The 57,671-nt window shown below is 35.7% G+C and carries 55 protein-coding genes and 1 pseudogene (2 of these 56 cut by a window edge); 21 read left to right on the plus strand and 35 right to left on the minus strand.

Going from position 1 to position 57,671, the window contains the following annotated elements; genetic code table 11:
* Nucleotides 1–552: the 5' portion of a sigma-54 interaction domain-containing protein gene (locus OU989_RS12880; RefSeq protein ID WP_274793442.1), read on the minus strand. Its footprint begins 840 nt before the window's first position; 552 of the gene's 1,392 nt are visible here — the first part of the coding sequence; its start codon is at nucleotides 550–552; its stop codon lies beyond the left edge, outside the window.
* A 555-nt stretch (nucleotides 553–1,107) separates the two neighbouring features.
* Here OU989_RS12880 and rpoN point away from each other — a divergent pair.
* Nucleotides 1,108–2,427, plus strand: a complete 1,320-nt coding sequence (gene rpoN, locus OU989_RS12885; RefSeq protein ID WP_274797342.1) for an RNA polymerase factor sigma-54 — start codon at nucleotides 1,108–1,110, stop codon at nucleotides 2,425–2,427.
* A gap of 75 nt (nucleotides 2,428–2,502) precedes the next feature.
* Here the strand turns inward: rpoN and OU989_RS12890 are convergent, their stop codons facing one another.
* From OU989_RS12890 to OU989_RS12905, 4 genes are all read right to left on the minus strand, one after another.
* Nucleotides 2,503–2,796 carry a hypothetical protein gene (locus OU989_RS12890; protein WP_274793443.1) on the minus strand — a complete coding sequence of 98 codons (294 nt, stop codon included), beginning with the start codon at nucleotides 2,794–2,796 and terminating at the stop codon, nucleotides 2,503–2,505.
* A 135-nt stretch (nucleotides 2,797–2,931) separates the two neighbouring features.
* A complete protein-coding gene (locus OU989_RS12895; protein ID WP_274793444.1) occupies nucleotides 2,932–4,038 on the minus strand; it encodes a PA2928 family protein in 1,107 nt (368 codons plus the stop codon).
* 28 nt (nucleotides 4,039–4,066) lie between these two features.
* Entirely contained in the window at nucleotides 4,067–4,897 is an 831-nt protein-coding gene (locus OU989_RS12900) for a CbrC family protein (RefSeq protein WP_274793445.1), read from the minus strand.
* 32 nt (nucleotides 4,898–4,929) lie between these two features.
* The gene (locus OU989_RS12905) at nucleotides 4,930–5,238 is read right to left on the minus strand and encodes an antibiotic biosynthesis monooxygenase family protein (protein ID WP_274793446.1); all 309 of its coding nucleotides are present in this window, start codon (nucleotides 5,236–5,238) and stop codon (nucleotides 4,930–4,932) included.
* Between the two features lie 87 nt (nucleotides 5,239–5,325).
* On the opposite strand from OU989_RS12905, the gene OU989_RS12910 reads away from it, so the two are divergent.
* A complete protein-coding gene (locus tag OU989_RS12910) occupies nucleotides 5,326–6,012 on the plus strand; it encodes an ArsR/SmtB family transcription factor (RefSeq protein ID WP_274793447.1) in 687 nt (228 codons plus the stop codon).
* Between the two features lie 27 nt (nucleotides 6,013–6,039).
* Here OU989_RS12910 and OU989_RS12915 read toward each other — a convergent pair whose 3' ends face one another.
* The 10 genes from OU989_RS12915 to OU989_RS12960 form a co-directional block, all read right to left on the minus strand.
* Nucleotides 6,040–6,906, minus strand: a complete 867-nt coding sequence (locus OU989_RS12915) for a DMT family transporter (protein WP_274793448.1) — start codon at nucleotides 6,904–6,906, stop codon at nucleotides 6,040–6,042.
* 500 nt (nucleotides 6,907–7,406) lie between these two features.
* Nucleotides 7,407–8,195, minus strand: coding sequence for a lipid II flippase Amj family protein (locus OU989_RS12920; RefSeq protein ID WP_274797343.1), 789 nt, complete (start codon nucleotides 8,193–8,195; stop codon nucleotides 7,407–7,409).
* A 158-nt stretch (nucleotides 8,196–8,353) separates the two neighbouring features.
* The gene (locus tag OU989_RS12925) at nucleotides 8,354–8,851 is read right to left on the minus strand and encodes a kinase (RefSeq protein WP_274793449.1); all 498 of its coding nucleotides are present in this window, start codon (nucleotides 8,849–8,851) and stop codon (nucleotides 8,354–8,356) included.
* Between the two features lie 15 nt (nucleotides 8,852–8,866).
* Entirely contained in the window at nucleotides 8,867–10,132 is a 1,266-nt protein-coding gene (locus OU989_RS12930; protein ID WP_274793450.1) for an MFS transporter, read from the minus strand.
* A gap of 278 nt (nucleotides 10,133–10,410) precedes the next feature.
* The gene (locus tag OU989_RS12935; RefSeq protein WP_274793451.1) at nucleotides 10,411–11,598 is read right to left on the minus strand and encodes an MFS transporter; all 1,188 of its coding nucleotides are present in this window, start codon (nucleotides 11,596–11,598) and stop codon (nucleotides 10,411–10,413) included.
* A gap of 372 nt (nucleotides 11,599–11,970) precedes the next feature.
* Nucleotides 11,971–12,840, minus strand: a complete 870-nt coding sequence (locus tag OU989_RS12940) for a metal ABC transporter permease (RefSeq protein ID WP_274793452.1) — start codon at nucleotides 12,838–12,840, stop codon at nucleotides 11,971–11,973.
* Entirely contained in the window at nucleotides 12,837–13,709 is an 873-nt protein-coding gene (locus OU989_RS12945; RefSeq protein ID WP_274793453.1) for a metal ABC transporter permease, read from the minus strand. Before OU989_RS12945 ends, OU989_RS12940 begins: the two co-directional genes overlap by 4 nt.
* A 12-nt stretch (nucleotides 13,710–13,721) precedes the next feature.
* Nucleotides 13,722–14,450 carry a metal ABC transporter ATP-binding protein gene (locus OU989_RS12950; RefSeq protein WP_274793454.1) on the minus strand — a complete coding sequence of 243 codons (729 nt, stop codon included), beginning with the start codon at nucleotides 14,448–14,450 and terminating at the stop codon, nucleotides 13,722–13,724.
* A 10-nt stretch (nucleotides 14,451–14,460) separates the two neighbouring features.
* Nucleotides 14,461–15,375, minus strand: coding sequence for a metal ABC transporter solute-binding protein, Zn/Mn family (locus OU989_RS12955; RefSeq protein WP_274793455.1), 915 nt, complete (start codon nucleotides 15,373–15,375; stop codon nucleotides 14,461–14,463).
* Nucleotides 15,376–15,868: 493 nt separating this feature from the next.
* Nucleotides 15,869–16,501, minus strand: a complete 633-nt coding sequence (locus OU989_RS12960) for a TetR family transcriptional regulator (protein WP_404809689.1) — start codon at nucleotides 16,499–16,501, stop codon at nucleotides 15,869–15,871.
* A 137-nt stretch (nucleotides 16,502–16,638) separates the two neighbouring features.
* Between OU989_RS12960 and OU989_RS12965 the strand changes: the two genes are divergently transcribed.
* On the plus strand, nucleotides 16,639–17,376 hold the full coding sequence (locus OU989_RS12965; protein ID WP_274793457.1) for an SDR family NAD(P)-dependent oxidoreductase: 738 nt from the start codon (nucleotides 16,639–16,641) through the stop codon (nucleotides 17,374–17,376).
* A 142-nt stretch (nucleotides 17,377–17,518) separates the two neighbouring features.
* Nucleotides 17,519–18,547, plus strand: a complete 1,029-nt coding sequence (locus tag OU989_RS12970; protein ID WP_274793458.1) for an S-layer homology domain-containing protein — start codon at nucleotides 17,519–17,521, stop codon at nucleotides 18,545–18,547.
* A gap of 34 nt (nucleotides 18,548–18,581) precedes the next feature.
* Here the strand turns inward: OU989_RS12970 and OU989_RS12975 are convergent, their stop codons facing one another.
* Both OU989_RS12975 and OU989_RS12980 read right to left on the minus strand, forming a co-directional pair.
* Complete coding sequence (locus tag OU989_RS12975) at nucleotides 18,582–19,469, minus strand: LysR family transcriptional regulator (protein ID WP_274793459.1); 888 nt, start codon at nucleotides 19,467–19,469, stop codon at nucleotides 18,582–18,584.
* 250 nt (nucleotides 19,470–19,719) lie between these two features.
* The gene (locus tag OU989_RS12980; RefSeq protein WP_274793460.1) at nucleotides 19,720–20,259 is read right to left on the minus strand and encodes a flavodoxin family protein; all 540 of its coding nucleotides are present in this window, start codon (nucleotides 20,257–20,259) and stop codon (nucleotides 19,720–19,722) included.
* Between the two features lie 403 nt (nucleotides 20,260–20,662).
* Between OU989_RS12980 and OU989_RS12985 the strand changes: the two genes are divergently transcribed.
* The 3 genes from OU989_RS12985 (at nucleotide 20,663) to OU989_RS12995 (ending at nucleotide 23,286) form a co-directional block, all read left to right on the plus strand.
* Nucleotides 20,663–21,676, plus strand: coding sequence for an AraC family transcriptional regulator (locus OU989_RS12985; RefSeq protein WP_274793461.1), 1,014 nt, complete (start codon nucleotides 20,663–20,665; stop codon nucleotides 21,674–21,676).
* 81 nt (nucleotides 21,677–21,757) lie between these two features.
* Nucleotides 21,758–22,552 carry an SDR family NAD(P)-dependent oxidoreductase gene (locus OU989_RS12990; protein ID WP_274793462.1) on the plus strand — a complete coding sequence of 265 codons (795 nt, stop codon included), beginning with the start codon at nucleotides 21,758–21,760 and terminating at the stop codon, nucleotides 22,550–22,552.
* Between the two features lie 632 nt (nucleotides 22,553–23,184).
* Entirely contained in the window at nucleotides 23,185–23,286 is a 102-nt protein-coding gene (locus OU989_RS12995; RefSeq protein ID WP_274793463.1) for a DUF3221 domain-containing protein, read from the plus strand.
* A gap of 106 nt (nucleotides 23,287–23,392) precedes the next feature.
* Here OU989_RS12995 and OU989_RS13000 read toward each other — a convergent pair whose 3' ends face one another.
* The 3 genes from OU989_RS13000 to OU989_RS13010 form a co-directional block, all read right to left on the minus strand.
* Nucleotides 23,393–26,626 (minus strand): collagenase, encoded by a 3,234-nt coding sequence (locus OU989_RS13000; protein WP_274793464.1) that lies wholly within the window; start codon nucleotides 26,624–26,626, stop codon nucleotides 23,393–23,395.
* A gap of 205 nt (nucleotides 26,627–26,831) precedes the next feature.
* Nucleotides 26,832–27,458 (minus strand): nitroreductase family protein, encoded by a 627-nt coding sequence (locus OU989_RS13005; protein WP_274793465.1) that lies wholly within the window; start codon nucleotides 27,456–27,458, stop codon nucleotides 26,832–26,834.
* Nucleotides 27,459–27,482: 24 nt separating this feature from the next.
* Nucleotides 27,483–27,887 carry an Ohr family peroxiredoxin gene (locus OU989_RS13010; protein ID WP_274793466.1) on the minus strand — a complete coding sequence of 135 codons (405 nt, stop codon included), beginning with the start codon at nucleotides 27,885–27,887 and terminating at the stop codon, nucleotides 27,483–27,485.
* 151 nt (nucleotides 27,888–28,038) lie between these two features.
* Between OU989_RS13010 and OU989_RS13015 the strand changes: the two genes are divergently transcribed.
* The gene (locus OU989_RS13015) at nucleotides 28,039–28,476 is read left to right on the plus strand and encodes a MarR family winged helix-turn-helix transcriptional regulator (protein WP_274793467.1); all 438 of its coding nucleotides are present in this window, start codon (nucleotides 28,039–28,041) and stop codon (nucleotides 28,474–28,476) included.
* Between the two features lie 356 nt (nucleotides 28,477–28,832).
* Here the strand turns inward: OU989_RS13015 and ade are convergent, their stop codons facing one another.
* Nucleotides 28,833–30,578: an adenine deaminase gene (ade, locus tag OU989_RS13020; protein ID WP_274793468.1), complete on the minus strand. Its 1,746-nt coding sequence runs from the start codon at nucleotides 30,576–30,578 to the stop codon at nucleotides 28,833–28,835.
* 95 nt (nucleotides 30,579–30,673) lie between these two features.
* A complete protein-coding gene (locus OU989_RS13025; RefSeq protein WP_274793469.1) occupies nucleotides 30,674–31,096 on the minus strand; it encodes a pyridoxamine 5'-phosphate oxidase family protein in 423 nt (140 codons plus the stop codon).
* A 163-nt stretch (nucleotides 31,097–31,259) separates the two neighbouring features.
* Between OU989_RS13025 and OU989_RS13030 the strand changes: the two genes are divergently transcribed.
* The 3 genes from OU989_RS13030 (at nucleotide 31,260) to OU989_RS13040 (ending at nucleotide 32,916) form a co-directional block, all read left to right on the plus strand.
* On the plus strand, nucleotides 31,260–31,886 hold the full coding sequence (locus OU989_RS13030; protein ID WP_274793470.1) for a YczE/YyaS/YitT family protein: 627 nt from the start codon (nucleotides 31,260–31,262) through the stop codon (nucleotides 31,884–31,886).
* Between the two features lie 147 nt (nucleotides 31,887–32,033).
* Entirely contained in the window at nucleotides 32,034–32,321 is a 288-nt protein-coding gene (locus tag OU989_RS13035; RefSeq protein WP_274797344.1) for a PadR family transcriptional regulator, read from the plus strand.
* Nucleotides 32,308–32,916: a DUF2812 domain-containing protein gene (locus OU989_RS13040; protein WP_274793471.1), complete on the plus strand. Its 609-nt coding sequence runs from the start codon at nucleotides 32,308–32,310 to the stop codon at nucleotides 32,914–32,916. The genes OU989_RS13035 and OU989_RS13040 overlap by 14 nt, the downstream gene beginning before the upstream one ends.
* 45 nt (nucleotides 32,917–32,961) lie before the next feature.
* Here OU989_RS13040 and OU989_RS13045 read toward each other — a convergent pair whose 3' ends face one another.
* A complete protein-coding gene (locus tag OU989_RS13045; protein ID WP_274793472.1) occupies nucleotides 32,962–33,597 on the minus strand; it encodes a 50S ribosomal protein L25/general stress protein Ctc in 636 nt (211 codons plus the stop codon).
* Between the two features lie 278 nt (nucleotides 33,598–33,875).
* Here OU989_RS13045 and OU989_RS13050 point away from each other — a divergent pair, with 278 nt between their 5' ends.
* Complete coding sequence (locus OU989_RS13050; RefSeq protein WP_274793473.1) at nucleotides 33,876–35,588, plus strand: methyl-accepting chemotaxis protein; 1,713 nt, start codon at nucleotides 33,876–33,878, stop codon at nucleotides 35,586–35,588.
* A 263-nt stretch (nucleotides 35,589–35,851) separates the two neighbouring features.
* On the opposite strand, the gene OU989_RS13055 is transcribed toward OU989_RS13050, so the two are convergent.
* The 3 genes from OU989_RS13055 to yfkAB form a co-directional block, all read right to left on the minus strand.
* A complete protein-coding gene (locus tag OU989_RS13055; RefSeq protein WP_274793474.1) occupies nucleotides 35,852–36,550 on the minus strand; it encodes a YjjG family noncanonical pyrimidine nucleotidase in 699 nt (232 codons plus the stop codon).
* Between the two features lie 856 nt (nucleotides 36,551–37,406).
* Nucleotides 37,407–38,210, minus strand: a complete 804-nt coding sequence (locus OU989_RS13060) for a geobacillin-26 family protein (RefSeq protein ID WP_274793475.1) — start codon at nucleotides 38,208–38,210, stop codon at nucleotides 37,407–37,409.
* Between the two features lie 2,168 nt (nucleotides 38,211–40,378).
* Nucleotides 40,379–41,482 carry a radical SAM/CxCxxxxC motif protein YfkAB gene (gene yfkAB / locus OU989_RS13065; RefSeq protein WP_274793476.1) on the minus strand — a complete coding sequence of 368 codons (1,104 nt, stop codon included), beginning with the start codon at nucleotides 41,480–41,482 and terminating at the stop codon, nucleotides 40,379–40,381.
* Between the two features lie 571 nt (nucleotides 41,483–42,053).
* Here yfkAB and OU989_RS13070 point away from each other — a divergent pair.
* Together OU989_RS13070 and OU989_RS23740 are read left to right on the plus strand one after the other, a co-directional pair.
* A pseudogene (locus tag OU989_RS13070) lies at nucleotides 42,054–42,488 on the plus strand (radical SAM/CxCxxxxC motif protein YfkAB); the annotation flags it as partial.
* The gene (locus OU989_RS23740) at nucleotides 42,454–42,591 is read left to right on the plus strand and encodes a hypothetical protein (RefSeq protein ID WP_396631752.1); all 138 of its coding nucleotides are present in this window, start codon (nucleotides 42,454–42,456) and stop codon (nucleotides 42,589–42,591) included. The pseudogene OU989_RS13070 and the gene OU989_RS23740, both read left to right, overlap by 35 nt.
* Before the next feature lie 74 nt (nucleotides 42,592–42,665).
* Here the strand turns inward: OU989_RS23740 and OU989_RS13075 are convergent, their stop codons facing one another.
* The 7 genes from OU989_RS13075 to OU989_RS13105 all read right to left on the minus strand — a co-directional run bounded on the left by OU989_RS13075 (nucleotide 42,666) and on the right by OU989_RS13105 (nucleotide 48,744).
* The gene (locus OU989_RS13075) at nucleotides 42,666–43,223 is read right to left on the minus strand and encodes a hypothetical protein (protein WP_274793477.1); all 558 of its coding nucleotides are present in this window, start codon (nucleotides 43,221–43,223) and stop codon (nucleotides 42,666–42,668) included.
* Nucleotides 43,224–43,462: 239 nt separating this feature from the next.
* The gene (locus OU989_RS13080) at nucleotides 43,463–44,656 is read right to left on the minus strand and encodes a hypothetical protein (protein WP_274793478.1); all 1,194 of its coding nucleotides are present in this window, start codon (nucleotides 44,654–44,656) and stop codon (nucleotides 43,463–43,465) included.
* A gap of 13 nt (nucleotides 44,657–44,669) precedes the next feature.
* Nucleotides 44,670–45,497, minus strand: coding sequence for a hypothetical protein (locus tag OU989_RS13085; RefSeq protein ID WP_274793479.1), 828 nt, complete (start codon nucleotides 45,495–45,497; stop codon nucleotides 44,670–44,672).
* Nucleotides 45,494–46,183, minus strand: coding sequence for an ABC transporter ATP-binding protein (locus OU989_RS13090; protein ID WP_274793480.1), 690 nt, complete (start codon nucleotides 46,181–46,183; stop codon nucleotides 45,494–45,496). The genes OU989_RS13085 and OU989_RS13090 overlap by 4 nt, the downstream gene beginning before the upstream one ends.
* Nucleotides 46,183–46,566, minus strand: coding sequence for a GntR family transcriptional regulator (locus OU989_RS13095; protein WP_274793481.1), 384 nt, complete (start codon nucleotides 46,564–46,566; stop codon nucleotides 46,183–46,185). The genes OU989_RS13090 and OU989_RS13095 overlap by 1 nt, the downstream gene beginning before the upstream one ends.
* Nucleotides 46,567–47,250: 684 nt before the next feature.
* Nucleotides 47,251–48,243, minus strand: a complete 993-nt coding sequence (locus tag OU989_RS13100; protein ID WP_274793482.1) for an LLM class flavin-dependent oxidoreductase — start codon at nucleotides 48,241–48,243, stop codon at nucleotides 47,251–47,253.
* A gap of 75 nt (nucleotides 48,244–48,318) precedes the next feature.
* Nucleotides 48,319–48,744 (minus strand): hypothetical protein, encoded by a 426-nt coding sequence (locus tag OU989_RS13105; RefSeq protein ID WP_274793483.1) that lies wholly within the window; start codon nucleotides 48,742–48,744, stop codon nucleotides 48,319–48,321.
* Between the two features lie 215 nt (nucleotides 48,745–48,959).
* On the opposite strand from OU989_RS13105, the gene OU989_RS13110 reads away from it, so the two are divergent.
* The 6 genes from OU989_RS13110 to OU989_RS13135 all read left to right on the plus strand — a co-directional run bounded on the left by OU989_RS13110 (nucleotide 48,960) and on the right by OU989_RS13135 (nucleotide 55,464).
* Complete coding sequence (locus OU989_RS13110) at nucleotides 48,960–49,727, plus strand: TSUP family transporter (protein WP_274793484.1); 768 nt, start codon at nucleotides 48,960–48,962, stop codon at nucleotides 49,725–49,727.
* A 157-nt stretch (nucleotides 49,728–49,884) separates the two neighbouring features.
* Entirely contained in the window at nucleotides 49,885–50,403 is a 519-nt protein-coding gene (locus tag OU989_RS13115; RefSeq protein ID WP_155594023.1) for an RNA polymerase sigma factor SigV, read from the plus strand.
* Nucleotides 50,396–51,286, plus strand: a complete 891-nt coding sequence (locus tag OU989_RS13120; protein WP_274793485.1) for an anti-sigma-V factor RsiV — start codon at nucleotides 50,396–50,398, stop codon at nucleotides 51,284–51,286. The genes OU989_RS13115 and OU989_RS13120 overlap by 8 nt, the downstream gene beginning before the upstream one ends.
* 148 nt (nucleotides 51,287–51,434) lie before the next feature.
* Nucleotides 51,435–52,559 carry an endospore germination permease gene (locus OU989_RS13125; protein ID WP_274793486.1) on the plus strand — a complete coding sequence of 375 codons (1,125 nt, stop codon included), beginning with the start codon at nucleotides 51,435–51,437 and terminating at the stop codon, nucleotides 52,557–52,559.
* Nucleotides 52,559–54,031, plus strand: coding sequence for a spore germination protein (locus OU989_RS13130; protein ID WP_274793487.1), 1,473 nt, complete (start codon nucleotides 52,559–52,561; stop codon nucleotides 54,029–54,031). The genes OU989_RS13125 and OU989_RS13130 overlap by 1 nt, the downstream gene beginning before the upstream one ends.
* A gap of 75 nt (nucleotides 54,032–54,106) precedes the next feature.
* Nucleotides 54,107–55,464, plus strand: a protein-coding gene (locus tag OU989_RS13135) for an IS3 family transposase (RefSeq protein WP_274793488.1) whose coding sequence is annotated in 2 segments (ribosomal slippage) — nucleotides 54,107–54,560 and nucleotides 54,560–55,464 — 1,359 coding nt in all. Because the reading frame shifts where the segments join, the coding sequence is not laid out codon by codon here.
* 53 nt (nucleotides 55,465–55,517) lie between these two features.
* On the opposite strand, the gene OU989_RS13140 is transcribed toward OU989_RS13135, so the two are convergent.
* Nucleotides 55,518–55,937, minus strand: coding sequence for an SRPBCC family protein (locus OU989_RS13140; RefSeq protein WP_274793489.1), 420 nt, complete (start codon nucleotides 55,935–55,937; stop codon nucleotides 55,518–55,520).
* A gap of 139 nt (nucleotides 55,938–56,076) precedes the next feature.
* Here OU989_RS13140 and OU989_RS13145 point away from each other — a divergent pair, with 139 nt between their 5' ends.
* Nucleotides 56,077–56,475 (plus strand): hypothetical protein, encoded by a 399-nt coding sequence (locus OU989_RS13145; RefSeq protein ID WP_274793490.1) that lies wholly within the window; start codon nucleotides 56,077–56,079, stop codon nucleotides 56,473–56,475.
* Between the two features lie 45 nt (nucleotides 56,476–56,520).
* Here the strand turns inward: OU989_RS13145 and OU989_RS13150 are convergent, their stop codons facing one another.
* Nucleotides 56,521–57,671: the 3' portion of an ABC transporter ATP-binding protein gene (locus tag OU989_RS13150; RefSeq protein WP_274793491.1), read on the minus strand. The gene runs 610 nt beyond the window's last position; the window shows 1,151 of its 1,761 coding nt (coding positions 611–1,761); its start codon lies beyond the right edge, outside the window — the gene reads right to left on this strand; it ends in the stop codon at nucleotides 56,521–56,523.

The raw sequence follows: 57,671 nt of genomic DNA on the forward strand, positions 1-57,671 counted from the left end.
TCCCGTTATGACAATTGACGATGGGCTATTTGCAATACTACTTAACTTACTCTTGATAAGTTGTAAGTGAGGTGCGTTGCCTAATACATATTTCGTGTCAGTTCCTTTTTTATTTTCAAGTAATAAATAGGATCCTTCACTGTTCAAGGCATTGATAATCATATCTCCCAACCTAGTTAACCAATTCTGATATATCTTCTGCTCAGAAGAAAGTTTTTTCTCCCCCTCCTCTGTAAAACTGACAAATGTCAAATATCCGAAGTGACGATCTCCTTTTACTAAATTCATCATCATTTCCACTTTAGATGGACAATTATTTTGGAATCTACAACCAGAACACACTTTCATTTGGCCAGGCTTTTGTAAATATTGAACAGACTTAGAATAATATTTTTGGAAGAACGGCAGGTGTACTGTTATCCCTTTTTGCTTTCTATATTCTTCTGTTGCTAGAAATACTTCACCATTTGAAGTGAAATAGGCCATTTCTAATTGTAATAGTTCACCAAAAGCATCCAGCATAGATTGCACTAATTTTTCGGCATTCAACATCATATCCCTCCACATACATCAAAAAAGTAATAATACTAATTTAGTTATAGTAAAAAATAGCTCCTAATTAAACTATGTTATATGGAACGGAAGCCCAATTATCTTCTCTTTTTTAATTCGCCAAAAGTTACATCTTACCTTTAAAATTTTCTGTCAGTAAGGATAATATAGAATCCCTTTCCAATTAGAAAACTTGTAGGTAGGATTCACAACAAAAAAGCCACCCAAAATTGAGGCCCTATAAAAGTAAAACTTAATACTTAATGGGGCAGTACATGGGTAGCTAATTTAATTATTTATATTGTAATCTATGAAACATTAGTGCATTAGAGGGGAACATGTCAAGTCGGTTCCATGGTTGAATCCTCTATCATTAGGAGCATAAAATTACCAGATAACCTAAGATCCATTAACTATGTGATATACCGTTCTGTTTGTAGTCTTCATTCGCTTCCTACAAATAATCTTTATTAACTATTTGATCTATTATAGACAAAAAATCTAGATTAGATAATAATAACATTACATAGAGAAAATGAGGTGATTCCCTTGAAAATGAATTTAAACGTCTCACAACAAATTACCCAAACGTTGACAACCGAACTCATTCATCAATTGGAACTACTACAATACTCCAGCTCAGAATTAGAACAACATATTTATGAGAAATCAAATGAAAACCCTTTATTAACTGTAATTGAGAAAAATATGAATCATACAAAGGACATTGTAGACCTTGCCACAATGTCTATAAAAGGTATTCAACCTAAGCAAAAACAACATTATGATTTTATTCAAACTCGGCTAACACAGCAACATTCATACATTACCCAACTACTTGATCAAATACCCTTCCACCCAGATATTACACCGCATGATAGAGATATTTTAAAATATTTCATATGTAACCTCGATGAACACTTATTTTTAAATGTAGACCTATCCAAAGTTGCTGAATCTTTTAACATCTCTTTAGACCATATAAAAATACTGCTAGAACTATTACAAACCTTCGAACCTCTTGGCGTTGGAGCAAGAGATTTTAAGGAATATTTATTAATTCAAATATACAATGATCTAGAAGCCCCACCTTTTGCAGCTCAATTCATACAACATCATTTAGAGCAAGTAGCTAATTTATCAATTAAATTGTTAAGTACGACTTATGACATTTCTATAGAAGAAACGCAAAGAACCATACAATATATACGAAACCTACAACCAATCCCAATTTCACTGGATAGTCATACGAATAACGAATATATTATACCTGATGTAATCATCAGTAAACTGAATGGGGAATGGATTATAGAAGTTAATAATCGGTTTTTACCTAAAATAGAAATTAATCAAAATTACGTAGATCTACTAAAAGAATCCGTTGAAGATTATGCCTATTACCAACAATGCATGAACGATATCATTGTTTTAACGCAAGGGATTGCTCAGCGTGATAAAACATTATACAGCCTGACACGATTACTTCTTGATATGCAAGCTTCATTCTTTGAGCATGGAATAAATGCCTTATCTCCAATGCGTTTAAAAGATGTTGCACAAGCATTAAATATGCATGAATCCACGATAAGTCGTGCGGTTAAAAATAAATATATCCGTACAGAACATGGCGTCTTTGCACTACAGTCTCTATTTACAAAAGGCATAATCAATGACGCTGGAAAACTTGATTCTGTATCATTTGTCAAACGCCGCATTAAAGAATTAGTAGAAAATGAAAATAGGAAATTCCCTCTATCAGATCAACAACTAACGGAAGAATTAGAAGCGGAGGGTGTTCGAATTTCACGTCGAACAGTTTCAAAATATCGTAAAGAAATGAACATAGCCAATTCATCTAAACGTATTTATTTATAAAGAGAAAAATAAATACCCCTCATTTGGGCTGACTGTCTTAAAAAAGCGAGCAGTTCCTAAATGAAGGGTTTTTTATCACTTCTTATAACCAGCCTTTTTTAATACCTGCATGAAATAAAAGCGATACGTATTTTGGACAAATGTCTCTAATGGGAGTCCCACATTGACCTGATATTTAGTAAAAATAAAATAAAATCGTTTGTCCCATTTTAAACGTAATAGCTCTCCTGCCTCTTCACCATACTCCGCTGTAAATTCCATAATCAAGGGCTCAATCATCTCATAACAATAGTCTTTTAAGTTGGCGAGAGCTTCTATATCTTTATCTCTTTGAAAGCGAATAATCCATTCTACTAATTGCTCGTTCATTCGTCGTCATCCTTTTAAGTAGTGTTTCTTCCTATTTAAATTATACGCTATTTTACAAGAATCGAAAAAAGAACTATGATTCTCCTTGATTATTTACTTCCCTTAATACAAGGGCCTTGTTCAATATGTTCACGTTTAATCGATCGGTCGATTCCATCGTAGATGATAGTGAACGGTCTTCTTCCTTGTTTCCTTATCTAAAACAACTAGCCTATCACCCGCTTGAATGACATAGGTATTCTCTAATATGCGAACACCAGGCTGTTGTTGCTCTTGGTTGATGATCCCTATATTTTCTTCCCATATTATTTGATGTTTGTTCATATCGTACAGTAGTAAAATATGATCCGCACTTTCTCGCTGTGTTTTTCGATAAGAAACGATCGCCGTTTTTTGGGCTATATCCACATCAATCACTTTAGGTTCTAAATTTTGATAAGCTTGTATGGCAGGCTCTGTTAGGACAGCTTGACTAAGATTATTGATTACTTGATCGTCTTCTACTGGCTGTTGATGCGTGGCAAAATAACCAGGTAAAGATGCTTCAATAAAGAAGCGTGCTGAAAGATAGTCTTTAGCTTTTGGCTCCTCGCTTAACGTCTTCCCATCATAGTGATAGAATTTGCCATCGACACCCTCCAAATATAAATTATTTTCTAAGGCTACCATCTGATGGGCACCATTGCTCAACACATCTATTAATGGCTGATGCTGCTGACGAAATTCTTTTTCAGAGAGTATTTCTTTGCCTGTTGTCATATCTAGCAATGACAATTGGCCAAATTCATCGTCACGATGATGAATAAGGAGACCACCCATAAATTTCCCAATAAGTGTTTCTTTAGAAGAGGAAGATTGTGTCCACTGCTTTTCTCCTGTCTCGATATTCACTGCAACGAGGAGATAATGAGAAATTATATGTGTAATACCATTCGATGTTCCGTTATTTTCAGAGCCTCGCACCATTTGAACAGCAATACTTTGTGAATCATCTGTATAAATGGCGGAATCTGATTTGATTGGAAAAGCTCTCCCTGCTAAGCCAAAAATAATCATTAAGAAATTGCTGATCAATAAAAAAATAATGAGCAAAATGCTAGACGTGATGAGCCGTTTCCGTTTTATAACGATAAACAATACTAGTAATAATCCTAAGCCCAATATGACATATAAAAAAATATCGTGGATTAACCAACCATTTAAGCGCCAAGAATACAAATATCGTTGAAGAAATTGTTCCATTTTTCTACCTCCTTAAAACCAAAAACTATTAGCTAAAATCAGAATATAGTACATATCGGTCACATTCTAAGCACTGAAATAAATAGCCTTGATGATGACCATTGTTCATTAAGGATGCAGAAAGTTCATCTTTCGAAAAGCCTGTGTAATTGTCAAATTCATTGTCTATCCCTAGCTCCACTAAATCACTCCAGCCGACATAGCCGATAAACGCACAATAGTCCGAACAATGAGCCACCCAATTATTGCCCTGCCAGCTTACATAGCCAGGCGTTCGATAGAGCACTTCCTCGGCAAACTTAGGATTCGTAACCTGTTCATCATCTAGTAAGTCTTGCTGGAAAGAACCATCATATTTTTGAGCTGCTTCCCCACTATGTATGCAGGAAGGACAAAGATAATCTACATCCTCAATTGCATAAATACCACCAGTATAATAGACATCAACCTCCTGCTGGCAACAATCACATACAACGAATTCATCTGTTTCAAAAATTTTAGCTTCGAGAGGGTTTGGTAAATATTTAAACGTTGGGATTTTCGTTTTTAATTGCCGATGGTCTCTAATTTTTCTTGGTAACAGAGGATTAACGGAATTTGGTTTATTTATGTAGGTTTGGAGAACGCCATATTTTTTCAGATCTTTCTTATCTGCTTTATTCATAATAGTTGTAAATAATTGATAAGCTTCTGGATACATTCTTAGTAAGCAATAAACCTCTACTAGTATCCTTAACGTTTCTTCAGTTTGTGGCTCCTGCTTTACTTGATCTTTGAAAGCATGCATTTCATTAATCGTTATTGGATTGGAAGGATTAAAATTTTTTCTAAGTTCATGCCATTTGTCCGCGATTATCATTATAAAGTAGGCCCCCTTCTCATTCACTATTTCTATTTTACAAAAGAATACTCTTTTATTATTTGGCAGATTTCTACTTGATAGTTTGTGTACCATTTACCTTTACCCAATTGTTGTGCAGTCAAATGCTTGGCATTGTCTTTCCAGGCTTGAATAGCTTCTAGTGATTCCCAATAGGACACCGTAATACCTCTACCTTCATCGTTTCTTACACTTTCAACACGCAGGAAGCCAGGCTGTTGCTGTGCCAATGTGTTTATTATTTCCGCCATCTCGCCATAGCCCTCCCCATCTCGATCGGTTCTTTGCGATGTAAAAATTACTGCATAGTACGTTTCCATTTATTTCTCCTCCTCTATAACTTTTATTGTAAACGATAATAACTTTAACTAAAATCATAATATAGAAAATTGAAAGGATTGTGACATATGGGAATTAATCCAAACATGGCTGAAGTTGCATCACTACTCGGCGATACATCAAGAGCCACCATCCTTGCTAGTATGATGGACGGCCGTTTCCATACTGCTAGTGAACTGGCATATATGGCTGCCATCAAACCTCAAACTGCTAGCTTTCATCTTGCTAAATTAATTGAAGGTAAGCTGATAAAAGTTGAAAAACAGGGCCGACACCGTTATTTTCAATTAGCTGGTGAAGATATTGCTCAATTTTTGGAGTCTTTCTTAGCCATCTCACCTCCACCAGAGGTCCGTTCTTTAAAACAATCGAGCCAAATGAAATTATTACAGGATGCTCGCACTTGCTATGATCATTTAGCAGGTAAATTAGGAGTCCAATTAACGGAAGCCTTGACGGATGCAGGTTATATAAAATTAGAGGATAAGCAATTTGTCTTAACAGATGAAGGCACTTTATTTTTCACTACATTTGGGCTTGATTTAGCTGCTGTAAAAAGAAAAAGACGCTCCTTTTCTCATGCCTGCTTAGATTGGAGTGAACGACGATACCATTTGGCTGGTGCACTTGGTAGCGAACTATTAAACCAATTATTGAGCCTCGGCTGGCTTACACGAGTACCTTCTATTCGCGCCATCAAAGTGACAGAGAAAGGTAGGACAGGTTTTAAAGAGATATTCCAAATAGATTGCTAACAAAATAGAGGGCTAAGAGGTTATCTCCTAGCCCTTTTCTTTACTAAACGTCCGATTGACTAAATAAATGCCACTAATGATAAACAACCCGCCCATAACGAGTGATTGTTTTAGCGGTTCGTTTAATAACACCCAGCCTGTTAACACGCCAAAAAAAGGAGCTAAAAATAAATAGGCACTTGTTTTCCCTGGATCACTATTTTGAAGAAGATAGTACCACCCTGCAAATTGAATGATGGAAGAAAGAAGGCTAAGCCATAACAAAAGTAAGATGGACTGCTGATGAACAATAAAGAATGGTTGCTCTAGCAAGGTGCTACCTAGCAAAAGGAGTACTCCTCCAAATAGCATTTGATAGGCTGATAGAACCCAAGTATCAAATAATACGCCCCATTTTTTCACTAATAGGGTCGCAATGGCCCAAAAAATTGCTGAAAGAAGCCCAAAAAGAATACCCATCTTTAATTCAAAATGAGCCCCCATGGTAATAATCACCCCTATTAAGCCAAGCAAAACGCCTATCCATTGATAGAAGCGGTAACGTGCTTTCATAAAAATGGTGGCAAATATCACAACGAATAAGGGATTTGTAAAGGTTAAAATAGAAGATTCACTGGCTGTAATCGTGCGAAGACTTAAAAAAATGCACCCCATGACACCAGCTGTTTGAAACGACCCAATGATACAAAGCTTGAACCATTCTTCCTTTGAAGCAGGATGTGGCCTTTTAAAGATCCTAACAACAACAGCCATAATTATACCTGCCAGTATAAATCGAAAGGCAGCCAATAATAAAGGCGAAGAATACACTAATCCTATTTTTACGATGGCAAATGATGAACCCATTAAAAAGGTTGTTATCACTAATAAAGCAATAAATTGATAGTTTTTCATAACTAGCTCCTCACATAATTTAATCTTGCTATATGCTAATTATAAACAGATAGTATTTCAACACTCATCGAAGTATGGATTACATTTTAAAGTTTTTGTGAATGGCATTACTTTTATATTTAGAGGAGGATTGCGATATATTATAGAGCCAAACAGCCGCGTAGTAGCTTGTTACTGCCCTTGCTTTTTAATGTCGCGTTCAAGATTATCACTTTAGGTGACCATTACTAATGACAATATTATTCTGCCTCTCACTAGTATTGTGTCTTGCAGGATCGTTTTGCCAAGTTGAATTATGTACCTACCCTGGAAATGAAAGATTTTGTAAGAATCAAAAAATCTTACCTCTAAAAATGAAGAGATAAGATTTTTTACTTTAATTTTCCATAAACGTCCTTACAATTTCTTGTGGATTTGTATGGTGTAAATATTGTCCCCATCCTATGTGATGACTTTCGAGTGTTTACCTGCTCTTCATGTAGTATGAGGGTGTTTTTTTGTTAAGCAATCAGCTTGGCAAACCACGCAACATAATGAGCACCAGGAATCAATAATAACTGTGCCACAATCGTTCCTAAAAATCGGGAAAACATCATCATAACGGAAGCTTTCTTTAAATCAATATAACTTCCTCTTTTATTGATGACATCATCGGCAAGAATAGAAATTTTAGGGTCAATGAATAAAATCAAAAGGATTGTCGCTATGCCATTAATTAATCCAGACGCCATAACCGCAGTGGTCTTTAATTCAGGTACTAATAAAGTGGCGTACAAAGCAGATAAAACCCCAATAGTATAGATGGCCGTAATGATAATATTAATGACAAATAATTTAATTGGTATATCTCGTAAGCTGATGCCTTTTAGATAGGTAAAACGAGGTTTATGAATATGCTTTACACCTCGTCGCACATATTCAAGCGTAAAGCCTTTTTTCAACAATGCTGGGATTGAACCCCTCTCGTCAGCCAAATGGACAATGGCCCTTGAAAAAATGGCTACAAAGGTAGGGATTAATAAGATTCCTACTAGTGTGCCAAATGATGCCGCTCCTATAATCATTCGAAACTGATATTCGACATGTGTCAAAGCAGTATCAACAGGTGCAGTATCAACTAGGCTTCCTGTAAATGGCTGTTGCATCATATTTGCTAGTCTCGACACCATCACCATCACATTAAAAAGAGATAAAGCTGACGCTAGTAATCTGACCCGTGCTCCTGATAAACGTACTGCATAAGCAAGCGTTTCAATAGCATGAATGATTAAAATGAATAAAGCAATCATGATTAATTTTTCTGTTATTAAATCCACATCAATACCTACTCTGAGCTTTCTAACGATTTAACATTGTGACGCTTTTCCCTTCAAAGTAGTTCCAATTGAAAAAATCTTACCCTAAGAATGATCAGGGTAAGACCTAAATACCGTTCTATCCATATTAATTACTTCTGTAGCTGCTTTAAAATTAGTTTTAATATATCTTCCTGTGACATATCATTCGTCAACAGCGTTTCACCAGCGACGCCAAGATAATCTTTCGGATGCCACCACGTACGTAATGAATCTTCTCCGAACTCATTCTTTTTGGCTCTAGAATGATGACGACTAACAGTTTCCTCAAAAGTTAAATCGAAATAATACGCAAAGGCTTTTTGATCATAAAATTGGATTAAGTTTTTCAGCATATCTCCGTAACGACTTTCATTCAATATTCCCTCTACAATGACAAATTTGCATCGACCTTTCCCATATTCCGCGATTTGGCGAATTAACTCAATGGAAAGGTTCCCTTCTCTGTCATGAACTTTTAACATATCACGACGGACCACATCCTGTGGGACCACAAGCGTGCCATGTCCAAGATGATGTTGAAGACTTTTAGCGATTGTCGTTTTGCCACTGCCAGAATTTCCTCGAATGATAATTAGATTAGATGCCAATTTCTTCTCTCCTTTTTAAGCCGCTCTTCTCGACCAAATAACTACAGGAATAAGTACTAGAGACAATAGCCCTCCCGCTAAGGATAATGCTGCATAGCTTGCATTCGCCACTACCATACCGGATAGCGCCCCACCTGATGCACCTGCCAATGCAACCAAGACATCCATTTTTCCTTGTGTTTTTGCACGTATGGAAGGCTCTGTCGCATCGACGATTTGAGCTGTCCCACTAATTAAACCGAAATTCCAACCCAATCCGAGTAAAGAAAGTGCCACAATGAGTAACACCATCGAATCGCTCGGTGCAAACGCGGCCACTAAACCAGCAAATAGCAGTGTAATACCTGAGGCAATACTCATAGCTGTCCGTCCAATTTTATCGACAAGGATACCTGTAATGAGTGAAGGAAGATACATGGAACCTACATGAAACCCGATAACAATGCCTACCTCTGCTAAACCATGGCCATGATGTTTCATATGTACTGGTGTCATCGTCATAATCGCAACCATGACAATTTGCGTTAAAACCATAACCGTTGCCCCTACTGCTAGGCCTTTTTTATTGCCTGATGTTTGCATGGCTGGTGTTTTATTTGCTTTAATTTTGTGCTTGTGTGCTTCAATAGCTTTGGCAATTTCTAAAGGATCAGGACGTAACATGATAAATAGCACAAGTCCAGCGGCAATAAAAGCAACTGCAGATAAAATAAAAGGACCCGCAAGAGCTGGAATACCAATAGATAATGCCACTTTTCCCATTACTTCGACTAAGTTCGGACCTAGTACAGCACCGAATGTTGTCATGAGCATAGTCGTGCTAATCGCTGTAGCTCGTTGTTTATCATTGGCTAAATCTGTCCCAGCATAGCGGGCCTGTAAATTGGTCGCCGTGCCTGCACCATAGATTAATAGAGCAGCAAACAATACAATTACATTATTTAGCAAAGCAGCTAGAACAACACCTATTGCACCTAGTCCACCTACTATAAAACCAGTTGATAAGCCTGTACGACGGCCATATCGCTGTGATATTTTTCCTACAATGAAAGCCGCTCCTGCTGATCCTAACGTAAATAAGGCAGATGGTACACCCGCATAGGCATCCGTTCCCAGCATTTGTTGAGCTAATAAGGCACCTACTGTAATACCTGCCGCAAGACCAGCACCACCAAAAATTTGGGATAGACTGACAACCATTAATACACGCTTATACAAGCTTTTCAGTTTTTCAGGTGAATCAATATAGGACGCTATTGCCTCTTGATTTTTTCCATCCATTCTTTAACCTACTTTCTTTAAATCTACATATCGTACCTTGCTAGCTTTAGAAGGTAGCTATCTCATCGCTGCTTTTCTATCCATATTGGAAGCCTACTCAAGGTACTTTATGTTTATAAGATGATAAGATGACTTTAATCTACTTTAATATGGTTTTACCATTGTCCCACATTAAATGAAGAAGGAACTGTCTGGTAGACAGCTCCTTTTTATCTGCCCTCATCAGTATACCACTATGGGTATTTCGCTTGAAGAAGCAGAGCAAGAATGACACGAAATTAATAGGCATGCATAACGACTTTCTTTTTCTTTGAGTAAAACAAAAAAGTAGTTGTTAAGCTTAGGCTAATAATCCCAAAAACAAGCCCCATGCCATTTAAGCCGATTAAATCGAGCATCATACCCGTCGACAACAGGACGATTTGAAAGACAACCGAATCAATCATATTTCGGAAGGAGAAAAAGCGCCCATGGAACTGTTTCGGTACTTGTTTCTGGAAAATAACCATTGTTGTTGGGAAAAAACAACCAACGGAAAAACCAAAGACTCCAAAGGCTACTAAGGCAAAAAATTGAATATCTGCTAGTAACAGCATGAGCTCCATTGATCCGATAATAAAGGCTAATGAAAAGAGCAGTGTACCCAATTGTACACGTTCAGCAATGATTTTTAAGCCCGCCGCTCCTAGCATAAAGCCGATACCTTCCACTGTGTATAACAATCCTGAAATGGTCGTCGATTGATGTATTTCTGAAATTTTCATAATGACTAAATTAAATGAACCTAAAAATAAAGTTGGAATTAACATTAAGACAAGCGTCATGAGAACTATTGGGTGCTCTTTCACCATCAGCAACACTTCTTTAAAATTCCCTTTTTCTTTATTTGACATTGTTTCATTGGACGTTTCATTCAATTGCAGTAAGCTTGTAATGGCAAACATGACCACGTAGACAATAAATGAAATAATATATAACCATTTTAATTCAAAAAAACTCAACATAAATCCTGCTGCTGCCGTACCTACGATCCTCGAAATGGTTCTTGCATTCATTTGCCAAGCATTCAGCGTAATTAAATCTTGTTCTTTCGCAATCATTGGGATAATAGATTGCAAGGCTGGCATATAAAACGCTGCTGCTATTTGCAAGGTAATTAAAAATAGAATCATCCAAATAACTGAATTGGTATAAAGAGCTGTAAACATAAATAAAACACTGACGATTCGTCCAATACTGGCCATTTGGACAACCGTTTTTTTCTTTGATTGGTCAATAATTCGACCTGCCATTGGACCGACAACTAAGCCCGCTAAAATACCACAAGAAATAATTAGTGATTTGTGAAAGTCTGACGGTACTACCTCTTGCATAAAGGCTAGATTGCCGATAATACCAGCCCATAGGCCGAGACCGACGACAAATTCACCTAATAAAATAATCCAAACGTTTCTATTTCTCCACATGCTGTTCTCCTTGTTGTTTCAATAAAATTTATCGTAACAAAATTTTAAATATTCGTACATATAAATATAGAAAAAATTGTTAGTTAAAATGCCATTCCTTCCCTTTCTAGCATTTCTTAACGAGTATACTATTTTTCCTATGAGGAATACTCATCCTAAAGTTTGAACTTGTAAGCTAAATAGAAAAAACATCGTTTGATGGACGCTCAAACGATGTTTCATGTTGTTAAAAAAGAATTTTGTCACGAGTGAGAATCGAGGCAAAGGATTGATTGTTGGTCCATCCGTACAAGGGCTCCCAATGAAGTTGTTTGCAGTTAGTGAACACCCTTTTTCACCTTTCATAAAAATGCTATTGATTGTTTATTGTCTTTACGGCATGTCTAATTTATGAACTAGTGCTTTTTTTCTTCGGTCGATTATTTTTTGGCTGACGAAGGTAACGATAAAGACAAACCCGACTGTTGTCGCCATCATTCCAGCTATCGAAGTATCCCAAAACTTTGCTAAATAATAGCCTATCACAGAGGCTGTAGCGCCGAAGAGCATGCTATAGATAAACATTTGCTTAATTGTCTTACTGATTAAATAAGAGGTGGCTGCAGGACCTATTAACATAGCAACTACTAAAATCGCTCCTACACTATCAAAGGCCGCTACAGTAGTGAACGAAATGGATGTCATAAAGCCGTAATGAAGAAGGACAACAGGAACCCCAATCGTTGCAGCATACACAGGATCAAAAGTAGCAAGCTTCATTTCTTTAAAGAATAATAGCAGGAATATACTGTTAATCATGAGGACCAGTAATAACATCCATACAGCTTTAGGCATCGCTAGACCAAGCACTGTCCATTGATCCCAAGGAACAAAGGCAATTTCCCCCATTAAGACATGTTCGACATCTAAATGGACATTGCCTGCAAACAAGGTGATAAGGAGGACACCAGCCGCAAACAAGGATGTAAATACCACCCCTATCGCCGCGTCTTCCTGAATCCCAGAGGAATGCAATAGTTGTACGAGATAAGCTGTTAACACCCCTGCAACTGCTGCACCTACAAGCATCCAAAAGCCATTTAATGTTTGGGTAATCAGGTAGGCCATCACAATGCCAAAGAGCACCGTATGACTAATGGCATCTGCTATCATGGACATGCGACGTAAGATTAGGAAAACACCAGCAATGCCACATGTAACACCAACTAATAGTCCCGTGAAGATAACCCAAAATTCAATCATCCTATATCACCCTGCTTTCGAAATTGCATTTTTCTACGATATTTACTAATTTGACCAGTTGGGCTGATAAAATAGGAAATAAAGAATATTCCTGCTGCAACTAAAACGATAATCGGGCCTGTCGATAATCCCGTCCGAATCGCACTAATAAAGGAACCAGTTATACCAGCGATCCCTCCAATCGCGGCACTCAAGATGAGCATCGTACTTAATTTCTTCGTCCAAAGCTTGGCACTTGCAGCAGGAATAATTAATAAAGCCGACATTAAGATGACACCCACCGCTTGGATTCCTGTTACAATCGTCATAACAATTAACACTGTTAACGTTGCCTTTAAAGCCTCAATCGGTAAGCCAATTCCCTTTGCATAGACAGGATCAAAAATAAGTAGCTTCCATTCCTTATAGAACAAGAGACTGACTAAAATAATGATGCTTGCACTAATAAAGAGCCACATTAAATCGGCCTTGGTCATCGTCGCCGCTTTCCCAAAAATAAAATTATTCAGACCGCTCTGATTACCGATTGGACTACGGTTAACAACTGTTAAAAATACAACCCCAATACCAAAGAATACTGTAAGGACTAAGCCAATAGCCGCATCTGCTTTCATTTTTAAAAACGATACAATCCATTGTATACAATAAACTGATAATGCAGATGTAATGCCCGCTCCCAGCATTAAAATCGGTAATTCCTTTTGTCCTGTTAACAGGAATGCGAGCGCAATACCTGGTAATGCTGCATGGGCCGCAGCATCACCAACTAGGCTTTGTTTTTGCAGGAAGGAGAATGTGCCTGTGATGCCAGCAGCAATGCCAAGTAACATCGTTCCACTCAGTACCCACAATAAGTTACCACTTAACATAGTGCCCCCTCCTTATACATGCTGCATCATGAACAGTTTACCACCGTATGTTTTTTGTAATTGCTCTGGTGTAAATACATCTTCTGTTGCACCCGATGCTAAAATGGTTTTGTTTAATAAAATCGTATAATCAAAATATTCTTTGACGGTTTGAAGATCATGGTGCACAACAAAAATACTTTTCCCTTGTGCCTTTAACTCTTTCAAAATATCAATAATCGTTTTTTCTGTCGCAGCATCTACCCCTGCAAATGGCTCATCTAGGAAGTAAATATCGGCGTTTTGTGCAAGGGCTCTTGCAAGAAATACACGCTGTTGCTGACCTCCTGAAAGTTGCCCAATGGAACGCTCTGCAAAGTCTAGCATCCCAACACTAGCTAATGCTTGACGGGCAACCATTTTATCTTGCTTGGATGGTCTTTTAAATAAACCTGTATGACCATACCGTCCCATCAGCACCACATCCAATGCATTTGTTGGGAAATCCCAATCCACAGCATTGCGCTGTGGGACATAGCCAACAACTAAACTTTTTGGCTCAAACACTTTTCCTAAAATTTCAACCTTTCCTACTTTATTAGGCAGCTGATTTAAGATAGCCTTTAAAAATGTTGATTTGCCTGCACCGTTTGGGCCAATAATGGCAGCTAAATGTCCTTTAGGCACCGTCACACAGGCATTTTCTAATACTGTTTTTTTATCATATGCGACTGATAGATTTTCCACTGTTAATGCATACATCGTCATTCACCTACTTTAATGCATCGACGATTGTGTCGATGTTATGTTGATACATCCCGATATACGTACCTTCTGTTGTACCTTCAGCACCCATCGCATCCGAGAATAGTTCTCCACCGATTACAATGTCGTGCCCCTTTTCTTGAGCCCCTTCAATCACGGCTTTCATCGCTTTATCTGACACACTGGATTCTATAAAAATAGCCTTAATTTTATTTTCTACTAAAAAATCGACCATCTCCTGCACATCTTTGACACCATACTCTGAATCCGTACTAAGTCCTTGCAAGCCACGTACTTCAAACCCTTGACTTCTACCGAAATAGTTGAACGCATCATGTGCTGTTACTAATATCCTTTGCTCTTGTGGTAGTTCATTGACACGATTTTTTGCATAGCTTTGTAAATCCTCCAGTTTCTTTAAATAAACATCTTCATTTGTTTGAAAATCCTCTTTAAATTCAGGATATTCCTCCTGAAGTTGTACACTAATTGCTTTCACAACGCCCTTCCAAAGTTCAATATCAAACCAAATATGCGGATCATGCAACATGGCGTCATTATCACTTGCAAGGAGCAGCTTTTCATCTAATGTCTCTCCCACAGCCAAGACTGTTTTTTCTTTCGCCATTTGTTCAAAAATAGCAAGCATTTGTCCTTCTAGATGTAAGCCGTTGTAAAAAATGACTTCGGCTTTATCTAATTTTGATAAATCACTTTGAGTCGCCTTGTATAAATGAGGATCTACTCCTGGTCCCATTAATGCTGATACTTGTAAATGGTCACCACTAATCTCTTTAATAGCATCTGCAATTTGTCCAGTGGTTGCAACAACAATCCCCTCTTTTTCACCCTCCGCTTCACTTGAACAACCGAATAATAGCAGGGAGAGTGATAGGATGAATACACCTAACCATTGTTTCATTTTTGTACCTCTACTTTCTCTTTTTTAGCGATTGCTTGAAAAAAGCGGGAATGAATATAATAGGCGGACAAGCATCGTTGCCGTTGCTATGTCCGCAATTTTCATAGCCTCCAATATTCATAGCGTCACTCTTTCTCAGCAACCACATTGTTTATATGATTTTCCGAATAAGCTGGCGCCAACTCATCCAGAAAATGATTAATATCATGCCAGCTCCTACTGATTCCGTAAGTTTCCATAGAATTGTAAGAATCAATAAGACAACCATTGGAAGAATCGTCAGCTTGAAATCACCAATTTCTTTCATCCGAGCACTCTTCTTTCTTTAGAGATATTTTGTTTCCCTTAGGAAAAATATATGCTTAAATAAAAGAAAATTCAACTACTTTATTAAAATTTCTTGTAAAAAATTTTTTTCTTAAGGAAAAATTAATTTCGCCCATATAAAAAAAATCCCTAATAAGATCATTAGAGATTTTTTTCAATACTTATTTTACGGTTCCATTTCTTGCGGTTTCCCAATAAATTCAAATGCATAAATATGTGTTTTGGTCAATTCAATAATATCTTTGATTAATGCTTCCTCGGATTTCTCATAGCCACTGGCAATCCACTGCATCATCAATCCATAAAAGCCGTAAGAAGTATAATGCTTGAACATGTCCATATTAACCGGCTGATGATTAATCGTTTCAAATTTAAATTGCTCTTGATAAATTTTTGTAATGGTGAGCGGCATACGTGTATGCAATCCAGGAATTGTATCTTCGACGTTCAATAGCTCGAAAAATAACCGATGCTTGTAAATATAATGAATAATATTGAAAGATGGCGCTTTTAATTTTGTTGTATAAACCTTTTCTCCATACAGATACGGTTCACCTACAGCTACTTCAAGACCTTTCAGCATCAGTTCCAGTAAATTTGCTGCCAGCTCGAATTTATCTTGAAAATGCACATAAAAGGTACTACGGTTATAGCCTGCTCGTTCTACAATATCCTTCACTGTAATCGTTTGGAACCCTTGTATTTTTATTAGCTCGCTAAACGCCTCATAAAAATGGCGGCGCGTTCTTTCCTGTCTTTGTGTCCATTTTGGCACTATTTTTTCCTCCCTTTTAGACATATTGAGCAAATCTGTCTACTAGTTAGACACTTGCGACGACATTAGTGATTGTTTCCGTTTTCAAGCGTTTTACAATAAAAGTACACCGTGATTTACGTAGTGTGCAAGAAAAATTATTCCTAAAGGGAGTGTCATATATGGGGAAATTACAAGATAAAGTCGCAATTATTACAGGTGGTGCTTCTGGTATTGGTGCCGCAACTGCTCAACTCTTTGTTGCAGAAGGTGCAAAGGTAGTACTTGTTGATTTAAATGAAGAAAAAGGCCAAGCATTTGCTGCTCAACTACAAGCAACGGGAGCAGAGGCTATCTTTATTAAAGCAAATGTAACTGATGAACTTGAAGTTGCTTCTATCTATCAAACAACAATCGAGACATTTGGCAAAGTCGATGTCCTTTTTAATAATGCGGGGATTGGTCGTGTTACACCAACAGAAGAGTTACCTTATGCGGAATGGCGCCAAACAGTGAATGTAGATTTAGATGGCGTATTTTTAATGGCGCAAGCTGCCATTAAAGAAATGCTAAAAGCAAACGGCGGTACAATCGTTAATACCGCTTCGATGTATGGATGGGTTGGATCAGCAGGATCAGCAGCCTATAATGCAGCAAAAGGTGGCGTCATTAATTTAACACGTTCATTAGCATTGGAATTTGCTACTCGTGGTATCCGTGTCAATGCGCTATGCCCTGGTTTTATTGATACACCTATTATCCCAGAAGAGAGCAAAGAGTCATTACGTCAAGTAACACCGATGCAACGTTTAGGTCAACCAGAGGAAATGGCAAAAGCTGTTTTATTTATGCTTTGTGACGATTCAACATTTATGACAGGTAACACATTAACAGTAGATGGTGGCTATACAGCCCAATAGATAACTTTAAATAATCGCTTCTTCAGCAGAAGATAGCGATTATTTTTTCTTATAAGGACTATTAATCTTAGAAAAATTTGCAGTTTTTATCCATTTCCTGCAAACTATTAACATAACGAGCAAGAAAGGATGAAGATGACAAATGAAAAAATTAATATGTACATTATTATTTTCCATTCTTATCGTAGGCAGTGCAGGCAATGTACAAGCTGCTAGTTTTAGAGATGTATCAGAGGATCATTATGCCTATGAAGCTATCTTATGGGCAGAGGAATATGATATTGTGAATGGTTTTACTGATGGGACGTTTAAACCAAATGCTACTATTACTGAACAGCAATTAGCCAAACTATTAGCTAATTTTTATGAGCTTGAATCCCCTATCGATGAATTAAAGAAACAAACTCCTTCGGCAAACTGGTCAGATGAATTTTATAACCAGCTCGCTAGCTATGGAGTGCCTTTAAATGGCTATTTCGACAACCGAATTCGAGCAGCTACAGTGAAGCGTGGTGTAGTGGCACAAGCCATTGCTCATTTAGCTAGTGGTAAGAAAGACTTAGATCAATCCATTCAGTTTTTACTCGATTATTATATTTCATCAGGGCAAAATCCACAGTATGAAGACCGTAATTTACAGAAGTTTTATGGGGTGACGAACAATATGACACGTGCCCAAGTAGTCACAATGCTTTACCGCATGGATGAACGAAATTTTTATGAAATCTCCGCAGATGCACAAGCCATACATGATAATGCCAACAATGTATCATTAATGGCAAGAGCGAAAAATGCTCAAAGTCAGCTTGATAAATCTTTGCAACAGGCTACACCTGGGAAAAGTGCCTGGGAAGGTGTCTACACGTATTATTACAAATGGGGTAAGGGTGCCAATGATTTTAACCGCCGCGACGCTGTCATTTCCAACGCTACAAGTAATAGCTTCTCTATTGCTTTAACAGCGAATGATGGAACAGCTTCAGGTAATGTCAATGGAACTGCCACGATAACAAGTAGTACAAAAGCTTTGATGAATAAATCCTCAAATGGCAATCGCTGTGTTGTCGAATTAGAGCGTTTATCCAACAATGCCCTCAAAGTGTCTGAGGTTGATTGCCGGGCAGAGCGTAATGAAGGCACTAATTTCTCTGGAACATTAAAGAAACAATAGCTAGCAAAGGAGTCTGATACATTCAGGCTCTTTTTTAATCCCCAAGCGTTTGATACTTCTGCTTGGCAATAGCAATAAAATCAAGGAGACACGGTGGCAAATCCTTATCTTTATGCCAAGCAATATCTGTATAAATAGGAGCTAGCTTTAATGTGGACGGTATCTCTGTTACAAGTCCCATTGTCAGCTCTTTTTCTACGACCATTTTAGGTAAAAACGTCATCCCTAAGCCTGCGATTACACATTGTTTGATCGCTTCAATACTGGCAAATTCAATCATTTGTAATGGCCTAACCCCTTCTAGTTGAAGCAATGCTTCTAAATGATTTCGATAAGAGCACCCTGTTTCAGTTAACAGCATCGTTTCAAGTGCTAGCTGTTGAGCGGAAAGCGGCTCCATTCTTTCAATAGGTGCACTGACGAAAATAAGCTGCTCTTCAATCAACCGCTGTCGCTGTAGCATTGATGTCTCCTGGTACGTATCTGTTATAAAGGCAACATCTAAATCCCCTACCTGTAATAGCTTTTTAGCAATGTCCGTTGTATGCACTGGCTTAAAAATGATTTTCACATGGGGGTGGACCTGTTGAAATTGCTGTAAAATGCTCGGCAAACGATAGACACATTGGCTTTCCTGTGCTCCCACCTTTAATAGGACTTGCTCCTGCTCGTTGGATATCGCTTTTTTCATTTCACGATCTAGCTCTAGCATTTTTTTGGCATATTGTTGAAGTCGCTTGCCCTCTTCCGTTAGGATAATACGCTTACCAAGACGCTCAAAAAGATTAACACCTAACTCTTGTTCTAATGTTTTTACTTGAGCTGTAATACTTGATTGAGCGTAGTCAAGAAGCTGGGCCGTCTTTGTAAAGCTTAATGTTTCAGCTGCTGTTAAAAACGTTTGAAGCTGCTTTAAATCCATTACTCGAACTCCTTTATCTTTTTTTTCGATAGTTTTTGCCAAAACATTCATCTTTTCCGATAATAAAACTAAGTGTACACTAGTTGGTAGATGGAAGAAAGAAGCTAGCCAATTGAAATTTCGGACGTTCATGCCTTTTCAAATAAAAGAAACGTATTTGGAACCACTATCGTCCAAATACGTTCTTTGTCATCTGCTCAAAAAAATAAATCAAACTATTAGTTATCTGCGTCTCTTTTAAACAAAGAAGCTATTGTAATTCTTTTCGAAGATGTTCTGCTGCAGATATTGCTTTTAGATCTTGAACGATATCGCCTGGTTTATTTCCTTCACCTAGAATATAGCCTGCAAAAGTTGTACCAACAAAGTCAAAGATATGTTGAAATTGCTGAATCATTGGTAAACCTTTGATAGACGGCTCATCCCCTCCAACTGCAATGACATATGCTTTTTTAGAAGACATCAATGCCTTAAAATCAGGATAATTCGGGTCTCTTAAAGATTGGGACCATCGATCAATAAAGTTCTTCATTATTCCTGTCATACTATACCAATAAATAGGGGTAGAAAAAATAAGAATATCATGCGGAAGTATTCGGTCAATGACGGCATTATAATCATCGTTGACATCAGAAAACCCCTCCTCTGCATGACGCTTATCGATTATTGGCTCAATGCTATAATCCTTTAAATAAATTTCTTCAACCATCAAGCCTTGTGTGACTAATTTTGTTAAAGTCTCTACATTCCCATCCGGACGATTTCCACCGTAAATAACTGCTATAGACATGTTTGTTATCCCCGCTTCCTTGAAGTTTTTACTATTGTTCCCCTATGTCTATATCTTATTATGATCATACAAATCGATAAAGATGATTATTTCGATAAAACCAATCGAAAAAAGTGATTTTGTAAATTCCTTTCTTGGCTATTTGAAAAAAGAAAAATACTTCTAGCCTAGTAATCTAGATATGATAAAGTTAACGGAATTGCCAGGAGCTTACCTGCTCTATCAAGCTATCAATAAAAATAAAATTTGTTTTCTAAAAATTTGGCGTACATAGCAAGTTTTTAGTCGCTATTTGCTAGTTACAAGTCGTGATGGAAACGATACTATATAAACTGTCCCGTACAAACACTAAAGACAATAATCACGTATAAACACTACATGCAAATGAATTAAGGAGGTTCAAATGTTGACGTTACAAAGCTCTAATCGTATAAAAATGCCGGTAGGATTTTGGGAAGGCATACGTCAATTAGGGATAGTCCCCCACGACGTAGTTCGAAAAGCACGACTACCACTCACGATCATGAATGAATCAGTAGTCTCCACAATCCAATATTTAGCGATTTGGCAGGCTTATTCTGATCTTATTGACGATACTGCCAAAGGAATGATCAAACTAGCCACTAGCTTTGATTCAAATCATTATCCGCCTACTGTCTTAGTAGCCTACCATGCTCGTGATTATCGTGATGCTCTAAAAAGAATGGCACGGTACAAGCAACTGTGTCCTCCAGAAAGCTTACGTATCACTGAGGAAGGTGAGGATTGTACAATCGATCTAGAATGGTCGTATCCTGGGCAATCCGGTCCCCCTATGCTGGTTGGTATCACACTTGCATTTCTACTTGAGCTTGGACGCCGTGGGACAGGTCAACCTATAACAGCTAAGTTAGTTGAATTTACACATGCAATGGGCGATGTACAGACCCTTGAAGATTATTTCGGTTGTTGTATTCAGATTGGTGCAAAGCGTAACCGGTTGACGTTACATCGAGGAGATCTGGACCGTCACTTTACTTCATATAACTTGGAGTTGTTGGAAATTTTGACCCCTCTTTTGGATCAATCGTTAAATGAACACCAACATAACCGCTCCTTCACCGAGATGGTCAAATGGATGATGAAACGAAGCTTAGCAGGAGGACGCCCTGATATTCAGACAATCGCAAGCGAGTTAGGGATGAGTGATCGTACCTTACAGCGTAGGCTTACTAATGAATGCACGAGCTTTAAACATTTGTTAGCACAAGTTCGACAGGATCAGGCCCGAGCGTATCTAGCTGATCCCTCGCTTGATATGAAAGATATCGCCTTCTTGATTGGTTATGAAGATCAGAACTCGTTCTACCGTGCCTTCCACCTTTGGGAAGGTGATACACCATCAAATTGGCGTGCTAAACATATAGAAACAAACTAGATCATTGGATTTTATAAAAATTTCGAACAAAAATAGGATTTTATTACTTTATAATCATACTAAATAAAGGGGCACTGAATTATGGATATGGGATTAAACAATAAAACTGCATTAGTTACTGGATCAACGAGAGGTATAGGTAAAGCAATTGCTATCGAACTAGCCAAAGAAGGTGTAAATGTACTCATTAATGGGCGAAATTATGAAGAGGTAGAACGCATTGTCAATGAAATTAAATCAGCTTATCCATCGACTTTCCCCAAAAATGCTACAGCTGATATTGCTAATCCTCAGCAAAGAGAAGCTTTATTCGAAAAATATCCAAGTATTGATATTTTAGTTAACAATATGGGTATGTATGAAATAATGCAATACGAAGACGTTGACGATGATACATGGGAAAATTACTTCCGTACTAATGTTCTTGCAGCAAATGGATTATCTAAATTTTACTTACCTAACATGTTGGAAAATAATTTTGGACGCATTATTTTTATTGCAAGTGAAGAAGCCATTATGCCCTCAGGACAAATGCCTCAATATTGCATGACAAAAACAATGCTCTTATCTTTGGCAAAAAGCCTATCAAAATTAACAAAAGGAAGAGAAGTTACAATCAATACAATCATGCCAGGTCCTACACTCTCTGAAAATGTGTATCAAATAATTGATAGTATGTTTCCTAATCAAGGTATGAGTTTTTCAGAGAAAGAGAAAGCATTTATGACGACAAACCTCCCCCAATCTGAAATACAAAGATTTATTAAACCATTTGAAATAGGGAGACTAACTACATTTGTATGTAGTCCTTATGCATCCGCATTTAAAGGATCTCCGATTCGTATGGATGGAGGCATGGTACCGACAATTTTTTAGCATCTTTCACATTTCCCTCAACACTTTAAGGAGAAATAAAGAATACTGATAAATGTTTCTATAAATTTTGTTTACTCTTTTACTATAAAAAATAGTAGTACAAACCTCGGACTAGGTTTGTACTACTGATGTTAGTATGTTTTCTTTACATAATTATGTCATTTGATTTCATCACATTTTGCTTTCTTTAGTATAGTGAGTGTAGATATGGCTACAAATTTGAAAATTGAAAGCAATCGCTATGTCTATCCCTGCTTATTAAGGAAGTAGTACAAATAAAGTCTTTTTATTTTAGTAATATAGAAGCGAGCAACAATAAATTATATTTAATATAAAATAATTAAATAAGGTAGTGATTAGAATTAAGAACATAGTTTCGAAACCTATTATTAACATGGTCTTATTTTTACTTCTTCTTGTTATTTTATATTTCTTAGGTAATGTTAGCCAACTATTATCTAAAGAATATAGCGAAAATGAAATTGGCTATATAGTTATTCAGAAAGGAACAGTCTATTTTATTCAAGGAAAGGACGTTCAACAATCAGATTTAGAGAGTTTCTCTAGTAAAAACTTCATGTACTCAAATCAATTTGAATCAGTTTCAATTTTAAATCGAATTGAAACTTTCTATGAAGGATATTAAAAGTGGCGATAAAGTAAGAATTTGGTACTCTGAAAAGTTGGAGTCAAATCCTGCAAAAATCAAAGTTATTCGAATAGAAAAACTTTGACATAAAGTTTATAGCCAAAATATATTCCATTTTTCGTTTATTTCTTTTATTTATTAGTATGTTAGTTAGCAACAGTCTAGAAGGAATGAATGCTTTCCATATATAATTATTGGATATGAACCGTATATGTCCCGTTTTCATTATTATATTTATAAATATATAAATAATACTTTCCTGGTACTGCATTAAATTTACCTTTTATATTATTTTCATCTTCCTGTCCAAATGATGCGAAATTTTGCATATCTGACTCATGGTGAAGCACCCATGTCATGCCAATTTGATTTTCATTTAGGACAGAAATATCTATCTCTTTTGGTGATGTCACATCAAATTGGTATACATCTGTATTATCATCATCCATTAAGCTCCCTTTTAGGGGCTTATTAAATGGAATGATTGTCGCTTCCTCGGGACGATTGTTTGGTTCTATCTCTGTTTCTGTTTGTGCTTCATTTTGGACATTAACTGTATATGTCCCATTTTCATTAGCAAATTTATAAATATATAAAAAATACTTTCCAGGTTCAGCTTTAAGTTTACCATTTATACTATTTCCATCTTCCTGTCCAAAAGATACATAATTTTGCATATCAGACTCATGATAAAGCACCCACGTCATGCCAATTTGATTTTCATTTAAGACTGCAATATCTATTTCTTCTGAAGACGTTACGTCAAACTGATACACATCAGTATCATGATCAATCAAGCTACCTTTTAGGGGCTTATTAAATGGAATGATTGTCGCTTCTTCGGGATGATTATTCTCTGTTTCTGTTCCCTTCCTTACAGTGACAATTGTATAAGCTTTACTTTCTATTTCTTTATCATTTTTCACGGTTAATGTCACATTGTATGTTCCTTCTTTTTCGTATAGATGAGTAGGGTTTGCTTCATCACTTGTATCTCCATCGCCAAAATCCCAAAGATAGGAAACTATTTCTCCATCATTATCTTTTGAACCATCGCTTTTAAACTCAATTTTTTCATTTTTGATGCCAGTATAAGGGCCATTTATTTTAACAAACGGGCCTTGATTATCTCCTTCATCCGTCGCAACGCCGTGGAAAACAATATCATATTCAAACTGGTTTGCTGCATTCACACGGTAGTTCACAAAATATGCTGTCATTGTTTTAAAGCCGCTCCACTCTTTTTCCGACAATTGATCAAGTACTTGGTTCACTTGTTTACTCATCGTTTTCCAATCATGAGATTCTCCCTTTGTATTGCCCCCTACAAACGTACCTTCAAGTGTAAATGTATTGAAAAAGTGCGACTGATGTTTTGTCATTTTAACATCTTTGATGTTAGCAATATCCACGATTTCTTGCTCTACTTCTTTTAAAGCTTTCGGTTGATGTTGTACTAAATAATCTTCTGATACTTGTGGTACCTCATATTTTTCTTGATTATCAATCAAATTCTGCATATAGGCTTGGTATTCTAAATTTAGCAGTGGATCTTTACTTAAAGTCTCACGATACGCATCATAATTTTTCACATCATTTGCACGAATTAAATCTTGAATCTTATCCAATGTATCAAATTGATGATGGTACATATAAGACTGGAGTGCGTATGAATAATTATAAAAATCCCATGATCCATATTTTGCAAACATTGTTTGTTCTGCTGTGTAGCGTTGTGATGGATCATCTGATAATCCACTAATAATACTCTTACGTGGAACAATATCATTTGTACGCGTTGATCCCGCAAAGAATTCTGCATTTCCTTCTTGGAACCATGTTAGTCGTTCATTTTGATACATATCTCCAATCCCGAATAAACCTGGAACCTCGTACCTAGCCTGTAAATAATGTGTAAATTCATGGCGGAACAACTCTTCTAAACTATAAATGCTTTGCTGTGCCGTACGTTCATAAGTAAAAAATGTTCCATTCTCTTCAATATAAATTCCACCATTATTGGTTTCATATCCATACAATTGACGGTTTAAAAGATATTCATCTGGGGAGTTATAAATTACAACTGTTATTATCTCATCAGCATTTCCTGGTTCTAATGCTTTATCATTGCCAATTACACGATGATATTGTGCTTTTACTTCTTTTGCAGCCCAGTATAATCGTTGAACTTTGTCATCTGTTACTTGATCTCCTGTTTTAAATACAATTGATCCATCATCAAACGTATATGTTTTCGGTAGATACTGCTTCTTTCCTTCTTCACGTACTTTCTGCAAATCTACTGGATTTCCACTATAATCCTTTCCATGGTAATTTGTAGCTATTTGCTCTACAGCTACAAAATAAGCATCACTTAAATATGGATACATATGCATTGCTTCTGTAACAATTTCTAAACCTTTATTAGGGTTACTGTGAAATACACCTAAACGCCCTGCATAATAAATACCATTAGTGATTAACCAACTATTGCTTTTTGTTACATTATGTAATAGTGCTATTTTATTAACCTCATTTATGAAGCTATCTATTTGTCCATACCACATTGTTGTATTAGCTTCTTTACGAGCATCATGCAAATACGACTGCAAATCAAAATCAATCCCATGCATTAAATCGTATATAGCTTGTCCTTTTGAATACTCGCCTTCATATGTAGAAAGATTGTCGTTATACTGTTTTAAAATGTTCGCAGCATATTGAATTGTATCCGCGTCACTAGAAGCATTCCCTATAAGTTTCCCATAGGCAGATATTACTTTGTCTTGCTCAGCTGTACCAAGTTTAAAGTTTGGATTGTTAGCTATTTCTTTTAATGCTGGTAAACACTTATCATGGAAACTGCGATCATTTAAATAAGATAGTTCGTTATTATAAAATCCAACATAAAAAGCCGAACGCAATAGTTCTACAAATGTTTCAATACCTTTTGAATCCTCTTTCGTAAAAGAACCCCCTCTTTTTCCCAATTCATTAATAATAACTTGCATGCGTTCTTCATTTTGATAAAAAACTTTTGTTTCCTCACTGTATTCGAATAAATCTGTAATTTGATACCACTGAATAGTGCCCAAGGTATTCATGAGCTCACTATCACTCATTCTATTAAGCTCTGCCATCGAATACTTTTCTTGCAAATACTGCGAGTTAGCACGTTCTAAAGTTTGACCCTGCTGTTGCGATAAACTTTCTATTTCAAGCCGTTTTTCAAATGATAATGTTGCATCAGTTTGTGTGGTATGTGCAATGTCATCTTTCGGCGTTTCTATACCAGCAGGTTTCATTTGTAATACATGATAAGGCGTTTTTTCTGCTGCTGATACTTCCGCTTGCAACCCTCCTAACGAAAGTGCCAATGTACTAATCCCAATTAACACTTGATTCATTTTAAAACTCTTATTCATAATATGCCCTCCTATAGTACTACATTGATTATCTAATAATATTTTCCTTATTTAGTACAATATTACCTATATAAAAGTAACATATTATGTAAAAATATCAATAAAAAAATGGTTATATTTAGGAATATCCCCTTGTATAATTTGAAAACTTTAGACACAATTACACTAAAAAAGCAATGTCCCTATTTGGGACATTGCTTTTCAATTATTTATTAAATCTGACGATGCGGTCTATTGGAAGACGAGAAGAACCATATGCTGGTGCTGCTGCTTCACCAATTGCCAATAATAATATAGGAATTTCATTTGCTGGTAATTCCATGTATTCAGCAAATTTCGCTTTATCAAATCCACCCATTGGAACGGTATCATATCCCATTTCCTTCGCTAATAACATAATTTGCATAGACACTAAGCCAGCATCAAAATGCACTATGTTTTCTAATGTTTTTGTTGATGCAGAACCATACATAGTTAATGCGTCTTTTGCAAGCTTATTGGCGATTTCTTCTGGCATATAGCCTAACTCTACATTTTTTGCATAGATTTCCTCAGCATTTAAATACATTTTAATATCACCAATAACCGCAATAATGGCAGAGGCTGTTTCTATCTGCTCTTGATTAAATGAAAAGAAATTAATATTTTTTTGAATTTCCTTATCATCAATAACGATAAATCGCCATGGCTGCATGTTGCTCGATGAAGGGGCAGAAGTAGCATCTTCTATTAGTTGCATAATCGTTTCTCGAGATATTTTCGCTGTTGCATTGTATTTACGTACCGATTTTCGTTCTTGCATAATTTGTTTTAATGGTGTAGTTTCTGACATGTCATTTCCCTCTTTTTCAAATAGTTAAATTGCTTTAATTGTGACATTGATATTTCCCATTGTTGCCTTTGAATAAGGACATACTGTATGTGTTAACTCCAATAATTCTTGTGCTTCTTCCAGTGCTAAGCCTTCAATATGACCTTCGATGTCCACAGCTAGAATATAATCAAATGAAGCTTGCTCCATTAATCGTACTGTCACTTTTATTGTGGATGAATTGTCAATTTTCTTTTGGCGTTTAATTAAAGCTAATGCGCTATTAAAGCAAGCACTATAACCAGCAGCGAATAATTGCTCTGGATTTGTAACATTATCTAATTTTGAGCCAGGTGGCGCAATTTTTAAAGATAGTGATTGATCCTCTGCATATGATGTGCCACTACGCCCACCAGTATTAATCATTGTAGTTGAGTATAATTCTTTCATAATCAAAACCCCTTATTTTAAATTGATCAATTAAATTGTACACAATCTAATTATTACAAATTGAATTGTACACAATTTAATTGTATTTGACAAGTAAGAACTTTATTTTTAATATTAGTGGTAGAAGAAGAACTTTTAAGAGGGGATTTTTATGCCTAATCATTTAGATAATCAATTGTGCTTTCTTTTGTATGCCACATCAAAAGAAATCATTCGTCAATATACATTATTATTAAAGCCATATGATCTAACCTATACAGGTTACATCACCTTATTAGCTTTAGAAGAAAACGAACAAATAACTGTAAAAGAATTGGGACAACGCTTATTTTTAGATTCAGGAACATTAACACCTTTACTAAAAAAATTAGAGGGAAAAGGCTATATTTGTCGTGAACGTTCCAAGGATGACGAACGACTAATGAAAATATTTTTAACGAAAGAAGGAAGTAACGTTCGTTGTCAGCTACCTGAAGTTTCACGTCAAGTAATGAAGCAATCCAATATCTCAGAGCAGCAATTTTTGCAACTAAAAAATGTGCTACAAGATATCGTTTACAATGACTCGTCGAGTAAAGATAATCATTAGGATACCTAAAAAGGTTCATTTGATTCACTCTTTTGAAAATAAGTGTGTAATCAAATGAACCTTTTTCAATGAGGTAAGGTGGATATTTTTCTATCTTAAATACTTTTTGTAAATGAAGTCATTATGAATTTCTTCAATATTTAACTCTGTTTCTCTACCGGAATACCAGAGACTCTAAAGATATAGTCTCTCTCGTGTTCTTTTGTCGCAAATTGCACGATGTAAACAGATTTTTCTCTTATAGAAGACTCGTTGTTTAACTACCTAAAATAAAGAGGAGTATCAAAACACATTTATCTAATTATAAAAAATAACAAACGACCTAATCGCTCGCTGCAATTAGGTCGTTTTCTCGTCTAAGCTTCTATAGAAATATGCTGGAAAGTTGTCACATCAAATAATCCTGTATCTGTTAGCTTTAGTGCAGGAATGACTGGTAATGCAACAAATGAAAATGTCAGTAGAAAATGAAAATCTAATGTTGGGTTGAGGGTCTGCAGGGCACTGTGCAAGCTAGCTAGCTGTTCTTTAGCTTGCTGTGCTGGTACATCTGTCATTAAGCCACCAATTGTTAACGGCATTTCTGCTAATATCTTGCCATCCGCTACAATTACAAAGCCTCCTTGGATTTCCTGAATACGCGAAAGTGCCAGAACCATATCATCATCATTTGTACCGACGACAAGGGCGTTATGTGAATCATGTGCTACTGTAGTCGCTACTGCCCCTTTTTGTAAACCGAATCCCTTAACAATCCCTAAGCCTGTCGTATGCAAATGATGGTGACGTTCTATGACAGCTAATTTCAGTAGGTCTTGCTCTACAGAAGGTACAAAAACGCCCTCCTTGACAGGCACATCGATCACTAAATGATTGGTAATCAGCTGATTTGGCACAATTTCCATGACATTTGCCTTCGTTCCCTTTGTGAATGACAGTTGGAGCATATCCTTTGTAACAGTTGGTAAATGGACAGATTGATGGATATGAGCAGGAACAACTGGCTCTTGACGACTTGTCAACATTGCTCCATTTTCAGCCACTTTCCGACCATTTTTCCAAACTGCTTTGGCCTGCATACTCGTTAGATCCTCCACAAGCACAAAATCAGCCTTATAGCCTGGTGCAAGTACCCCACGATCAAATAAACGATAGCACTCTGCTGTATTAACAGTTGCCAGCTGGATCGCTTGTAATGGTGACATCCCTTCTGCTATTGCCATAGCCACATCATAGTTGATGCTTCCTTCATCCATTAACTCGTCTACATATTTGTCATCCGTACAAAAACCAAAACGACGAGCATTGTGTGGTTGAACTGCTGGCAATAAATCACGTAAGTTTTTCGCCGCTGAGCCTTCACGAATAAGGACATACATGCCCTGCTCCACACGGTCGATGGCCTCCAGTGCAGTCACACATTCATGATCTGTCTGAATACCCGCAGCACGATAGCCTGTAATTTGTGTGCTTTGTAAGCCCGCACAATGTCCATCTATAACGAGATTGGCTTGCTGTGTTAATACAATTTTTTGCAGCATGCCCTGTTCCCCATTTAATACGGCTGGAAAATCCATCACCTCTGCTAAGCCGCGAACTTGTTGATGTGTCAAGAACGGCTCTAAATCTTCTGCTGTTAGTGTAGCACCTGCATTTTCAAACTGGGTACCTGGCACACTAGATGGCAGCATCACAAAAATATCCATATCCGCCTTTTGAGCATCATCAAGCATAAATTGAATGCCCTCTGCCCCTGCGACATTGGCAATTTCATGTGGGTCTGTAATGACCGTTGTAATACCATGAGGAATGAGCACCCGACTAAACTCCCCTGGTGTTAACATGGAAGATTCAATATGTATATGACCATCAATTAATCCAGGAATGACATAGCTTCCTGTAGCATCCTCTTCTTCTTTTGCATGAAATGTATGATTGCGATCAATTGCTACAATCATGCCATTTTTCACAACAATATCTGCTTTTTTCCACGTTAATGAAAAAACATCTGCAACTTGTGCATTTCTCAGAATAAAATCTGCCTCTATTTTTCCTTGTGATGATAAGATATTTTGCGTTAACTGCTGTAATTTTGTCGACATCGCCTATACTCCTTTTTCTTTTAAGAACTATCATGCCAAAAAAATGCCCGTGAATGCAACTATTTATCATGACGTCAGTAAAAAACGACCATTGATTAATGGTCGTTCGTAAACTCTAGCTCTTTAGGGGGCTGACCTTTTTTATTCATCAAACGCATACGAATGGGCTCAATTTTTAATGTCACCATTTCGTCCTGATTGCCAACAAAAATACTAGTAAAAATTTCTGCTAGTTTATTTTTTAAGCCTTCTTCCTGTACCTCCGTAAGCTTGCCCTCAATTTCCACATACGTATCCCCAAAGCCGCCATTTTCATAGCCGTATAAAATATGGGTATATGGATTTTTACGAAGCTCTTCCATTTTCTCAGAATGCTTATTCGTCGCTGTATATAACACAAAGTCCTCATGCTGGAACGTCATGTAGCGGGAGTAAGGTTTGCCATTTTCAACAGTAGCCATCGTTCCAATCTTTTCTCGATTCAATACTTCTAAAATTTCATCGCGTACAGATGTCATTTCATCCCATCCTTTCATCTACATCTTTATTTTGCCCTCTCATAAAAAAGCTAAACCGCCTTTTTTTGAAAAATGTGAAATGACAATCTTCGGGCATATCGAAAAACTATTGCTATAATAATTGGATGGACAACAGGAATTTACGGATGAATGAGGGTTAAAAATGAAACAAGCTTTTTTTACGCGCTGTTTGTTTTTCATAACAGGCATTATCGTGCTATCTTTTGGCATCACATTAACAATTAAAGGGCAACTTTTTGGCGTCGGCTCTTGGGATGTCCTACATATTGGCTTAACAAAAACGTTGGGGTTAACAATCGGTACATGGTCCATTATTTTAGGACTTGCTATTTTAGCGTTTGATATGCTGATCACAAAAAAATTTCCATTACCAGGAACATTTATCGATATGTTTTTAGCCGGCATTTTTATTGATATTTTTAATTATTGGCTTCCTGATATTGATGGTTTTTGGATGCAACTTGTTTCTTACCTAACAGGATTAGTTTTACTAGGTTGGGGCTGTGGTATGTATATGGTGGCAAATTTAGGCATTGGGCCTCGTGATACCTTAATGCTGATGATGGTTCATAAACTTGGCTGGAGCGTTACTCGTTCTCGTACGACGATGGAAGTAACGGTCGCCATTATAGGCTTCCTTCTTGGCGGTCCGATTGGCATCGGTACAGTGTTTATGGCATTTGGACTTGGACCCATCGTACAATTTGCCCTATCATATAACGAAAAATTATTTATGAGATGGACTGGCGTTAAGAGCGCTGTCATATAAGCTTACAAGACAATGCAAAATGGCATTGTCTTTTTTTATACAGTTGCTATATACAGTTGAACTATATATAATCAAACTATATAGTTCGACTGTATATATTGAGGTGAAAATGTGAAAAAACATAAATTATTACCTTTATCCGAAACGATGCATTATATTTTACTCGCCTTACGGGAACCGTTACATGGCTATGCAATGATGCAAAAAATCGAGGAAATGAGTGCTGGTAGTGTAAGAATTGCAGCTGGTACTATGTACGGCGCTATTGAAAATTTATTGAAGTATCATTGGATTGCGCCAGTTGAAACCCAGGATACAAGGCGTAAGGTTTATCAAACAACAGAAGAGGGTCTAGACATATTAGCTGCAGAGCAACAAAGATTGCAGCGAATTTTATCTTTATATGAGGGAGCTGACAAACATGATAAAGTTTAAAGTCTTTTTTGATATTGAAAAGGAAGAGCGATGGTTAAATGAAATGTTAACCAAGGGCTGGGTATGCTCCAACATAAACTCTGCTGGTTTATATACATTTCAACAAACAGAAGATTTTGAACAAGTTATTCGAATCGATTGTCAGCAGGACCTTCGCGGAGAAAAGCAAGTTACCTATAAGCAATTACATGAGGATTTTGGATGGCGCTTATTAAAAGTGAAATCATATGATGGCACTCATTATTGGGTAAAAAGAAAAGATGGCCATGATGATTTATTTTCAGATCATGATTCCCACATTGCGAAGTATAAACGGTTAATGAAACATGCAAGCAACTGGGCCATACTCTCATTTATTTTCTTAATGATTTTTGATGCTAATGATAGTTTCTCCTCCTTGTTCAGTATAAAAAATGCTTATTTTACGCCTGGTTTATGGGAAAAAGAAGGGTTTGCTTTTCTTTTTGCATTTTTATTTGAAACACCCTTTGCCATCATGCGCTTTATCCCCCCATGGCTATTTTTAACTACTTGTGGTATTTACATCACCCTGTATTATCGTTATCGAAAATCGATACAGCAGTTTAGTCAATAAACGGCAAGGAGCCACTTACTTAGTGTAAGATGGCTCCTCTTTGCTCTATCCTCTTGGTTCATCCGTATTTTGCCCTGTTGCTTCAATCACTTCAGGTGTATCGTCGACTGTATCATCTTCCTGCACATTTTCAGCAGCTGGTGGTGTGATGGTCACCAGTGTATAGTCATCTTCATGTAAAATCTCAAAAGGAAACTGTTGACGAATATCTCCCACATAAAGGGAAGATCCAATCGCAACATTCGTGGCATCTATTTCAATAGTTTCTGGAATTTCAGTTGGCTTCACTTTAATGCGAACCTCACGATTAGGCTGAAGCAGGAAGCCTCCTTCTGCAACTCCTACAGCATCACCGATCACGGTTACTGGAATATCCACTTCTAGCTCCTGCGACATATTGATCGACTTGAAATCAACATGTTTCACATTACCTTTTAAGGCACACCGCTGCACTTCTGTTAGAACAGCATTGATGCGTTGTCCTTCCACATCGAGTTGAAATACACTTTTCGTACCATGAGCAGCTAATATTTTCGCAAAAGCTCTAGCATCTAACGTAATGGCTGTCGGCTCCATTTGAAAACCGTAAACAACACCAGGAATAGCCCCATTTAGTCGAAGCTCAGTTAAGGAAGAATGACGCCCTTTTTGACGTTTATTAGCAGTTAGAACCATATTCATCGAAGATTTCCCCTTTCATGGAAACTAGTCTCATAAAAGGTTTTGCCTTTTCCCTTATTTTTTATACCTTTGTCTATAACTAAAAACACCTCCTTGTCCTAATGATTTTTTGTAGTGTTTAAAATGAGACACCTAACAAAACACAACATTTGGCATACTACTAAATGAAAAAAAGCTCCTAAGTAATACTTTTTACTTAAAAAGGATTGAATAAATGCAACTATAGAACTATAATAGATTGAAACGTAGAAATAATTAAAAAGAAGGGGGTAACATCTATGAGTCAACACTGGAAAAATTCTAAAGTCAGAAAAGGAAGCTTAAAAAATCGTATTATCGGAATATCACTTTTGCTGTTTATTTCAATCATTAGCATTAGTTCCTATTTGAATATTAAAATAGTGGAAGAAAATGTTTCAGATGCCCTATTGGAAAAGAGTATTCAACAGGTCAATGAAATTGCCCGTCAAGCGGAGAATATTCTAGATTCGACCTCTAATCCTACAGTGGAATTGCAAAATTTTGTTGAAAACAAAGTAAAACAAAATGGAATAGCCTATGCAGTTATCATCGATAAAAACGTTACGGCAATAGCTCATAGTGATCAAGAGAAAATAGGTAAAAATTATGAAGATGACCCCTACTCTGTAGATGGAGCAAAAAACGGGAAAACGATGACGAGTAGATTTTATGCGGATATGCAGAAAAATTGGACGTTCGATATAATGGTACCGATTTATCTAGATAATACGCTTTACGGTTCTATGGATGTAGGTATTTTTGAGGGCGATATTACTGAGGCAACGAATGGAATTTTAATAAAAGAATTGATGACAGTTGGTATTGGTTGTATCATCATCATCGTCCTAATGATTATTATTTTAAATAAAATGTTCAAACCTTTGCTGTTAGCAGTTGATAAATGCCATGAAATGGGAAAAGGAGAATTTACTGAGTTAATCGATCCAAAGTATGTAAGAAGAAATGACGAAATAGGCAAACTTACATATGCATTAAACGAGATGCAGAATAATTTTGTTGATTTGCTTACTGAAATCAGTCTTACTTCGAATAAGGTTACTACATCATCAGAAGAACTTAAAGATGCTACAAGTATTTCTTTAGCGTCGTCAAAGGATTTATCATCTGCAGTTGAAGACATCGCTAAGGGTGCTGTGGAACAAGCAAAAGATACTGAATTTGGGACTGCAAATATTGGCGAGCTCGGAGAATTAATCGAAAATAATCAGAATTATTTACAACAGTTGACTCTATTTGTCGATGAAGTAAGCAATGCTAAAGATGAAAGCTTACTCATATTAGAAGAGCTTGTTGCTAAAACAGAAGAAAATAATATTGCAGCAAAAGAAATTTATGCTATCGTTCTCACGACTAACGAAAGTTCTGGGAAAATTCAAAATGCAAGCCAGATGATCAGAACAATTTCAGAACAAACGAATCTACTAGCCTTAAATGCGGCTATTGAAGCATCGAGGGCCGGCGAAGCAGGAAAAGGGTTTGCTGTTGTTGCGGACGAAATACGAAAGTTGGCTGAACAATCCAATCAATTTACTAAGGAAATTGCCACAGTTATAGGAGATTTAACAGAAAAAACTGGACATGCCGTTCAAACAATGCAAGAAATGAGCAACCTTGTCACTTCGCAAGCTAAAAGTGTTGCAACTACAAATGGCAAATTTGAAGATGTGGCAGTTTCTATTGAAAAAATACAAACGGTTATTGAGGATTTATATAAAATAGGCAATAATATGGATGACAAGAAAAATGGAGTAATAGATATTCTACAACACTTATCTGCCATATCTGAAGAAAATGCAGCTGGTACAGAAGAAGCTGCCGCCTATCTACAGAATCAAACAAACTCCCTTTATGAAATTGCCCATTCCAGTGAAGAATTAGATAAGTTAGCTAATAAAATGCAGGAAAATGTCTCAAAATTTACTATTCAAACAACTACATCTCGACAATAATAACTAAGTCCAATTTCTCTTTTAAAGAAAAATTGGACTTTTTCTAACTCAGTAAAAATGTCATTTATATGAAATGTGGTATAAAAAGAGTGCTGAATACAGATTTACACTTTGTGATTAGAGAGAAAAATACACGCATACGATTGTTTTTTTACAATGTTATGCGTGTAAATTTTTCAGGATTTTCATTTCCTAATTACTACTGTACCATTGATATTTTATTTAATGTTATTGCTTTATACGTTTATTTCTAAAACCGAATACTAAACTAGCTGTTTATTCAATAATTCATGTAGGTCGTGTAATTTGTTAATTTCATAAAGTGGCTTAATTTCACTTGTGTTTTCGATATTACGGATATTAAACCAGCATGTGTCGATACCTGATTGTAAACCACCCTTTATATCGGATGTCAACGAGTCTCCAATAATCAGCGTTTTATCTTTATCAAAATCATCAATCCGTTCAAAAACGTAATCGAAAAATGCTGGCATAGGCTTTTGATAGCCTGTTTGCTCCGAAATAAAAATGTCTTTAAAATGTGGTGCTAGCTTAGCATCCACAAGCCGTTTATTCTGTGTAGCCGTGACACCATTTGACACCACATATAAATGATAGTGGTCGGCAAGCTGGGCAATCACCTCATAGGCACCTTCTACATAATGGTGGGCCTCACACAAATATTTTTGGAAAAGTGTTTCAAAGTAGGCTCCATCGACTTCTATACCAAATTCCTTTAAGGCAACAGCAAATCGCGTATTATGTAATGTATTTTTTGTTATTTCCCCACGCTCAAACGCACGCCACATGGACTCATTAATTTCTTTATATCGCGCAATCATCTCTTGAGTAACTGCTATGTTTTCCTCTTTAAACATGCGGTCAAGTGCTGCATTTTCAGCTAGATCAAAATCTAGTAACGTATCGTCCACGTCAAACAATAGTATTTCATATTTCGTCATGTCCGTTCCCACTTTCTTTGATGCATTGTGACTAATTCCTCTATTCATGATAACGTTTTTTTAGAAAAATAACAGCAAAATGTCCTTTAATGAATATTTTCCAGAATATTAGGACATGTATACGTTTTACATTTCTTGTTTCTAAATATGTGAAACAGCGGAGTTTTCCTTAATTAAGTAAAAAAATGTTCATCTAGTCCTAAAATAGCCCGTTCTGTAATTTCATATTTGAAATTATCGATGAATATGAGACAATAGAATGCTAGAAAGGAAGATGTACGAAAGATGACGACCTTATCTGACGTATTTTGGTTTTATTTAGGAACTTATTGTTGTTTTAATTGTCTTATATGGTACTTCTTTATTAATAATGGTTATTGGAAAATTCCTAAGTTTATATTTTGAGGATTTACTCAAAACAAAATTAATTAGGGAGTAATATGGTGAATTAAAGAATTTTGTGCATGAGGGTTTTAATTGATACTTGCGGATAATCAAAGTGAGAGAAGGAGAATTTACTTTGTAAAGTCACTATACCATGAAAGAAAAGATTATAGCTACATTTACTAATACATGCAATCCTGATATTATTTGGGTGATTAGTGTTCAATTTATTATTGTTTTCCATTGTTTTTGTTCTTTATCCCCTTCTTCGATATATAAAACATTATAAATCTTTAATTTCCATTTTCTAATAGTTTCAGATAAAAAATTTAAAGCCTGTGAATTTTTACTGTTCGTAAAAATTCACAGGCTTTTCTAATTTAGAGATGGGTTTTGTCCCAACCCATTTAAACCTCTTTATTAATTTAATTAAAATATTACTATATTACTCTCATTAGTGGTACGTAAAATCTTAAACCTGGAAGTAATAATAATGAGCGTCTTTTGCTGCTCTATTCATTGATATTGCATAATTGTAAGCAGCACCAGTTACTCCAGCTGCTGCTAATCCGACAGCAATACCTGCTCCTCCGTTTATAGCACCAACAATTAGCGCAGCTATAGCTAATATGCCTGCTCCAGATGCTGCACCAATATACTTCCATTCATAATCATTTAAATCGTTTACAGCATTTTTAAAATTTCCTAGGTTAGTAGTGTTACTAGTTGTTTTCTTTACATCTTTATACAACCAATTTATTGGATTATCAGGATTCGGTCTGCGTAATTGCCATGATTCAGGTGAAGTAAATTCGATAGTATATTCATAGTTTGTGAAAGTATCTTGTTTCAACGAAGATGCGAAAGCACTAATATCACCAGATGTCTGTTCTTTCATTGACTCTTCTAAAGCTGCAAGTTCATTCAAATCTATTACTAATTTAGATGAATCATCGCCCTTAATTTGAGTAGTTAGAACATTAGAATTCTTATCAAATGTTGCTACCATCGGTTTGCCATTTTCAATTGACTCTACTATTCTAAAATTTTCATTATCTTCAATTACATTTATTTGAAGGCTATCAAGGTATTCAATTGCTTCCTTATCAACCATACCTAATTCTGAATTGAAGTCCGAATTATCAATTATTTGTTTTGATGTAGCTAGGAAGTTGTTCTTTTCCATTTCTTTAGCATTTGCAAGAATTGGAGCGAAATTTGAAAATACAAGTACAGCAGTAATTACAAGAACTAAACTTCTAATAATTTTTTTCATTTTTTATTCTCCATTCAAGTTATTTAGGGAATAGTTAAATTCCTCACACCACCCCACACTCCTATCTTTTATTAATTTCCCCCATATTCCCAGGTTAACATATATTTGGTTATATATATAGTATTAGGTAATATTTTCAAGTTATTAATCGAGCAAAAATAATAAATTTAATATTAATAGGATTATCCCTACTAATAAAAAAATAAAACCTAATATATTATTATGCACATTTTTTTCCTTTTTATTTTTAAGTAATAAGTAAGTACCGCAAGTTATAAATATTATAAAGAGTAAAAAAAATCCAACAATTGTTAACCATGACATTACAATATCACTCCATTCTATTTATTATTAAAGTCTTGATAATATTATAAAGAGCAAAAAGTGATAATTCTTAGGTACTTTATTTGCCTACTCTCCATAATACTCATTTGTTAATTATATCCTCTTTTTAAACATTATAACTTAATAATTAAAAAACTTAATATGTCTAAAGTGGAAACAACATCGGTACCACAGCTGGTAAATCCAGTAGAACCGAAGCCTTCAGGTGCAATAGATACTGTTGACCAAGGTATCGTGAAGTATCGAGCAGACGTATAATTCAATCATGTCCAAATGCTAATACAACAAATGACTAATCAAGATGCACGAACAATTCGTCTTATATACCCAGAAACAGCTACTGCAGAGGCTCATATGAACCTTTTAACAAATACAGGGTTATTTTTAAACAATCAAAATACGGATTTTTTCATAGAGACAGAGTTAGCACAATTGAGGATTCCATGAAAAGAAAGACCAGCTCTAGATAGAATTACAACGTCTTCATTTAAAGAAGTACCTTCAACTCATTTGGGGAATCGGAGAAATTGAAGCAGCTGTAACAGCACAAAGGATAAAAAAATAAACAAGAAAATATAATTCGACACCCCAACCTAAAATATTTTAGATAACGAAATTTTCGTGAATCCATTGATATTAAAACAATTTGAATAACCCAATTACGGTTCATCAATAATTATATTAGTGAATCCAAAACTATTATTAATATTAATTATATTAACATAATATTTTATTGAATTTAACATTGTTAGCTATTTTCTTTGCACTTGCCTATCTCTATTTTTAGTACCTGTATAATATTGTTTACCAACAATTTTTTCTACATTTATTTTATTCGCTAATTTAAATATAAGTTGCTTTATTCTTGATGTTCCCCTAGTAAATTGAACGCAAGGTAAATTCCACTATTTTATGTGTTGAAAATTTTTCAGATACGCGAATTATTATAAGAAAGTTCTTTTTGGACAAGGCTACCAAAGACTCTATGTGGGAAATGGGGAATTGAACTTTTTATATTGAGATTAATCCAAAAAAATAATCTTTCGGAGAATGCTAGAGCTATTGAAAAGCTACAAAATATATGGGAAGATTTTTGTGAGAATAACCAAATTATATTTACTTTGGAAGAGTTAAAAGATAATGCTTGGGTAAGGGAAATATTAGATAAGTATATACTGCCATTCGATATATACTCCTTATTTAAAGATGGAAATGATCCAAAACCTGATATACAGTTTCTTAATATTGTACAGAATAAATAGTAATCTTCAATTAGAGATTCCAAATCATAATATTAGGCTTAATACAAAGTCGACTGAGAATAATGGAGAAGTATATAATTTTTTTGATTTATTTAAATATGTCAATTCGTATTACATTTTTATCTACGAGTTAATTCTTCACTTTTATAAACAGGTTTAATTTTCTTTTCCCCAAAAATATATTGTAATTTTTCCATTTATTCAAATTTATTGTAATAAATATTATTGAGCATAGAATACCCCTTTCTCAAAAGGTATAAATAAAAATTTGAATATTATATCTTTTTAGTTGAATTATACAATTTAATGATAAAAACAGTAACCGTAATGGTTACTGTTCTTTTTTATAATCTTTGTGTATTTAGAGTAAAATTTCAATCAGCTCTTAATACAATTAGTCAAAACCCTAGCTAAAACTTTAGATCCAGCTACACCGTTTTTTAAATCAATTATTTTTTTATTTTCAATAGTTACGTTTTATTTTTCAAAAACATTCTTAGTAGAATAATATATATCACAAAAAACCTCCAATGGTTATTCCAAAGGAGGTCTTCAATATCATTATTTAACTGAACCACTAATAAATGTTTTATTAGGATAATACATATTCTTTACAATTACATTTGCACCTAAACATTTTACTGCTGGACAGTGACAATTAATTGATTTAGAAATATTTGAATCTAACCATCGCTCGTAAATTTGAGGTAATGATTCATTTTTAATATTTCCAAAAGCCGAACCATCATCTGAGAAATCTGTAACCGATATATCCCCTGTGAAAATATTTAAATTCATTCTTGATCGTCCATCAACATCATTTCTTATTGTTGTATTTGGTTCACTATTGATTCGCTTGATTAATGCTAAATTTCGCTCATCTTGACTACAAGGATAAAATGGCAATGTTCCAAATAATACCCAAATATCTTCGTTTCTAAAATCAAGAATATTATTTACGACATCTCTATATTCATCTAATTCTATTATCTCTAAATTACTAGCAAAATCACTAGAATACATAGGATGAATCTCATGTCGTTTACATAACATTTCATTAGCCACTTCATTATGAATTTTCTTCATATGTGGGACAGTGTTACGATTTAACATTGTTTCAGCAGAAACAAACATTCCACCTTTTGAAAGTTCCCTAGCATTGTCGAAAATATTACGATATAAATTCCCTCTATATTCAATTGACGGTTGCTTTTCCATCATAGCGAAGCCTGTTTCAACAAATTCTTTTTCGTCACACCAGTTATGCGATATATGCATAACATCTAGAAAAGGAGCAACTAATTCGTAATGAGACATTGGTAAAGTTAAGTTCGAATTAATTTGTGTCTTAATCCCCCTACCCTTAGCATATTTCAAAAGTGGTAACAAATTATCTTTTATACCCTTTTTAGTCATTAAAGGTTCTCCACCTGTAAAACTCATTGTACGTAAAGTTTCGACCTCATCTAACTTTCGAATAATTTCTTCTGTAGGTATTGCTGGTAATTCTTTCGTTAATAATGTGTAGCCAACTGCACAATGCGAACATCTCATATTACATAAATGCGTTGTAGTAAATTCAATATTTGATAAAGTTAAATTCCCATACCTATCAATATCATGGTAACTTTCCCATTCATCATGCGGTTTCTGTACTGTGAACATAAAAAAACTTCCTTTCCATGCTTATAATTTTCGCACAGATAAAATAATTTTTAAAGGTCTATTTATAAATTATCTCGAAATCGAACTTACTCTTTATTATAATCTATTTTATTATTTTGTTTACATCCGCTCTACTTCTGACAACTATATTCGTATCCTCTTTTATCTTCTCTACAATTAATATTTCTTGCGTTGCTTTGTAATACACGGAGTTAAGTTATATCGTTTAAATTTCGATTTACAGTAATAAGCAACTGGTGAAGTTCTGTTTTTTTGCGTGTTGAAATGCTTCCACAAGTACAAAATGCAACATCTTTAAATAATACGTGTTCATAAGGTTTTCCATCCTTAACAGGTGTATAGCTGTTTATTGTGGATGTTTTTGAAATGATTTACATTAATTTTTTCTAATTCATTAACATTTATCAAGTGAGCATTTTCTGGATTTAATAAAGGATTTGTATTGAAAGTAAAATTTTTCAAGTTGTTGTAAAAATGTTCTACGACAGCATTTGCGTAATCAAAATAGTTACATGTAGCAGTAATTTTGGGATTATTTTTATATTTTTTTATAACAAAGGCAGAACCGATGATGTCTAAGAAGTCCGTTCAAAACTATGTATTGCCTTTATTGAAATATGCGAATGAACGAGACGTACGCACACAAATCAATTCCAACTTAACATTAGAGCCTGAACGTTATTTACTGATTGCACCGTATTTAGATGTACTACATATCTCACATAACTGGGGTACAATTGATGAATTCGTTGAAACAGGCTTTGCCATGATGGAGCGAAAACCGACTTATGAACAGCGAGCAGCTTTGTTCAAACGCATGATTGATAACTCAAAGATGCTTGCAGAACATGGTGTAATGGTTTCTGCGGAAACAATGTTAAACAAAAAAACTTTATCGTACTTAGAACATATTCATAACCAAATCATCAATGAGATGAAATGTGCACGTCATGAGGTTCATCCTATGTACCCATCAGACTTCGCTTAACTGCCATTGTCCAGCCGTAAAATGCTTAGGCTCTAATGTTCTTGTAAAAAATATGTATTATCAAGATCAATCATTTGTTAGTGGCTCTGCTCGAGTTTAAAAGGAATATAAATAGAGAAACTCCATTTTGAAAAAACAAAATGGAGTTCTTTTTATCTACATTGGTTCTTTACATTAATCTCCGCCCCCACCACAGCTAGAGCAAGAACTAGCGGACGTGCAAGAACTACAGGAGCTAGCTGATCCGCAACTTGTACAACTTGATGAGCTATTGCTACTAATTTTCATGTAACTTTGAAATTCATCATAATGAAAATAAGAAACAGATAAGAAAGGAATGAGCATGGCGTTATAATTTTGCTGTGTTTTTCCTTTTCTCAGCATTTCCTGTATGACGTTTTTCTCATAGTCTTTTACTCTATTAGCTGTTTTCTTCATGGAAGAAATAAGAGAGAGAACAGTAGACATATAGTTGGTATCTTTTTTAAAATAGAGTTCTATTAGTTCATTTTCTGGTAGATTTTTAAATTCATCAATAATTGCCGGCTGTACAGGATTTCTGAAAAATCCTTTATAAAGATGGATGTTCTCATTTCTAATGAAAAAAAGCTCCGCATACACCCAATCAAAAAATCCTCGTAAATCTGGATCTGGCACTATATTTACATTGGGACTATGATGCAATGTTGTCCCTAGTAAAATTTTTACTAAGGGATTGTTCCAGGTGATCACTTAGCTTTTTTAATCCTTTAATTGGTCGAATCTCTAAAGCTTGTGGAGATAAACCAAATGTAAATGCGCGCTTTTTAATTATAAATAAAATTAACCCACTAAAAACAGCAAGCAGGAGCAACCATCCCAATTATATCCCCCATTTCTTTTCTTAATTTTTTTGTAACGATTATAAATATTGCTGTATTAGCATTGTCAAGGACAATCAATCAAATTAACTATCTAATTCTTATCTAATGTTACTGATTGCTATTTATTTGTTCAATATTAAGTGAATAATCTGGATTTTGATTTTCTTTTTTGTCATTGACGATCTTCCCTTCATACAAGGATTCACCCGTACGTAGTTCATTTATAAACAACGTATAACCGTCAGTCATACGATTCACTAAATATAGCTTACTATCTGTTATTTGTAAAAAAGGAATCTCATTATCCCTAGCAGTCCTTTCATAGTTTATCATTACTGGTTCTTCCCATTGTTTCTTTTCAATAGAATAGCGGCTTAGCTTTAAACCATTAGCAGAATAAACAGGGATGAATATATTCGTTCCATGAATAACCATCGACTTCCTATACGGTTTTAGTTCATCAGGGATAATCCATTCTTCCCGTTCATTTGTAACATTGTTATAAAGATAAATTTGACTAGAGGTAATTTCTCGTTCTCCATTTTCTTTATGTTTTCCAAATTTCTCTACCATATATAAATAATATTCTTGGTTTTGGATAGTATCGTTTGCATTAAAAACACGAATTGCGTTAACTATTTCTTCTGACGTTAATTTTGCAATGATAGCGTCTTTCTCTAATTCTTTTTTGTTCTCATCAACTGTATATATATGCAGCTCTTCCCCACCATTATAAAGATAATTCGTTGCTAGTATCTTTATTTTTCCGTGAGCGACGTAGACATCATTTATCTTGATCCAATCAATACTTGATTGTACAGGCGTATCAATTTCAAAGAATGAATTGTCATTTGTCTTTTTATAAAGTATATCAATTTGAAGAGGTAAAAAATTATCTCCGATTTCTTTTTGTCCATTATTTTGAAAAGCTGTGTAAATTAGGCGTTCTTTGTCTTCAAAATACTGGCTTAAATTCGATTCTTTCCCTCGCATAAAATGACGGTGTTGATCAACAAATTTCTGAATTATAGGTTTATTCGTTCCTTTCAAACTGCCAATTAAAGAGCTTTTATTCAGAATAGTTGAACCATCCTTTGATATGTACAACCAACGATGATTAACCCCACTTTGATAGGTTGTTTGAAGGGTCAGATTTTTGATTTCGTCCTTGTTTCCGCTGATCGTTTCAATTTTAAAGGATACATCATTATTTGAAGCCATTGCTACTTGTAAGAAATAGTAAGAACCGATTGTCCCCACGACTATAACAGCAATCAAAATTGTTTGCCAATATTTCTTCATTGTCATTCCCCCATTAAACCCTGATTTTATGCTTTAGCAAATGATTTGCTAACCAAATAGCACTTCCTAATACGATCATGAATGCTACCAGTTCCAGTATGAAGATTTCCATTGGGTAAAAGTAGTTTGGATAGAAATTAGCCAAGAAAATTGGCACAAAAAAGACTCCAAGTGACAATAAGCCATACAGAATTGCACCCAAAATACCTTTAAATCCGTAACTCCGCTCAATTAAAATGGCAGTAAATACTACTGCTACAAAGAGTAACCCAACTGCATATATCAAGATGAAATCTGGAAATGTATTTGGATAGAGCCAACTCCATATTTCCAGGCTATTTTTATCGTAAATTGAAAAACTAGATTGAAAATCTATTGGTATAACACTATTTACGATTTGTTTATCAAATAGAATCAACACTATTTGGAAAGCAATTAAACCAAGAACCAAAAGCATAATGGCTGTTAATTTAGCGAAATAAATAGTAATTCTTTCTGTTGGCAACATTAATAATCGATAAATAAATGTGTTTTTTCCAAACCAATCTCTATACCAAATGAAAAAAACATATATTATTAACACCGTGATACACAAAAAGATTGGTAACAGAAACCACTCAGATTGTTTGAAATGATAAAAAGAAAAAGTACCATGTTTCTCAATGTATTGATTCATGGAGAACTGCTGTTCAGCCATCACTTGCTTTGCATTTTTCATATAACCTTGTGAGATGATTATCGCCCCAATGAGTTGACTCAAAGCTGTCAACCCTATAAGAATGAGGTAGAATTTAAAAAATCGATTTACTTCGAAATGGACAAGTTTTAAATAGTTTTTCATCCTCGGTACACCTCCCGCATCACATCAACGACTGATTTCCCTTCATTATCCCGTACTTCCTCCACGTTAAATTCCATTACTACTTCACCACTTTCAATAAGAACCGCTTTATCAATCAAATGTTCAATATCACTAATTTCATGAGTGGTAATAATGACCCCTCGCTCTTCAATTAAATGGCTTGTAAACACGTCGGCTATCTGTTCACGAGAGAACAGATCAATACCAGAGAATGGTTCATCCATTAACAAATAATCCACATCCATGGATAATCCTAGCAGCATATTTACCTTAGCTGCATTTCCCTTCGATAAATTAGCAATCCGTTCAGCTGGATCTAGTTTGAAAAATTTCAGTAGCTCCTCTGCCCTATGTGAATTCCAGCTTTTATAAAAATCAGCCATGAATGCAATGGCATCACAAATTTTCATTTGAGGCAACATCGTAATCGTGTCAGGAATAAAGGAAATTTTATCAAAACTATCTTTTCGGATTTTTTCCCCATCAATTAAAATGTCACCGCTATTAATCGGAGTAAGTGCCATTATAGCTTTCAAAATTGTTGTTTTCCCCACTCCATTTATTCCAATTAAGCAGGTAATTTCGCCTTTTTTAGCGGTAAAAGAAAGATCGTTTAAAACCTGTATCCTACCGTATTTTTTCGTAACATTTTTTACTTCGATCATTATGATTCCTCCGCTCCAATTTCGGCATCATGCTTTTTTTTCACAAGTTCCAACACTTCAGCTAACGGCACATCGATGGATTTAATTGAACTTAAAAATAAGTCGACCGCTTCCAGAATTAATTCTTCACGAACACTTTTAAGGACCGCTCCATCTTTCGTAATGCAGCTTGGCATATTCCCCTCAGTAAAAATCAATCCTTGTTCCTCCATTTCCTTATAAGCTCGTTGTGCTGTATTGGGGTTAATCTTTAGCTGGTTGGCCAATTCCCTTCTTGAGGGAATCTCCTGACCGGGTTCATAATAGCCCTTGGCAATTTGTTCCTTCAAGTGCCGAATAACCTGAACATAAACCGGATCCCGATTATTAAACTTTACAGTCAATATACTCAACTCCTTTATATCCTATCTTTGTGTATTAACTACTTAATACACATTGTGTATGATGATTGATTGTACGTTTTGCAAAATTAGTCATTCCAAAGCCAACAAGTAGGATGTATTAATAGATTAATACACCAATATTAAAAAAATGTATTAAGCACATAATACACTTCTTGTGATGTATTATATGCTTAATACACATTTCAAGTCAACCACATTAATGGAAATAACTATCAATCATTAAAATCATACCCAGTCATTTGAATAACGACGAGCATTTCAATACAATTAAGATTTTAATTTTATTTATAATAAATGACGTATAAAAAATAATAGTTGATCTATACTAATAAAGATTTCACTTAATAAATCCGATGACTAGGAGGGTTAACCCGATGAGTGCGATTGATCGATTACTCTGAAGGACCATCAAAGCTGAATAAAGCTAAAGTACAGTTTTCTTAGGATCTTCTTAAGAATCTATACGGAAGCGAGGCAGTGTGTCATGGAGCAAAAATAGTAAGTGGTAATCAGACCCGGAAAATGATTTCCGGGTTTTTCTTTTTCTTTCAACATGACAATTTCTACTCAAATTTTCAATAAAAAATCACCTCTAAAAAAACAAGAGGTGATTTAATAATTAGCTTCATCTTAATTAAAACATTATAAAGATGGTATATTTTTTTATAGTAATTCCTCTGCCAGGAATCTATAAGTATTTAAACGACTGTCTAATTCATATTGATTACAATTTAGCATTACTTCATCAAACCCATAGTGTTCTTGCTCAGCAATTAAAAATGCAGCAATGTCCTTTGGTGTACCAACAAGGTTCGCTTTACGATTATTAGCAATCGTTATTTTATCCATCTCAGTTAGTGGATAATCCTTTGCTTCTTCTGGTGACATCGTTTGAATAATTTGGCCCTTCATCAGTTGAAGACGAGAAATATCAATTGGTTTAGCCAAATATTCCGCTTCTTCTAATGTCGGTGCAACAGTTGCTGCATATGTGACGATAATTTGTGGTTTTTCCATATAATAAGAAGGCGTAAAATAGGCTTTATAGGCATCAAAAATATCCTTCGACATATTACCGGTAAAGAATTGAGCATAAGAATACCCTACCCCCAGTTGACCAGCCTGCATAGCACTTTGCCCACTCGAACCTAGTAACCAAGCTTCAGGTAAAGAAATTTGTGCTGGGGCTGCAACAACTTGATCATAAACATGTTCACCTGTTTTCTGGTTATTCATTAACTTTAAAATAATGTCGAGTTTGTCGTACTGTTCTGTGAAGCGTTGTCTTCTTCCCTCTGCTAAAGCATAAATAGCAGCATGATCGCCACCAGGGGCTCTCCCTACACCAAAGTCAATACGATTTGGTGCTAGGCCAGATAATGTCTTGAATACCTCTGCAAGCTTATATGGTGAATAATGCATCATCATGACGCCACCAGTACCAATGCGAAGTCGCTTTGTTTTCGCAGCTAAAAAAGCAGCGGTCACTTCGGGAGCTGAACTTGCTAGTGACTGACTATTATGGTGTTCAGCTAGCCACATACGATGATAGCCAAGTTCTTCACCTTGCAGTGCCAGTTGTTCTGTACGTTGGAAGGCTTCCTCTGCCGAATGACCCTTAGGTATAGGCATTTGATCTAAAATACTTAATCTCATTTAAAACATCCTCTCTGTCTCTTAGCTCCCTCTTTTACTGTAATACAGTTTGGATGATTTACAAAATAAAAAACCTTACTCATAAGCTAGTTGTTTATTTTCCCATGTTCGATAGACCAAGCTCACTAGCTTTTGTTTTTGTTGCTGATTGAATACCACGTCATTAAATTTCATCGCTTGAAGAGAAAATTGCTGGGTTTCTTCGTTAACAACAAATTGTAAAATCGCATGTCCTTTTTCATCTTGAAACGTTATATCCCCTGATAATTCAACAACATGTTCTCCAGTCTTTGCCTGATAATAACGCCAATATGGTTCAAAAAACGCATAATTAAACGCATTTCGCACTGTCACATCTGAAAAATTCTCCAAATAGCCTTCTTTTACGAGATCAATATAGTCATGATCTGTTATATCTTTTTTTGCATTAAAGACATATCCTACAAGAACCCCCATAAACACAACACAGAGAAAAACGCGTATATGATTGCCTAAACTCATGTCATCACGTCCCCTTTAAGTAAAAACACCATCTTCTACATAATACATCAAAATAACGACTTTAAGTAGAAATTATTTGAATAATGTAGAAATTATATCATTTTACTATCTAGTCATTTTAAGCTTCCCTACTCTAAAATACTAAAAGAGTATTTACAGCCTATCTTCAGTTCGCTACTATCAGATTATTACAATAGAAAAGAGAGGACCTTGTTGTGCCTTTTGATTTAGACATAAATATTTTAATCATCCTACTCCTATTCGGTTTCTTAGCAGCATTTATTGATTCTGTTGTTGGTGGTGGCGGACTTATTTCTTTGCCAGCCCTCCTTTTTGTTGGCCTTCCCCCCTCTGCTGCAGTTGCAACCAATAAATTAGCAGGTACGATGGGGTCACTTACTAGTACCGTGACATTTTATCGTTCTGGTAAACTAGATATAAAAGCCGTGCATAAATTATTCCCTTTTGTCTTTTTCGGCTCCATGCTTGGTGCTTGGATTGTCCACTTAATGGATCCGAGTGTACTTAAGCCACTCATGTTGTTCATGCTCGCAGCAGTAGCCATCTATACTATCTTCAAAAAAGACTGGGGAAGTATGACTACCTATAAAAAGTTAACACCCAAACGCTATATGATTTTTGTTATCGTCATCACGCTTATTGGCTTTTATGATGGCTTTTTAGGTCCTGGGACAGGCTCATTTTTATTATTTGCTTTTCTAATGGTTGGGTTTGATTTTTTACAATCGGCAGGAAATGCTAAATTTTTAAATTTTGGCAGCAATATAGCAGCCCTTCTTATGTTTATATACTTAGGACAAATAAATTATGCCTATGGTTTACCAATGGGGCTTGCTCAAATTGCAGGCGCCATTGTTGGATCTAAGTTTGCCATTAAACGCGGCAGTGGTTATGTTCGTAAACTATTTATCGTTGTGACTATTCTATTACTCTTGAAAAATACATATGACTATTTTTCATAACACTCTGTTATGCATAACGTATGCCACAACTATAGAAGGATAAAACTTATCTCATATTGGGGTAAGTTTTTTTTAATGCTATTAACTTTTTCCCACCCTTCGCACGTCTAGTACATGTATACAATTTGACAATGTTAAAAAAGGAGCTTCTTTGGACATGAAAACAAGAAATGCATTTCAACATGAAGAGGTGTTTGTCCAATTCATTCGTGAACAAAAAGAGCGATTTTATTTGCTCGCGTATAGCTATACAAAAAATGAACAGGACGCACTAGATGTTGTACAGGACAGTATTCAAAAAGCCATGCTGTCATTAGATCGACTTGAAAATGTGACCTATATGAAAAGCTGGTTTTACAAAATAGTTGTCCGTACAGCCATTGATTTTTTACGTAAGCATAAACGCTTACAGGTTACAGATGATGATACACTGCAATATTTAACTCCTGCCCAAGAGGACGTTTATGAAAATGTCGACTTGGAGCATGCATTAGATGAGCTCCCACAAATGTATCGTGAGGTTGTCATTCTTCACTATTTCGAGGATTTAAAGCTCGCTGACGTGGCGAACATCCTCGATATCAAGTTGAGTACAGCCAAATCGCGTCTTTATAAAGCATTAAAACTATTGAAAATACAATTAGAAGATGTGAAGGGAGAAACTGCACATGGATAAAAAATTACGAGATTTAGAAAAACAATATATAGAGGTTCCTATTCCAAAGGAGCTAGACTTTGTCGTTGAAAAGGCACTGAAGCAAGGCAGAAAAAAGAAAAAAAACCGTACACCACAATGGTTACTTGGTTCAGCTGCTGCAGCTATGCTATTTACTGCTAGCTTAAATGTTAGTCCGGCAATGGCCAAAACACTCTCTGAAATTCCCGTTGTCGGTAGTGTTGTCAAAGTATTAACATGGACAGAATATGAAGTGACAGAAGATAATTATGATGCCAATATTAAGGTTCCATCCATTGAAAATTTAGATAATCAAGACCTTGCGAATACATTAAATGAAAAATATCGTGCAGAGGGAAAGGCCCTCTACGATCAGTTCATCGCAGAAGTTGGTGATTTAAAGGCCAATGGTGGAGGTCATTTAGGCGTTGATAGTGGCTTTGAAATAAAAACAGATAATGAGCAAATATTATCGATTGGTCGTTATGTTGTGAATACAGTGGCCTCGTCTTCTACGGTGATGGAATACGATACAATTGATAAAGAAAATGAAATTTTAATTACACTACCGATGCTCTTTAAAGATCAACAATATATTAAGACGATTAGTGAAAATATCAAAGAGCAAATGCGTGCACAAATTGCAGAATCTAATCAAGAAAAAGTGTATTGGGTGAAAGGCGCTGGTCTTGCCGACGAAGATTTAATGGAGGAATTTACAACAATCAAACCAGATCAGTCATTTTATATTTCAGATCAAGGGAAGCTGGTGATTTCCTTCGATAAATATGAAGTAGCTCCAGGTTACATGGGTGTTGTAGAATTTGAAATTCCAACAGATGTCCTACAAGAAGATCTTGTTAGCATGAAATATATTCATTAATGTAGCTGACTTACCATACGACGAGGTATTTGACGATTGACTCATCAAATACCTCGTTTTTTCATGTAGACATACCATTTTTTGCTTATAAAGCTGACTTTTTTTGTCTAAGCTAATATGTATCAATCAATGTTAGAGGGTTTTCATCATGAAAGGTGTAGGATCAATCAGTATTTTACATGTCATCTTCCTATCAATGACAGTTATTGGCTTGAAAAACCATGTAACCATTCTTCCTCCTCTTTTAGATATGGCCAAAAGAGATGGCTGGCTATCCGTATTGTTTGCTGGAGGTATCATGTTCTTTTGGCTATTTCTTGTTGTGTATATTCACAAGAAAACTAAACAAGAATCCATCCGAGACTGGTTAAACGAAAAAATCGGAAAAATCGGCTCTACCATTATTATTTATGCGATTATTATTTTTTTAATGATTATGACGGCTTTTACAATGGTTGAAACCTTACAATGGGTCAATACGACATTTTTACCTCAAACGCCTGTTATCATATTATTAGTTATCTATATTTTTCTTTGTATACTACTGGTGACCACTAGTCTACAGACGATCGTCATCTTAAATGTCTTTGTATTATTTGGGGTTGTCGTTCTTGGCTTTTTTGTTGCCTTTACCAATATACAAGTAAAAGATTATGAATTATTACGACCCTTCTTTGAACATGGATTACAGCCCGTGTTTCGAGGTATGATATTCCCAGCATCAGGGTTTATTGAGCTGTTAATATTGTTATTTTTACAGCATCAGTATAAAGAGCAAATTCGCTGGTATCACTTTGCTATTATGCTAGCGATCCTAGTTGGTTTAACTTTAGGTCCATTAATTGGTGCCATAACGGAGTTTGGTCCAAGTGAAGCCGCTAAACAACGCTATCCTGCCTATGAAGAATGGGGTTTAGTGACGATTGGGCGCTATATTGAACATCTTGACTTCTTCTCTATTTACCAATGGTTAACCGGAACTTTTATACGTGTAAGTTTCCTTTTGTACATCGTAGCTGATTTATTGAAAATGACAGGAGATAAAAAGCGTATATGGCAAATGCTGGCACCTCCCTTCTTCATCCTTTGTTTACCATTAATTATGTTAAATGAAAGCTTATTTTTAAAGGTGAAAGGAAATTATATTTTAACCTTTACATTTATTTTTTTCTTTGCGCTGTCCATATTTTTCGTTATCGTAGCTTTCTTGTCGGATAAATCTTCTAAAAAGGGGAAAACTGATAAACAAGACATGAAAAGTGGTGAAGCATAATGCCTCAGCAAGAGCAAGCGCTAGATCTGCGTACAATTAAGAAATTGTTTCAAAAATCAGCGGATATTCAATATCAGGAATTTACCTTTAATCAGGAGAAAGTACACTTTATAACTTGTGATGCCATGATTGATCAACAAATGCTTAATGAGGTGATCATTCAACGTATTCAGTATCTTTATGATCATTTGGATGATGTTCCATTCGAAGAGAATATTGAAAGACATCTTCATATTCCAAGTTTGCAAAAAATAGAAGACAAGGAACAGCTCCTTACATTTGTATATAGTGGGTTTTTATTGCTTTATTTTCACAAAGACAATCTTGTCTATGCTAGCAATATCGCAAAAAAGCCTAATCGTAAACCTGAAGAAACACGCATGGAGGTTCTTGTAAAAGGGCCAAGGGATAATTTTATCGAAGATATACGCGTCAATATCGCACTTATCCGAAAACGATTACCGACCAATTCCTTTTGCGTAGAAAAAATGGAGCTAGGAAAACGTTCAAAGACAACGGTAGCCATTCTATATTTTGATGACATTGTAGATATGGACATTTTACATGGCATTAAAAAGCAGCTTGCAGCCGTTGATACGGATATTGTTTTTAGTGGCGATTTATTGATGGAACGGGTAAATAAAAATTCTAAGCTTTTTCCGAAGTTTGATTATACAGGAAGAGCCGATTATGCAGTTCAAGCATTAGCAAGAGGACGATTTGTTATTTTTGTAGATGGCGTCGCCTACGCTGTTATCACGCCTGTTAATTTGTTTTTACTACTTAAATCAGCCGAGGATAATGAATACCCTATAATCTTTAGTTCACTTGAACGCTTATTAAGAATATTTGGGATTTTAATCGGTTTACTACTGCCTGCATTTTGGCTTTCCTTAACGACCTATCATCAAAATCAATTACCATTACAACTACTCGCGACAGTTGTACAAGCAAAATCGGGGTTACCTCTCCCCTCTTCCCTTGAAATGCTGCTTATGCTTTTAATGTTTGAATTGTTTCGAGAAGCGGGCTTGCGTCTACCTTCCGTAATCGGAGGTACAATTAGTGTTGTAGGTGGATTAATCATTGGGGATGCAGCCATTCGTGCAGGTGTAACGAGCCCTGAAATGATTGTTGTCATCGCGATTTCGACGATCGCTTCTTTTACATTGGTTAATCAATCGCTTGTTACCTCTGTCAGCATCTTACGTGTTGCCTTTATCCTTGCAAGTGCCTTTTTCGGATTGTTCGGCTTCTTCGTTTCTTTATATTTTACACTCCTCTATGTATGTAATATTCGAATTTATGGCTATTCCTACATGAATCTTGCGACAGATTTAAATTGGGCTACCATTAAAAAATCCGTCTTCCGCTTATCACCCAAAGGCTATACTGAGCGCAATAAAGCACTGGCTCCTCAGGATTATACACGCTCACCTAAAGGCCATGAAAACAAAGAATCAAAAAGTTAAGCAAAAAGCATCCCTTTAAAAATGAACTGCCCCGTAAAAGTTAGACACCAATCTAACTTTTACGGGGGTTTTTTTATGGCAAAAGTAAAGGCTGAACAACGTATTCAAGCAGTCCAGCGATACTTAAATGGAGATGAATCTATGATTGAAATCGCAGAAGACATCGGAGTGACAAAAAGGGTTGTAAGTGAATGGGTTCGCCGATATCAAAAAAATGGTGTAGAGACTTTCTTAAAGTCCTATACAAACTATTCAGCTGACTATAAAATGAATGTACTAAATTATATGAACGAGACAGGTACATCTTCAGTTGATACAGCTGCTCTCTTTAATATTTCATCTTCTGGCTTAATTCGGGGTTGGAAATTAAAGTTTGAAGTTGGTGGTTATGATGCTCTTGTTTCCAAGAAAAAGGGGCGTCCATCCATGAAAAAAGACACAAAAAGAACAACGAAATCAATACCAGCTGAAGGGTCTGTTGAGGCGTTAACAGCACGTATTAAACAATTAGAAATGGAGAATGCCTACTTAAAAAAGTTGAATACTTTAGTTCAAATGAAAGAAAAATTACCAACCAAATCAAAGCGCAAGTAATTTACGAACTAAAGGAAATCTATGAAGTGGTGGAATTAATCAAAGTCGCTGATATTCCACGTAGTACGTATTATTACTGGGAAAAGCGTTTGAATCGTACTGATAAATACGCTGATGTGAAAGTCGCAATTCAGTCCATTTATCATGAACATAAGGGACGTTATGGCTATCGTCGGATTGCTAAAGAACTTAAAAAATACGGCATTGTTCATGATCCCAAAACGATTAACGGTTTGATGAATGCCATTGGCATAAAATGTGAAGTCCGCATGAGGAAATATCGTTCGTATAAAGGAAAAGTCGGAAAAATTGCCCCAAACATATTACAACGTGATTTTACAGCGAAAAAAATGAACGAGAAATGGGTAACAGACGTGACAGAGTTCCATCTATTTGGTGAGAAACGCTATTTATCACCAGTCCTTGATTTATGTAATGGCGAAATTATTGCATACACGGTAATGAATCGTCCAGTGTATAACCTCGTCCATGATATGCTAGAACAAGCATTGGAGCGCATTCAATCAGGTGATCAAGTCGTTCTTCATTCGGATCAAGGTTGGCACTATCAAATGAAAAAGTATCAACGAACCTTAAAACAACATGGGATTACGCAAAGTATGTCCCGTAAGGGCAATTGTTTAGATAACGCAGTCATAGAAAATTTCTTTGGCTTATTAAAATCTGAACTCCTGTATCTACAAGAATTTGAATCCATGGCACATTTCGAACAGGAACTTCATGACTATATTCACTATTACAATCACAAACGAATGAAGGCAAAATTAAAAGACCTAAGCCCGGTGGAGTACCGAACTCAGGTCTTAGAAGTAGCTTAACTAAATATGTCTAACTTTTTTGGGTCAGATCAAAAAGTAGGGATGCTTTTTTCTCAAATAGTATGTGCCCTTGCTTTAATACTGTCCAGTACACTTTCCCAATATTGCTTCATTTCTTCTCGCACTGTCTGATCAGAAAGATGTTCTTGGTGAAAACTAATCGTAGTTTTATTACTTTCTTTTGGTAGAATACGAATTTGAACGGTGGATGGTCTTGACCAACCTTCCTTTTGCCAAGTAAGTCGAAGCTGCTCTAACGGTTTAACAATTCTAATTTCCCCTGCCCCGATTTTAGAGTGATACTTCTGCCCAGGCTCCAAATGAAGAGTAGCACCATCCCCTACCCATGAATGTAAACCTTCCTTAGCAATGATTAATGCCCAAGCTTGCTCCTGTGAAAAAGGAAAAGTCCTTCTAACACCTATTTGAAAGCCTACACTTTTCGTTTGACCAATGATTTTCTCGTTATCCATTGCTTCACCTCAACCTTTTATGAAAGATTTAGTCACTGTCGTTTAAAAATTATTCCTTATTCAAAATTTATCATAAAATCTATCCAATATCATCTTGTGCTTTTATCTAGGTGGTAGAATTAAACTTGGGGGTGGTTGAATGAAAAAACAAGTGTTTGGGGTAATAGTCGGAATTTTATTTCTACTTTCTGCTTGTTCTCATGGAAAGACACAAACACTAGAAAAATTTTATCAAGATGCTCAAATTGAACAGGTGGATAAAGTAATTATTCAAGATGGTTCAACTGGCTATTACAAAACAATTACAAAGCAAGAACAAACCAATGATTTTTTAAATCTAATTAAAGATGTAGAATTTACGCCACAAACCAATCAAGAAGAGCGTTCTGGATGGCGATATGGCATTAAACTTTTAGATGGCAAAAAAGAATTTTCCTTTACATTAAATGAAATTGATGATATCTATTACGATTCAACCCCAGATATTCATCCTATTGTAGAGAGTTATTACAAACAGTTAGATGATGTAGAAGAATAGACAAAAAAAGGGAGATGATCAATATCATTCTCCCTTTTCCTTAACTTACGTTAGTTCAACAAAATCCTTGTGCATGCTTTGTTCTGTTTGTCCTTTCCGGAATTGAATATGATGGAGCTTAGCAAAGATTCCATCTTGTGCAACTAGCTCATCATAAGTACCGTCTTCTTCAATGCCGTTCGGTGTGACAACTAATACTCGATCTGCATTGCGAATGGTTGCCAATCGGTGGGCAATAACTAACGTTGTTCGATTTTCAGCAAGCTCGGTTAAAGACTGCTGGATAATCATCTCTGTTTCCGTATCTAATGCAGAGGTTGCTTCGTCTAAAATTAAGATTGGTGGGTTCTTCAAGAACATACGAGCAATAGCTAGACGTTGTTTTTGGCCACCTGATAATTTTAAGCCTCGTTCCCCAATTTGGGTATTATAGCCCTCTGGCAGTTCTGCGATAAATGCCTCTAAATGAGCCTTTTTCGCTGCCTCTCGAATTTCTGCTTCACTAGCATCTAGTTTTCCATAGGCAATGTTTTCACGAATGGTCCCTGTAAATAAAAAGACATCCTGCTGTACGATACCAATTTGTGCACGTAATGAAGCCTGTGTCATATTGCGTATATCGATACCGTCAATCGTAATCGCACCTTTAGAGACCTCATAAAATCTAGGAATTAACGAACAAATCGTCGTTTTACCGGCTCCTGATGGTCCTACAAAGGCAATGGTTTGTCCAGCTTTTACATCAAATGATATATCCTTTAAAACTTGTTTGGATGAGTCGTAATTAAAGTGCACTTTGTTGAACGCAATATCACCATCTAAATGTTTGATGACCTTCGCATCCTCACGATCTTGAATCTCAGGATCCTGCTCAATTAATTCACGGAATCGCTTAAAGCCAGCCATCCCTTTTGGATAAAGCTCTAATAATGCACTAATTTTATCAATTGGTTTGATAAGTACATTTGTATATAAGACAAAGCTCACGAGCTCCCCATAAGATAGCTTGCCATTAAAGCTTAGCCAAGCACCGACAACTAGCACCACTAATGTTAAAAGGCGAGTCATCATATATATGCTGGAGTGTGTTCCGGCCATAATTTTATAAGCATACAATTTTGCCGAGCGGAAGAATCCATTTTGCTCTTTAAATCGGCTAATTTCAAAATCTTCGTTTGTAAAGGATTTCACAACGC

Origin of the sequence: Lysinibacillus irui (genome assembly GCF_028877475.1) — a bacterium.
In the GTDB taxonomy this organism is placed as follows: Bacteria; Bacillota; Bacilli; order Bacillales_A; family Planococcaceae; genus Lysinibacillus; species Lysinibacillus irui.

Coding starts and splice junctions, on each gene's coding strand:
- rpoN (WP_274797342.1), top strand. CDS start 1,108: ATGAATTTAAACGTCTCACAACAAATTACCCAAACGTTGACAACCGAA.
- OU989_RS12890 (WP_274793443.1), bottom strand. CDS start 2,796: ATGAACGAGCAATTAGTAGAATGGATTATTCGCTTTCAAAGAGATAAA.
- OU989_RS12895 (WP_274793444.1), bottom strand. CDS start 4,038: ATGGAACAATTTCTTCAACGATATTTGTATTCTTGGCGCTTAAATGGT.
- OU989_RS12900 (WP_274793445.1), bottom strand. CDS start 4,897: ATGATAATCGCGGACAAATGGCATGAACTTAGAAAAAATTTTAATCCT.
- OU989_RS12905 (WP_274793446.1), bottom strand. CDS start 5,238: ATGGAAACGTACTATGCAGTAATTTTTACATCGCAAAGAACCGATCGA.
- OU989_RS12910 (WP_274793447.1), top strand. CDS start 5,326: ATGGGAATTAATCCAAACATGGCTGAAGTTGCATCACTACTCGGCGAT.
- OU989_RS12915 (WP_274793448.1), bottom strand. CDS start 6,906: ATGAAAAACTATCAATTTATTGCTTTATTAGTGATAACAACCTTTTTA.
- OU989_RS12920 (WP_274797343.1), bottom strand. CDS start 8,195: ATGATTGCTTTATTCATTTTAATCATTCATGCTATTGAAACGCTTGCT.
- OU989_RS12930 (WP_274793450.1), bottom strand. CDS start 10,132: ATGGATGGAAAAAATCAAGAGGCAATAGCGTCCTATATTGATTCACCT.
- OU989_RS12935 (WP_274793451.1), bottom strand. CDS start 11,598: ATGTGGAGAAATAGAAACGTTTGGATTATTTTATTAGGTGAATTTGTC.
- OU989_RS12940 (WP_274793452.1), bottom strand. CDS start 12,840: ATGATTGAATTTTGGGTTATCTTCACGGGACTATTAGTTGGTGTTACA.
- OU989_RS12945 (WP_274793453.1), bottom strand. CDS start 13,709: ATGTTAAGTGGTAACTTATTGTGGGTACTGAGTGGAACGATGTTACTT.
- OU989_RS12950 (WP_274793454.1), bottom strand. CDS start 14,450: ATGTATGCATTAACAGTGGAAAATCTATCAGTCGCATATGATAAAAAA.
- OU989_RS12955 (WP_274793455.1), bottom strand. CDS start 15,375: ATGAAACAATGGTTAGGTGTATTCATCCTATCACTCTCCCTGCTATTA.
- OU989_RS12960 (WP_404809689.1), bottom strand. CDS start 16,501: ATGTCTAAAAGGGAGGAAAAAATAGTGCCAAAATGGACACAAAGACAG.
- OU989_RS12965 (WP_274793457.1), top strand. CDS start 16,639: ATGGGGAAATTACAAGATAAAGTCGCAATTATTACAGGTGGTGCTTCT.
- OU989_RS12970 (WP_274793458.1), top strand. CDS start 17,519: ATGAAAAAATTAATATGTACATTATTATTTTCCATTCTTATCGTAGGC.
- OU989_RS12975 (WP_274793459.1), bottom strand. CDS start 19,469: ATGGATTTAAAGCAGCTTCAAACGTTTTTAACAGCAGCTGAAACATTA.
- OU989_RS12980 (WP_274793460.1), bottom strand. CDS start 20,259: ATGTCTATAGCAGTTATTTACGGTGGAAATCGTCCGGATGGGAATGTA.
- OU989_RS12985 (WP_274793461.1), top strand. CDS start 20,663: ATGTTGACGTTACAAAGCTCTAATCGTATAAAAATGCCGGTAGGATTT.
- OU989_RS12990 (WP_274793462.1), top strand. CDS start 21,758: ATGGATATGGGATTAAACAATAAAACTGCATTAGTTACTGGATCAACG.
- OU989_RS12995 (WP_274793463.1), top strand. CDS start 23,185: ATGAAGGATATTAAAAGTGGCGATAAAGTAAGAATTTGGTACTCTGAA.
- OU989_RS13000 (WP_274793464.1), bottom strand. CDS start 26,626: ATGAATAAGAGTTTTAAAATGAATCAAGTGTTAATTGGGATTAGTACA.
- OU989_RS13005 (WP_274793465.1), bottom strand. CDS start 27,458: ATGTCAGAAACTACACCATTAAAACAAATTATGCAAGAACGAAAATCG.
- OU989_RS13010 (WP_274793466.1), bottom strand. CDS start 27,887: ATGAAAGAATTATACTCAACTACAATGATTAATACTGGTGGGCGTAGT.
- OU989_RS13015 (WP_274793467.1), top strand. CDS start 28,039: ATGCCTAATCATTTAGATAATCAATTGTGCTTTCTTTTGTATGCCACA.
- ade (WP_274793468.1), bottom strand. CDS start 30,578: ATGTCGACAAAATTACAGCAGTTAACGCAAAATATCTTATCATCACAA.
- OU989_RS13025 (WP_274793469.1), bottom strand. CDS start 31,096: ATGACATCTGTACGCGATGAAATTTTAGAAGTATTGAATCGAGAAAAG.
- OU989_RS13030 (WP_274793470.1), top strand. CDS start 31,260: ATGAAACAAGCTTTTTTTACGCGCTGTTTGTTTTTCATAACAGGCATT.
- OU989_RS13035 (WP_274797344.1), top strand. CDS start 32,034: ATGCATTATATTTTACTCGCCTTACGGGAACCGTTACATGGCTATGCA.
- OU989_RS13040 (WP_274793471.1), top strand. CDS start 32,308: ATGATAAAGTTTAAAGTCTTTTTTGATATTGAAAAGGAAGAGCGATGG.
- OU989_RS13045 (WP_274793472.1), bottom strand. CDS start 33,597: ATGAATATGGTTCTAACTGCTAATAAACGTCAAAAAGGGCGTCATTCT.
- OU989_RS13050 (WP_274793473.1), top strand. CDS start 33,876: ATGAGTCAACACTGGAAAAATTCTAAAGTCAGAAAAGGAAGCTTAAAA.
- OU989_RS13055 (WP_274793474.1), bottom strand. CDS start 36,550: ATGACGAAATATGAAATACTATTGTTTGACGTGGACGATACGTTACTA.
- OU989_RS13060 (WP_274793475.1), bottom strand. CDS start 38,210: ATGAAAAAAATTATTAGAAGTTTAGTTCTTGTAATTACTGCTGTACTT.
- yfkAB (WP_274793476.1), bottom strand. CDS start 41,482: ATGTTCACAGTACAGAAACCGCATGATGAATGGGAAAGTTACCATGAT.
- OU989_RS23740 (WP_396631752.1), top strand. CDS start 42,454: ATGAGGTTCATCCTATGTACCCATCAGACTTCGCTTAACTGCCATTGT.
- OU989_RS13080 (WP_274793478.1), bottom strand. CDS start 44,656: ATGAAGAAATATTGGCAAACAATTTTGATTGCTGTTATAGTCGTGGGG.
- OU989_RS13085 (WP_274793479.1), bottom strand. CDS start 45,497: ATGAAAAACTATTTAAAACTTGTCCATTTCGAAGTAAATCGATTTTTT.
- OU989_RS13090 (WP_274793480.1), bottom strand. CDS start 46,183: ATGATCGAAGTAAAAAATGTTACGAAAAAATACGGTAGGATACAGGTT.
- OU989_RS13100 (WP_274793482.1), bottom strand. CDS start 48,243: ATGAGATTAAGTATTTTAGATCAAATGCCTATACCTAAGGGTCATTCG.
- OU989_RS13105 (WP_274793483.1), bottom strand. CDS start 48,744: ATGAGTTTAGGCAATCATATACGCGTTTTTCTCTGTGTTGTGTTTATG.
- OU989_RS13115 (WP_155594023.1), top strand. CDS start 49,885: ATGAAAACAAGAAATGCATTTCAACATGAAGAGGTGTTTGTCCAATTC.
- OU989_RS13120 (WP_274793485.1), top strand. CDS start 50,396: ATGGATAAAAAATTACGAGATTTAGAAAAACAATATATAGAGGTTCCT.
- OU989_RS13125 (WP_274793486.1), top strand. CDS start 51,435: ATGAAAGGTGTAGGATCAATCAGTATTTTACATGTCATCTTCCTATCA.
- OU989_RS13130 (WP_274793487.1), top strand. CDS start 52,559: ATGCCTCAGCAAGAGCAAGCGCTAGATCTGCGTACAATTAAGAAATTG.
- OU989_RS13140 (WP_274793489.1), bottom strand. CDS start 55,937: ATGGATAACGAGAAAATCATTGGTCAAACGAAAAGTGTAGGCTTTCAA.
- OU989_RS13145 (WP_274793490.1), top strand. CDS start 56,077: ATGAAAAAACAAGTGTTTGGGGTAATAGTCGGAATTTTATTTCTACTT.